This is a genomic window from Ruegeria sp. AM4, assembly GCF_056540665.1.
This window is the reverse complement of record NZ_JBQFXD010000004.1, coordinates 115,344-173,014: the sequence shown is the minus strand read 5'-3', so window position 1 is coordinate 173,014 and position 57,671 is coordinate 115,344. Positions and strand designations below refer to the sequence as shown.

The 57,671-nt window shown below is 58.1% G+C and carries 52 protein-coding genes (2 of these 52 cut by a window edge); 29 read left to right on the top strand and 23 right to left on the bottom strand.

Annotated elements, in window-relative coordinates; all coding sequences use genetic code 11:
* Nucleotides 1-190: the beginning of a hybrid sensor histidine kinase/response regulator gene (locus ACR0JA_RS10410; RefSeq protein WP_480573772.1), read on the bottom strand. Its footprint begins 1,706 nt before the window's first position; the window shows 190 of its 1,896 coding nt (coding positions 1-190); the start codon lies at nt 188-190; the stop codon falls past the left edge of the window.
* Nucleotides 191-470: 280 nt separating this feature from the next.
* Between ACR0JA_RS10410 and ACR0JA_RS10405 the strand changes: the two genes are divergently transcribed.
* Genes ACR0JA_RS10405 through ACR0JA_RS10390 form a run of 4 tightly spaced genes read left to right on the top strand, consistent with a single transcriptional unit; the run spans nt 471 to nt 4,387 of the window.
* Nucleotides 471-1,595 carry an MlaE family lipid ABC transporter permease subunit gene (locus ACR0JA_RS10405; protein WP_480573769.1) on the top strand — a complete coding sequence of 375 codons (1,125 nt, stop codon included), beginning with the start codon at nt 471-473 and terminating at the stop codon, nt 1,593-1,595.
* 1 nt (nt 1,596) lies between these two features.
* Entirely contained in the window at nt 1,597-2,412 is an 816-nt protein-coding gene (locus ACR0JA_RS10400) for an ABC transporter ATP-binding protein (RefSeq protein WP_480573766.1), read from the top strand.
* Nucleotides 2,413-2,417: 5 nt separating this feature from the next.
* Nucleotides 2,418-3,734, top strand: coding sequence for an MlaD family protein (locus ACR0JA_RS10395; protein WP_480573763.1), 1,317 nt, complete (start codon nt 2,418-2,420; stop codon nt 3,732-3,734).
* Nucleotides 3,731-4,387 carry an ABC-type transport auxiliary lipoprotein family protein gene (locus ACR0JA_RS10390; protein WP_480573760.1) on the top strand — a complete coding sequence of 219 codons (657 nt, stop codon included), beginning with the start codon at nt 3,731-3,733 and terminating at the stop codon, nt 4,385-4,387. The genes ACR0JA_RS10395 and ACR0JA_RS10390 overlap by 4 nt, the downstream gene beginning before the upstream one ends.
* A gap of 13 nt (nt 4,388-4,400) precedes the next feature.
* Here ACR0JA_RS10390 and ACR0JA_RS10385 read toward each other — a convergent pair whose 3' ends face one another.
* From ACR0JA_RS10385 to ACR0JA_RS10375, 3 genes are all read right to left on the bottom strand, one after another.
* On the bottom strand, nt 4,401-6,332 hold the full coding sequence (locus tag ACR0JA_RS10385; protein WP_480573757.1) for a vWA domain-containing protein: 1,932 nt from the start codon (nt 6,330-6,332) through the stop codon (nt 4,401-4,403).
* Nucleotides 6,325-6,867, bottom strand: a complete 543-nt coding sequence (locus ACR0JA_RS10380) for an RNA polymerase sigma factor (RefSeq protein WP_480573754.1) — start codon at nt 6,865-6,867, stop codon at nt 6,325-6,327. Before ACR0JA_RS10380 ends, ACR0JA_RS10385 begins: the two co-directional genes overlap by 8 nt.
* A 69-nt stretch (nt 6,868-6,936) precedes the next feature.
* Nucleotides 6,937-8,517 carry an FMN-binding glutamate synthase family protein gene (locus ACR0JA_RS10375; RefSeq protein WP_480573751.1) on the bottom strand — a complete coding sequence of 527 codons (1,581 nt, stop codon included), beginning with the start codon at nt 8,515-8,517 and terminating at the stop codon, nt 6,937-6,939.
* Between the two features lie 224 nt (nt 8,518-8,741).
* Here ACR0JA_RS10375 and ACR0JA_RS10370 point away from each other — a divergent pair, with 224 nt between their 5' ends.
* Entirely contained in the window at nt 8,742-9,149 is a 408-nt protein-coding gene (locus ACR0JA_RS10370) for a fluoride efflux transporter FluC (protein ID WP_480573748.1), read from the top strand.
* Nucleotides 9,146-9,508 carry a fluoride efflux transporter FluC gene (locus ACR0JA_RS10365; RefSeq protein WP_480573745.1) on the top strand — a complete coding sequence of 121 codons (363 nt, stop codon included), beginning with the start codon at nt 9,146-9,148 and terminating at the stop codon, nt 9,506-9,508. Before ACR0JA_RS10370 ends, ACR0JA_RS10365 begins: the two co-directional genes overlap by 4 nt.
* On the opposite strand, the gene ACR0JA_RS10360 is transcribed toward ACR0JA_RS10365, so the two are convergent.
* The 6 genes from ACR0JA_RS10360 to ACR0JA_RS10335 are packed head-to-tail and all read right to left on the bottom strand — an operon-like array spanning nt 9,505 to nt 16,042.
* Nucleotides 9,505-11,028, bottom strand: coding sequence for a DHA2 family efflux MFS transporter permease subunit (locus tag ACR0JA_RS10360; protein WP_480573742.1), 1,524 nt, complete (start codon nt 11,026-11,028; stop codon nt 9,505-9,507). The two genes, ACR0JA_RS10365 and ACR0JA_RS10360, sit on opposite strands and share 4 nt — an antisense overlap.
* Nucleotides 11,025-12,008, bottom strand: a complete 984-nt coding sequence (locus ACR0JA_RS10355; protein WP_480573739.1) for an HlyD family secretion protein — start codon at nt 12,006-12,008, stop codon at nt 11,025-11,027. The genes ACR0JA_RS10360 and ACR0JA_RS10355 overlap by 4 nt, the downstream gene beginning before the upstream one ends.
* 36 nt (nt 12,009-12,044) lie before the next feature.
* Entirely contained in the window at nt 12,045-12,371 is a 327-nt protein-coding gene (locus ACR0JA_RS10350; protein ID WP_480573736.1) for a cytochrome o ubiquinol oxidase subunit IV, read from the bottom strand.
* A complete protein-coding gene (locus ACR0JA_RS10345) occupies nt 12,364-12,996 on the bottom strand; it encodes a cytochrome c oxidase subunit 3 (protein WP_480573733.1) in 633 nt (210 codons plus the stop codon). Before ACR0JA_RS10345 ends, ACR0JA_RS10350 begins: the two co-directional genes overlap by 8 nt.
* Complete coding sequence (locus ACR0JA_RS10340) at nt 12,993-15,083, bottom strand: cbb3-type cytochrome c oxidase subunit I (RefSeq protein ID WP_480573730.1); 2,091 nt, start codon at nt 15,081-15,083, stop codon at nt 12,993-12,995. Before ACR0JA_RS10340 ends, ACR0JA_RS10345 begins: the two co-directional genes overlap by 4 nt.
* Nucleotides 15,080-16,042 carry a cytochrome ubiquinol oxidase subunit II family protein gene (locus ACR0JA_RS10335; protein WP_480573727.1) on the bottom strand — a complete coding sequence of 321 codons (963 nt, stop codon included), beginning with the start codon at nt 16,040-16,042 and terminating at the stop codon, nt 15,080-15,082. The genes ACR0JA_RS10340 and ACR0JA_RS10335 overlap by 4 nt, the downstream gene beginning before the upstream one ends.
* A gap of 126 nt (nt 16,043-16,168) precedes the next feature.
* Here ACR0JA_RS10335 and ACR0JA_RS10330 point away from each other — a divergent pair, with 126 nt between their 5' ends.
* From ACR0JA_RS10330 to ACR0JA_RS10295, 8 genes are all read left to right on the top strand, one after another.
* Entirely contained in the window at nt 16,169-17,404 is a 1,236-nt protein-coding gene (locus tag ACR0JA_RS10330; protein ID WP_480573724.1) for a lytic murein transglycosylase, read from the top strand.
* Between the two features lie 364 nt (nt 17,405-17,768).
* Complete coding sequence (locus tag ACR0JA_RS10325; RefSeq protein WP_480573721.1) at nt 17,769-19,397, top strand: peptide ABC transporter substrate-binding protein; 1,629 nt, start codon at nt 17,769-17,771, stop codon at nt 19,395-19,397.
* Between the two features lie 67 nt (nt 19,398-19,464).
* Nucleotides 19,465-20,388 (top strand): oligopeptide ABC transporter permease OppB, encoded by a 924-nt coding sequence (gene oppB / locus ACR0JA_RS10320; RefSeq protein ID WP_480573718.1) that lies wholly within the window; start codon nt 19,465-19,467, stop codon nt 20,386-20,388.
* Between the two features lie 10 nt (nt 20,389-20,398).
* The gene (locus tag ACR0JA_RS10315; RefSeq protein WP_480573715.1) at nt 20,399-21,328 is read left to right on the top strand and encodes an ABC transporter permease subunit; all 930 of its coding nucleotides are present in this window, start codon (nt 20,399-20,401) and stop codon (nt 21,326-21,328) included.
* A 1-nt stretch (nt 21,329) separates the two neighbouring features.
* Nucleotides 21,330-23,135 (top strand): ABC transporter ATP-binding protein, encoded by a 1,806-nt coding sequence (locus tag ACR0JA_RS10310; protein ID WP_480573712.1) that lies wholly within the window; start codon nt 21,330-21,332, stop codon nt 23,133-23,135.
* 194 nt (nt 23,136-23,329) lie between these two features.
* A complete protein-coding gene (gene galU, locus ACR0JA_RS10305; protein WP_480573709.1) occupies nt 23,330-24,223 on the top strand; it encodes a UTP--glucose-1-phosphate uridylyltransferase GalU in 894 nt (297 codons plus the stop codon).
* Nucleotides 24,224-24,296: 73 nt separating this feature from the next.
* Nucleotides 24,297-25,733, top strand: coding sequence for a mannose-1-phosphate guanylyltransferase/mannose-6-phosphate isomerase (locus ACR0JA_RS10300; RefSeq protein WP_480573706.1), 1,437 nt, complete (start codon nt 24,297-24,299; stop codon nt 25,731-25,733).
* A gap of 131 nt (nt 25,734-25,864) precedes the next feature.
* On the top strand, nt 25,865-26,941 hold the full coding sequence (locus ACR0JA_RS10295) for a DUF2793 domain-containing protein (RefSeq protein ID WP_480573703.1): 1,077 nt from the start codon (nt 25,865-25,867) through the stop codon (nt 26,939-26,941).
* 33 nt (nt 26,942-26,974) lie between these two features.
* Here ACR0JA_RS10295 and ACR0JA_RS10290 read toward each other — a convergent pair whose 3' ends face one another.
* Genes ACR0JA_RS10290 through ACR0JA_RS10280 form a run of 3 tightly spaced genes read right to left on the bottom strand, consistent with a single transcriptional unit; the run spans nt 26,975 to nt 29,394 of the window.
* Nucleotides 26,975-28,054 (bottom strand): helix-turn-helix domain-containing protein, encoded by a 1,080-nt coding sequence (locus ACR0JA_RS10290; RefSeq protein ID WP_480573701.1) that lies wholly within the window; start codon nt 28,052-28,054, stop codon nt 26,975-26,977.
* A 60-nt stretch (nt 28,055-28,114) separates the two neighbouring features.
* Nucleotides 28,115-28,861, bottom strand: a complete 747-nt coding sequence (locus tag ACR0JA_RS10285; protein WP_480573698.1) for an anti-sigma factor — start codon at nt 28,859-28,861, stop codon at nt 28,115-28,117.
* The gene (locus ACR0JA_RS10280) at nt 28,858-29,394 is read right to left on the bottom strand and encodes an RNA polymerase sigma factor (RefSeq protein ID WP_480573695.1); all 537 of its coding nucleotides are present in this window, start codon (nt 29,392-29,394) and stop codon (nt 28,858-28,860) included. Before ACR0JA_RS10280 ends, ACR0JA_RS10285 begins: the two co-directional genes overlap by 4 nt.
* Nucleotides 29,395-29,480: 86 nt before the next feature.
* On the opposite strand from ACR0JA_RS10280, the gene ACR0JA_RS10275 reads away from it, so the two are divergent.
* Nucleotides 29,481-30,062: a YceI family protein gene (locus ACR0JA_RS10275; protein ID WP_480573692.1), complete on the top strand. Its 582-nt coding sequence runs from the start codon at nt 29,481-29,483 to the stop codon at nt 30,060-30,062.
* On the opposite strand, the gene ACR0JA_RS10270 is transcribed toward ACR0JA_RS10275, so the two are convergent.
* From ACR0JA_RS10270 to ACR0JA_RS10245, 6 genes are all read right to left on the bottom strand, one after another.
* A complete protein-coding gene (locus ACR0JA_RS10270) occupies nt 30,059-30,736 on the bottom strand; it encodes a GntR family transcriptional regulator (RefSeq protein ID WP_480573690.1) in 678 nt (225 codons plus the stop codon). The genes ACR0JA_RS10275 and ACR0JA_RS10270 overlap by 4 nt on opposite strands.
* Nucleotides 30,733-31,758: a trans-3-hydroxy-L-proline dehydratase gene (locus ACR0JA_RS10265; RefSeq protein ID WP_480573687.1), complete on the bottom strand. Its 1,026-nt coding sequence runs from the start codon at nt 31,756-31,758 to the stop codon at nt 30,733-30,735. Before ACR0JA_RS10265 ends, ACR0JA_RS10270 begins: the two co-directional genes overlap by 4 nt.
* A gap of 9 nt (nt 31,759-31,767) precedes the next feature.
* Nucleotides 31,768-32,700 (bottom strand): 4-hydroxyproline epimerase, encoded by a 933-nt coding sequence (locus ACR0JA_RS10260; protein ID WP_480573684.1) that lies wholly within the window; start codon nt 32,698-32,700, stop codon nt 31,768-31,770.
* On the bottom strand, nt 32,691-33,650 hold the full coding sequence (locus tag ACR0JA_RS10255) for a dihydrodipicolinate synthase family protein (RefSeq protein ID WP_480573681.1): 960 nt from the start codon (nt 33,648-33,650) through the stop codon (nt 32,691-32,693). The genes ACR0JA_RS10260 and ACR0JA_RS10255 overlap by 10 nt, the downstream gene beginning before the upstream one ends.
* Before the next feature lie 141 nt (nt 33,651-33,791).
* Nucleotides 33,792-34,850: an ABC transporter ATP-binding protein gene (locus tag ACR0JA_RS10250; RefSeq protein WP_480573678.1), complete on the bottom strand. Its 1,059-nt coding sequence runs from the start codon at nt 34,848-34,850 to the stop codon at nt 33,792-33,794.
* Nucleotides 34,847-35,653, bottom strand: a complete 807-nt coding sequence (locus ACR0JA_RS10245; RefSeq protein ID WP_480573676.1) for an IclR family transcriptional regulator — start codon at nt 35,651-35,653, stop codon at nt 34,847-34,849. The genes ACR0JA_RS10250 and ACR0JA_RS10245 overlap by 4 nt, the downstream gene beginning before the upstream one ends.
* A gap of 147 nt (nt 35,654-35,800) precedes the next feature.
* Here ACR0JA_RS10245 and ACR0JA_RS10240 point away from each other — a divergent pair, with 147 nt between their 5' ends.
* The 14 genes from ACR0JA_RS10240 (at nt 35,801) to ACR0JA_RS10175 (ending at nt 52,164) form a co-directional block, all read left to right on the top strand.
* Nucleotides 35,801-37,060: an ABC transporter substrate-binding protein gene (locus ACR0JA_RS10240; RefSeq protein ID WP_480573673.1), complete on the top strand. Its 1,260-nt coding sequence runs from the start codon at nt 35,801-35,803 to the stop codon at nt 37,058-37,060.
* 94 nt (nt 37,061-37,154) lie between these two features.
* Nucleotides 37,155-38,081, top strand: a complete 927-nt coding sequence (locus ACR0JA_RS10235) for a carbohydrate ABC transporter permease (protein ID WP_480573670.1) — start codon at nt 37,155-37,157, stop codon at nt 38,079-38,081.
* Between the two features lies 1 nt (nt 38,082).
* Entirely contained in the window at nt 38,083-38,931 is an 849-nt protein-coding gene (locus tag ACR0JA_RS10230) for a carbohydrate ABC transporter permease (protein WP_480573667.1), read from the top strand.
* Nucleotides 38,928-40,268 carry an alpha-galactosidase gene (gene melA, locus ACR0JA_RS10225; protein ID WP_480573664.1) on the top strand — a complete coding sequence of 447 codons (1,341 nt, stop codon included), beginning with the start codon at nt 38,928-38,930 and terminating at the stop codon, nt 40,266-40,268. The genes ACR0JA_RS10230 and melA overlap by 4 nt, the downstream gene beginning before the upstream one ends.
* Before the next feature lie 59 nt (nt 40,269-40,327).
* Complete coding sequence (locus ACR0JA_RS10220) at nt 40,328-42,034, top strand: IlvD/Edd family dehydratase (protein WP_480573661.1); 1,707 nt, start codon at nt 40,328-40,330, stop codon at nt 42,032-42,034.
* A complete protein-coding gene (locus tag ACR0JA_RS10215) occupies nt 42,034-42,801 on the top strand; it encodes an SDR family NAD(P)-dependent oxidoreductase (RefSeq protein WP_480573658.1) in 768 nt (255 codons plus the stop codon). The genes ACR0JA_RS10220 and ACR0JA_RS10215 overlap by 1 nt, the downstream gene beginning before the upstream one ends.
* A 4-nt stretch (nt 42,802-42,805) precedes the next feature.
* Nucleotides 42,806-43,699, top strand: a complete 894-nt coding sequence (locus tag ACR0JA_RS10210) for a 2-dehydro-3-deoxygalactonokinase (protein WP_480573655.1) — start codon at nt 42,806-42,808, stop codon at nt 43,697-43,699.
* On the top strand, nt 43,696-44,301 hold the full coding sequence (locus tag ACR0JA_RS10205) for a 2-dehydro-3-deoxy-6-phosphogalactonate aldolase (RefSeq protein ID WP_480573652.1): 606 nt from the start codon (nt 43,696-43,698) through the stop codon (nt 44,299-44,301). Before ACR0JA_RS10210 ends, ACR0JA_RS10205 begins: the two co-directional genes overlap by 4 nt.
* Entirely contained in the window at nt 44,298-45,158 is an 861-nt protein-coding gene (locus tag ACR0JA_RS10200) for an SMP-30/gluconolactonase/LRE family protein (protein ID WP_480573649.1), read from the top strand. Before ACR0JA_RS10205 ends, ACR0JA_RS10200 begins: the two co-directional genes overlap by 4 nt.
* Nucleotides 45,155-47,074, top strand: coding sequence for a beta-galactosidase (locus ACR0JA_RS10195; protein ID WP_480573646.1), 1,920 nt, complete (start codon nt 45,155-45,157; stop codon nt 47,072-47,074). The genes ACR0JA_RS10200 and ACR0JA_RS10195 overlap by 4 nt, the downstream gene beginning before the upstream one ends.
* Before the next feature lie 86 nt (nt 47,075-47,160).
* Nucleotides 47,161-49,074 (top strand): family 1 glycosylhydrolase, encoded by a 1,914-nt coding sequence (locus tag ACR0JA_RS10190; protein WP_480573643.1) that lies wholly within the window; start codon nt 47,161-47,163, stop codon nt 49,072-49,074.
* A gap of 25 nt (nt 49,075-49,099) precedes the next feature.
* On the top strand, nt 49,100-50,026 hold the full coding sequence (locus ACR0JA_RS10185) for a carbohydrate kinase family protein (RefSeq protein WP_480573640.1): 927 nt from the start codon (nt 49,100-49,102) through the stop codon (nt 50,024-50,026).
* Between the two features lie 15 nt (nt 50,027-50,041).
* On the top strand, nt 50,042-50,710 hold the full coding sequence (locus ACR0JA_RS10180) for a D-lyxose/D-mannose family sugar isomerase (protein WP_480573638.1): 669 nt from the start codon (nt 50,042-50,044) through the stop codon (nt 50,708-50,710).
* A gap of 113 nt (nt 50,711-50,823) precedes the next feature.
* Complete coding sequence (locus ACR0JA_RS10175; RefSeq protein ID WP_480573635.1) at nt 50,824-52,164, top strand: serine hydrolase domain-containing protein; 1,341 nt, start codon at nt 50,824-50,826, stop codon at nt 52,162-52,164.
* A gap of 10 nt (nt 52,165-52,174) precedes the next feature.
* On the opposite strand, the gene ACR0JA_RS10170 is transcribed toward ACR0JA_RS10175, so the two are convergent.
* The 4 genes in view from ACR0JA_RS10170 to ACR0JA_RS10155 are tightly spaced (at most 14 nt apart) and all read right to left on the bottom strand, a layout consistent with a single transcriptional unit that may run on beyond the window.
* Nucleotides 52,175-53,293, bottom strand: coding sequence for a patatin-like phospholipase family protein (locus tag ACR0JA_RS10170; protein ID WP_480573632.1), 1,119 nt, complete (start codon nt 53,291-53,293; stop codon nt 52,175-52,177).
* Nucleotides 53,286-54,416 carry an SIR2 family protein gene (locus ACR0JA_RS10165; RefSeq protein ID WP_480573629.1) on the bottom strand — a complete coding sequence of 377 codons (1,131 nt, stop codon included), beginning with the start codon at nt 54,414-54,416 and terminating at the stop codon, nt 53,286-53,288. The genes ACR0JA_RS10170 and ACR0JA_RS10165 overlap by 8 nt, the downstream gene beginning before the upstream one ends.
* A gap of 10 nt (nt 54,417-54,426) precedes the next feature.
* Nucleotides 54,427-55,695, bottom strand: coding sequence for a ComEC/Rec2 family competence protein (locus tag ACR0JA_RS10160; RefSeq protein ID WP_480573627.1), 1,269 nt, complete (start codon nt 55,693-55,695; stop codon nt 54,427-54,429).
* 14 nt (nt 55,696-55,709) lie between these two features.
* On the bottom strand, nt 55,710-57,671 hold the 3' portion of the coding sequence (locus ACR0JA_RS10155) for a S8 family serine peptidase (RefSeq protein ID WP_480573623.1). Its footprint extends 87 nt past the window's final position; the window shows 1,962 of its 2,049 coding nt (coding positions 88-2,049); its start codon lies off the right edge, out of view — the gene reads right to left on this strand; it ends in the stop codon at nt 55,710-55,712.

Below are 57,671 nucleotides of genomic sequence, written 5' to 3'. Positions count from 1 at the left end.
CCAGGAAATGAATTGTGTCGTGAAAGCGCGCCCCGGGTTGAACCAGATTGTCCGGCAGATCGAACATTTCCTGAAACCTGGAGTTGCATTGGACCAGCCTGAGCTGGCTATCATAGATCGACAACGCCTGCCCGATCAGATTCAGACCTGCCGTTGTCATCTCTTTGATGCGTTTTTCACTGATCTCCAACTGGGTCCTCCCTGAGATCATGCGTAACATTCCGTTTGATGCAGGTGTAGAGGGTCATCGCGTCGGAATCCATGCCGCTTTGCCCCTGAGACCACAGGCTCGGTGGTATATGACCTTCGGTGCAAGCGGATTTTTGGCAAATGCAATTTGTCGGTTTCGCATAGCTTTCGTTCGTCGGGCTGTGCGAAACTGCATCGCCTCGGCAATTTCCGCTGTGGAAATCTCGTTTTGGTTGCATAAACCCATTGCAGCGGCTTGGTTTTTCACATCACATACGCCCATGAAACAGCCAACGGTGACCCAGGATCGGAACGCTGAAGGCGTCTGCATACGGATTGCGGGCGATCTGCTGACGCAGTCATTGGATCAGATTGAAGCAGCGTTTCAGGCGATCCGACCGGACGGCAACGACGTGATCGTGGACATGGCGGGCGTCAGCGCGCTGGATACAGGTGGCGCCTGGCTAGTTGCGGATCTTGAACGCCGGGTACAAAACAGTGGCGCACAGGTTCGGTTGCAAGCCGTGCAGGAGTCACATGCATCACTGATCGAAACCGTTTCCGACAATATGCCAGACGCAGTGGGCGAACAGGCCCCGCCGCGCGGGTTTGTCGAGGCCCTTGCACATTTGGGCGCGCGAACCACAGGCACCTGGACCGATACGCTTTCAATCATAGAATTCTTGGGGCTGACCCTGCATCGTCTCGCACGTACGTTGGTTATGCCTTGGCGTCTACGCCGTGCGGCATTGGTTTCGCAGATGGAGCAAACGGGTTTGAAGGCCCTGCCCATCGTCTCGCTCATGGGGTTTCTGATCGGCGTTGTTTTGGCCTTTCAGGGTGCGACGCAGCTCAAGCAGTTTGGGGCCGAGATTTTTGTGGTCGAGCTGATCTCGATCTCGATTTTGCGCGAACTTGGTATTCTGCTGACCGCAATCATTGTGGCTGGCCGGTCGGGATCGGCCTTCACTGCGTCGATCGGATCGATGAAAGTCCAGGAAGAGATTGACGCCATGCGCACGCTGGGGCTGGACCCGATCGAAGTGCTGGTCATTCCGCGCGTGTTGGCCTTGCTTATCATGTTGCCGATCCTCGGCTTCGTTGCGGACATGGCTGGCCTGATCGGCGGCGCATTGATGAGCTGGATCGATCTGGGCGTAAGCCCCGGCATGTTCGTAACGCGCCTGAAGGAAAACACCAACGTCTGGCAACTGGCCATCGGCCTGATCAAAGCGCCTTTCTTTGCGCTTGTGATCGGCGTGATTGCCTGTTGGCAAGCCATGCAGGTCAAGGGGTCTTCGGAAAGCGTTGGGCAACGCACAACGGCCTCGGTTGTGCAGTCCATTTTCATGGTCATCGCCATCGACGCGCTGTTCTCGATCTTTTTCTCGGAATTGGGGGTCTGATATGGATGGCACGACCCTGGAACGGGAAACCCAGGCAGACGCGCAGCGCGAGGCGGTAATCCGTGTCCGCAACCTGACCAACAGGTTCGGAGAGCAGGTCGTGCACGACAACCTTAATCTGGACGTCTGGCGGGGCGAGGTCCTGGGCGTCGTTGGTGGATCGGGCACCGGAAAATCGGTTCTTCTGCGTACAATCGTTGGGCTGAACCAACCCGCCGCCGGCAGCATCGAGGTTCTGGGGGTCGATGTGCTGAACGGCCCGGAAGCCGAGCGTAAGCGGATCGAGAAAAGTTGGGGCGTCGCGTTTCAGGACGGCGCATTGTTTTCTTCGCTGACCGTTTTGCAGAATGTCATGGCACCTCTGCGCGAACATACTGGTATCAGTGAAACGCTTATGTCGGCGTTGGGCGGATTAAAAATCAGCCTTGTTGGCCTGCCGCAGTTGAGTTGCAGCAAGTTCCCGTCAGAATTGTCGGGCGGCATGCGCAAACGCGCGGCACTGGCGCGCGCCCTGTCGCTGGACCCCGAGATCGTGTTTCTGGACGAGCCCACCGCTGGATTGGATCCCATCGGCGCAGCCGCCTATGATGATCTGATCCGAGAATTGCAGCAGACGCTGGGGCTGACTGTTTTCATGGTCACGCACGATCTGGACAGCCTTTATGCCATTTGTGACCGCATTGCCGTGCTTGCGGAAAAGCGCGTGTTGGTTGAAGGTCCGATTGAAGACATGACCAAGGTCGATCATCCTTGGGTGCAGGAGTATTTCACCGGCCCCCGGGCGCGCGCGGCGCAACAGAAGGGGCAGGACAGGTAGAGGCGATGGAGACCCGGGCAAACTATATTCTGATCGGTGCGTTCACTTTGGCGGGCATTCTGGGCGTTTTCGGCTTTTTCCTGTGGCTCGCGAAGTTCGAGGTCACAAGGCAATACGCGTATTACGATGTGCTCTTTGACAATGTGTCAGGCCTGTCCGCCGCCGGTGGCGTAAACTATAACGGGTTGCCGGTCGGGCAGGTCATCTCGTTGAAACTGGACGATGACGACCCGTCCAAGGTTCGGGTGCGGCTTGAGGTCGACGCTGACATTCCCGTCACCAAAGAGACCATAGCGCAGTTGCAGTCTCTGGGTGTGACTGGTGTTGCCTATGTCGAGCTGTCCGGCGGTTCGGTAAATGCGGATAGACTGCCGCAAAACAGCGTGATCCCCAGCAAACGCAGCCCGATCCAGTCCTTGTTGGAAGGCGCCCCCCAGGTATTGGACAAGGCCTTGTCGCTGCTGGAAGACCTCAACAAGATTGTCGATGACAAGAACCGCAAGGCAGTGTCCGACATCCTTACCAACCTTGCCGACGCCTCGGGAAAGCTGGACAAAACACTGTCTGATTTTGAATCGCTGTCCGGCGATCTTGGCAGCGCGGCCAAGGATATTGGCGAGTTCACCAAGAAACTGGACCCGTTGGTCGCCAAGGCCGAAGCAGCCCTGACCACAGGGGACAGTACGTTGAAGAGCATCACGGAAACATCGGCATCTGCAAAGACGGCGCTTGAAACTGCCAACACCGCGATTGCCAACGCAGACAAGGTCATCCAGCAGGACATCCAACCTTTTATCGAAAAGGGAACGCAGCTTGCCGAAAGCCTCAAGGCATTGACCCAAGAGGGCAGCTATTCCCTGGGTGTGATCACCGAGACTGTATCAAATGCAAACGCCACGCTGAACTCGATCACGTCGACCATGGACGCGGCCAAAGCCACGCTGTCATCTGCTGACCGCGCCTTCGAGTCCGCAAACAAGGTTCTCGACACGGATATTTCGCCTGTGGCCGAAGAGGTCAGCAACGCAGCCAAGAAGGTTGCGGAAACCGTGTCGAATATGGCCGGGAAGTTCGACAAAATTTCAGACGATCTGCTCAGCGCCTCGCAATCCGCGTCCGAGTTGCTGGGAACGGTGGATGGCATTGTGCAGGACAACCGCCGACAGGTCTCGGATTTCCTGCGTGTTGGTTTGCCGCAGTTCGTTCGCTTTGTCGAAGAGGCCCAGCGTCTGGTCGTCAGCCTCGATCGGTTGGCCGACAAGGTCGAACGCGACCCCGCGCGGTTTCTGTTAGGTACTCAAGCATCGGAGTTTCGCCAATGATCCGGTCTATTTTTCTGGTCGCGACTCTGATCGCTCTGACGGGATGCGCAGGTCTTGGCACTCTGCGGCAGGCGTCCAAGCCCAACGACTTGTATCTGCTGACGCCCAAGAGCACGTTTTCCTCGTCATTGCCCCGCGTGCAAAGGCAGATTGTGGTGCAGGAACCGACCGCGACCGCGGCCGTCAACACGGATCAGATCGCGGTTCAACCAACGCCTTTGCAGGTACAGTACCTGCCACGCGCCAGATGGGCGGATCGCGCCCCGTTGATCGTGCAGGCATTGTTGATCGAAAGCTTTGAGAACACCAACAAGGTTGCCGCTGTCGGGCGATCCACGGTTGGTCTGCGCCCGGATTACGTTATCGCACCTGATCTGCGAGAATTTCAGGGCCATGTGATCGGCGAGTCCGAAAATGGCAAAACCGTGCAGATCAAGGTACGTATCAACATCAAGGTCATCGACGAATATGATGACAAGATCATTGCCTCGTCCTCATTCGAGGAAAACGTTGTCGCGGCCTCAGATGAAACGCCGGACTTGGTCGTCGGTTTTGACGAGGCTTTGGGCAAGACAATGCGTGATGCCGTGGAATGGAGCATTCGCAGGATCCATAACCACAGCATCAACAGCCCCCGGAATTCACCCAGCTGACCAGCCCGTGCAATCAGCGGGACAGGGTCTGGGCCAGACGCATCAGCGTTACCGCCTCAGCGCGGTATCCGAACGGATCATCGCCCTTGGATGCGCCCGCCAATGCGATCGCGTCGTCGTATCCCCAATCTTCCAGATAGGTTCCGTCGCGCAAAAGTTGGCCAAAACCGGCGATTGCGAACGAAAACAGAATGTCATCGGATGTCTCACCTTGTGCAAATCGCATCGGCTGTTCGATCAACTGGCTTTCAGTTTCTCCCGGCGCCTTGTAGCGCAGTTTGAAATAGCCGATCTCGTCCGACCCGTCCTGATTTGCGGCCGTAGCATAGCGCAGTGGATCATTCCGAGTGGCGCCCGAGCCGACGGGGGTCACTTCGTAAATCGCAGTGACGCTGTGTCCGGCGCCGATGTCGCCCGCATCGATCTTGTCATTGCTAAAATCCTCGCGCCGCAGCGCGCGGGTTTCATACCCGATCAGACGGTATTCGGCGATCTGCGCGGGGTTGAATTCAACTTGAATCTTGACGTCATCGGCAATCGGAAAGAGCGCACCTGTCAACTGGTCCACCAGCACCTTGCGCGCCTCGCTCAGCGTGTCGATATAGGCCGCCTGACCGTTGCCGTTTTGAGCCAGCGCCTGCATGGTGGCGTCGTCCAGATTGCCACGACCAAAGCCAAGTACGCTGAGATAAGCTCCCTTGTCGCGCTTGTCGGCGATAAACTCCTTCAATGCCTCGGGGTCGGACAGACCGACGTTGAAATCTCCGTCGGTGGCGAGAATGACACGGCTGATCTCGCCTTCTTGGGCCATCGACTCAGCCACGTCATAGGCCTGTTGCAAGCCCGCCTGCCCGGCGGTCGAGCCGCCTGCTTCAAGGCGTTCCAATGCCGCCAGAATCGTGCTGCGTTCTGAGGCGACTGTGGGTTCAAGCACCTGCCCGGCGTTGCCCGCATAGGTGACGATCGAGACCTGATCCTCGGGGCGGAGTTCGGACAGCATGAGCCGGAAGGACTGTTTGAGCAGCGGCAGCTTGTCTGGGTGCTGCATCGACCCGGAAGTGTCGACCAAAAACACCAGGTTCAGCGGCGGGCGGTCCTGAATGTCCGGCATCGCACCCTGAATTCCGATATGAACCAGATGCGTGCCCGCGTTCCAGGGGGTTGGGGTCACCGTGATCGATGGACGAAACGGCGCGTCGCCTTCCGGTACGGGATAAGAATAAGGGAAATAATTCACCATCTCCTCAACCCGAACCGCGTCTTTGGGGGGCATGTAGCCGTGCATCAGAGAAGATCGGACAATTGCATACGAGGCCGTATCCACATCAATCGAAAAGGTCGAAACCGGTTCCTCGGCAGTGACTTTAAGGGGGTTGGTATTAGCGTTTGCAAAGGCTTCGGTATTCTCTTCGAGAAGTGGCGCGGGTTCGACCGTGGCCCCCAAAGGCGGCATCGCAGATCCAACAGCACCAGCCGAAAGACCGTTTTGCGCGACTGCCCTGCGCTCTTGCTTGGCGATCGGCGCGGCGAACTCTTCAACGACAACCGGTGCTTCGACCACCGGTTCCGCCAGTTGCGATATGGCAAAATCGGACTCGGAATCTGCCAGGGTCTCTGGCTCGGCGACCCGAGCCTCACCGCGGGACAAGGGCTCGACGACTGCATCCCGTGTTTGAGGGATGATCATCACCAAGGCAACCGCCACGATGGCGGTCGTAGCGGTCAGGGCACCGCGATGGGAAATGGTATTCAACATGGACTTCGCTCCTTCTGTCAGGCGGGCCATCGGGCCGCGCTTGTCAGTAGGACGCGCCGTAATCGGCAATCCTTGGCATTGTCGGAAATTTTCCTGCGCGCGCGCCAGATTTTCCGCCCGGCGCTGTGCATCCGGCGCGGGTGTCGCCGCATCCATCAAGGTTCTCAGGTCGTCGAGCTCATCACCCATCGGCAAGCTCCTTTTCCTTCATCGCCCGCAGGCGTTTTCGTATTTCGGACATGCGCCACGACACTGTTCCCTCGGAAACACCCAGAACGTCAGCCGCCTGTGCATGGGTCAATTCTTCGTCCAGTGTAAGCGCCAGCGTGTCGCGGAGGTCTTCGGGCAGCGCGCGCATAGCGCTTTGCAACCAATCCAAAGCGGCGGCGGACTCTATCGCCGCGCTGCGTTGCATACGTTCCAGGTCGCCCCACCCTTCTGCTGCACGCGCCTGGCTGGCCCGTCTGCGCCGCATGTCCTGCGCCGCGTTCACCACAACCCGGTAGAGCCAGGTGGTGAACTTGGCTTGGCCCCGAAAGCTGCTAATCTTTGCGGGCAACGCCGCACAGATATCCTGCGTCAGATCTTCGGCCTGATCGGTTTTGCCGGTCAGGCGGAATGACAGGCGGAACATGCCGTCATAGTGGCGCGCCAACAGGGTGGCGAACGCCTCAGCATCCCCTTGCGCAGCCGCGCGGGCCAGATCTTCGTCAGACGTCATCATACGCATCTCGGAATATAAGACGCAGGCCGATGGCTGATCCTTGGCGCGGGACCAAAGTTTTTTTACCGCTCAGAAGTGGTTGGCATTTGCCGCCGTCCAGTCGACCTCAAAGCTTTGGGGAAGTTTTTTGCCAAGCAACGCGCCATCCTCAAGGAACTCGTACATCTCTGCATAGGACCGTTCGCCTTCGTCAGCCATACGGCGGCGAATATCCCCAGGACGCAGATCCGAAACCGTCGCTTTGCCCATCGCTCCCAAAATCTCGCGGAAACTTTCAACCGTCGCGTCGTGATAGCGCTGCACCCGTTTCCGTTTTTGCGGTACGTTCACGGCCCGCCCCCGGATAGGGTCCTGCGTCGCTACTCCCGAGGGACACCGGTTCGTATTGCAATGCAACGCCTGGATGCAGCCAACAGCAAACATCATCGCCCGGGCCGAGTTGCACATATCCGCGCCAAGAGCGAATTTTTCGACCATGTCGAACCCGGTCGCGACTTTGCCCGAACAGATCACCCGAACCTTGTCGCGCACGCCAATACCACGCAGGCAGTTGTGGACGAAGATCAGCCCTTCATTTGCGGGCACGCCTAGCCGGTTGGTAAATTCGACCGGGGCCGCGCCGGTGCCACCTTCTGCGCCATCGACTGTTATGAAATCCGGCAAAATACCGGTTTCCAGCATCGCTTTGCAGATGGCCATGAACTCGGATCGTTTTCCGATACACAGTTTGAACCCGATGGGTTTACCACCCGACATCTCTCGCAGGTGTTGGACGAACTCCATCAGCCCTGTGGGACCTTCAAAAGCCGAGTGAATTGGGGGCGAGATCACATCTTGATGTAGCGGGACGCCGCGGATTTTTGCGATCTCTTCATCCACTTTGGCGGCAGGCAATACCCCACCATGCGACGGTTTGGCCCCCTGGGATAGCTTGATCTCGATGGCTTTGACCACGTCTTTCTGTGCTTTTTCTGCGAACAGGTCTTTGTCAAAACCACCCTCGGGCGTGCGACATCCGAAATAGCCGGTGCCGATCTGCCAAATGATGTCGCCCCCTTCGGCCAGATGGTGCGGGGATAATCCGCCCTCGCCCGTGTTGTGGGCAAAGCCGCCGTCTTTTGCCCCGCCATTGAGCGCGCGAATGGCGTTTGCGCTCAGCGCACCAAAACTCATCGCGGATACATTCAGGCGAGAGGCAAGGTAAGGCTTTTCGCATTGCGGCCCGCCCAGCATCACCCGCTCTTCGCTTTCATCGACATGTTGCGGTGCAAGAGAGTGATCGGCGCGATGATAGCCAACGGTCATGATGTCGTATTGCGTACCGAAGGCCTGGGTATCGACCTGCCCTTTTGCCCGGGAATAGACCAGGCTGCGCATGATGCGGTTGAACGGGCGCCCGCTTTCGTTGGTTTCAACGAAATACTGCCGGATTTCCGGACTCACAAACTCCAGCATATAGCGGAAGTGTCCAAGGACCGGATAGTTGTTCAGCACGTTATGCTTGGTGGTCAGCATGTCGTACAGACCGATGACCGCATAGGGGACGAGAAAGATCAGCAACCAATAGGCAGGCGGCCAGAAATACCCAAGCAACACGGTCAGCGGCAGACCAACATAAGTCAGCACGTAATAGAGCCTGCGTACAATCATACCTGATCTCCTTGGGTGTCGCCGGTGATGGCGGGGCCTGAATGGGCGCGGTCGAAACATGCCCTGTCTTTCGACCCAAGGTGGTACAGATTGCCGTTTGAGTGCAAGCATTTGTCCCATCACGCGGAACAAACGGTTCGTGAAGTCCGAACCGCCTGCCAGTTGATCCGAGCCTGCGCAAACGGTATGCCGGGGTCGTCGCAGGTCAGAGCAGGATCATTCCAGTGGCAAATGCAGCACCCGCAACCGGGCACCGCGCCATGATGTATGGTGCCGTTTTTGTGGGCGGCGCGGCTGGCTCTCTGCTGCGCGAAGCGCTTGCGCTCGAGATTCCGGGGGCCCCTTTCCTGACAGCGACATTCGGCATCAACATCGCGGCGTGTTTTGTTCTGGGGTGGCTCTATGCGGTTCGGCACAGGGTCCACGCCCATGTCTTGCATCTGGGCGCGGTTGGGTTCTGCGGCGGCTTGTCGACATTTTCGTCTTTTGTCGCCGAATTGGAGCGATTGGCTGCCTCTGGGGGCGGACTGGTACTAGTGGCTATTGTTGCAGAGATTGCTTTCGGTCTGGGGGCTGCGATTATCGGCGAAGCCATCGGGCGCAAAATCCATGGCAATGGGTCTGCATCGTGACCGATCTGTACCTGCACGCCATGTTCGGTCTGGGTGGCGGACTGGGGGCGGTCATGCGGCATTGGTTGTCTCAGCGCGTAACCCATGACCTACCGATCTCTACCCTGATCGTGAACGTATTGGGAAGCCTGCTGTTGGGGCTGTGGATTGGCATCCTTGGTGGCCCCGTCGACATGGGCGAAGAGGAAAAACGGCTGGTGTTTGGATTTTGCGGCGGGTTTACCACATTCTCAAGCTTCGCCTATCAATCGCTGGAACTGCACAGAAACCGCTCGATCGCGATTGCAGCGGGGAACATTCTGCTCAGCCTGGCAATGTGCTGGCTCGCTTTGTGGCTGGGGCTGTTGTTGATGGGTTAGTGCGCCGAGACCGGGGCCTCGGCACTGCGTTTGGGCGCTTTGCAGAAAAACAACAGCGGTATCGTCGCCAGCGCCAGCAGACCAAGATTGTTGAACACCGTCAGATAGGAAATCATCTCGGCTTGCCGGTAAATCTCCTGCCCGAGAATGGCAGCACCTTCGGCGCTGTCCGGGGTCAGGCCAAGCGGTTGCAGATAAGCCTGCGCCGCTGGATTGTAGGGGGTCACATTCTGGCTGAGCGCAGCGGTGTTCGTCTGCAACCCCCGAACTACCCAAGTGCCCACCAAGGAGATCCCGACTGACGAACCCAATTGCCTAGTCACGTTGAACAGGCCCGAGGCCTCGTCCTGGCGCGTCTTGCTGATGCTTTCAAAGGCCAGAATGGACATGGGCACAAAAACCAACCCCATCCCCAGGCCGCTGACCGCACCGGGCATGGCCAGTTGCCAGAACCCGGCATTCAGATTGAGTGTACCAACCATGAAATTGCTGATCGCGGTCAGCAGCATCCCGATGCCAGCCAGTACCCTTGGGTCAAAGCGGGTTACCAGAACCGCGCCGGTACCGACCATGGAGATACCCGCCGCGATGCCGCGCGGAATGAACAGATGCCCGGACTCGATCACCGGATAATCCAGCAGAGATTGCACGAAGGTCGGCAGAATCGCGATGCCGCCAAACAGCGAAATCGCAAATCCGGCGATAACCAGATTGCACAGGGCAAAGTTGCGGTCGGCAAAGAACCGCAGGTCGACCACCGGGTTTTTGGCTGTCAGCGTATGATAGACGAAGAAGGCCGCGCCCAGAGCCGAGGCCAACAATGCTGCTTGGATGACGCGTGAGGACAGCCAGTCCAGCGTCTCGCCCTGATCCAGAATGAATTGCAGACAGCCAATTCCGAGGGCCAGCAGCGCCAGACCCTTCCAGTCGATTACGACCTCTTCGGTTTTGTCCTCCGGCAGTTCGCCGGCCAGCAACAACAACGCCATCGCCGCGATTGGCAGGTTCACGAAGAACACCATCCGCCATGAGAAATACTCGGTTAGAATAGCGCCGATCGTCGGGCCCAGCACAGGCGCAACCACCACACCGAGGCCAAACACGGCCATAGCCTGTCCGCGCTTCTCCCTTGGAAAGGCATCGAACAGGATGGATTGCGACAGGGGGATCAGGAAGGCACCGAACATGCCTTGCGCCAAGCGGAAGGCGACGATGGTCTCAAGGCTCCAGGACAGGCCACACATCGCGGACATGGTCGCAAAACCGGTCACGGCAGTCAGGATCAACCGTCGCCGTCCGACGCGGCGGGCGACAAACCCGGTCAGCGGCATAATGACCACGGCGGATACGATATAGCTGGTCAAGATCCACGTCGCCTGATCCGTCGTCGCACCAAATGCTGCCTGAATATGTGGCAGCGCGACGTTGACGATCGTACTGTCCAAGACCTCAAGAATGGCGCTGAGCACAACGGCAACAACGATTACCGGATTGACGCGGCTGGCTGCGGTCGGCGTCATTTATTTGTCTGAGCTGCAGTCGTATCGACGACGACTTTACTGCTGCCGCCAACGCGCAGCGGTGCGTCGGTCGGATCAAGCTGTATGCGAACCGGAAAACGACGCGTGACCTTGACCCAATTGCCGCTGGAATTCTCGGACGGCAGCAATGAAAACGTATCCCCGGATCCACGCCCGATCGATGCAACTTTTCCGGTCAGCTTGGTCCCCGGCAACATATCGACCTCGATCGTCACCGGCTGCCCGGGGCGAATACGCGGCAGCGAGGTTTCCTTGAAGTTCGCGTCAACCCACCAGTCCGAGGATTCCACGATGGAAAATTGCGGTGAATTGGCCGAAACCGACGAGCCGGGCCTAAGTGTCAGGTTGGCAATCCAGCCATCCGCCGTAGCATAAACCTTGGTCCATGCCAGATCAGCGCCGGCGATCTCAAGCTGAGCCTGCGCCGACAGGATGTCATCTTGTTTCGCAGCCAAACCGCTTTGCAACGCCAAAAGGTTGGACTGGCTGGAGGTCAATTGCGCCGCGGACTGCGCAAAATCCGATGTCGTCTGATCCAAGGATGCCTGCGCCACATCTCCGCTCGCAAATAACGCCTTCGCTCGTTCCAGGTTCTTTTGCGCGGTGTCATAGGCAGATTGCGAGCTTTCCACCGATGCCTGCGCAGCGGCGATTTGCGTCGAATAGGACTGCGCCTGTTGCATGGCGCTGTCCAGATTTGCGTTGGCTTGATCAACCGATGCCTTGAACTGCGTCTCATCGATTGTGAACAGCAAATCCCCGGCTTTGACCAGTTGATTTTCATCCACGCGCACTTCGGCAACCTGCCCCGTCACTTGCGCGGCAACGTTGATGATATTCGCGCCGACATAGGCGTCTTTGGTGGAAGGGTACCGTTCCTGATGACGCCAAAACAGCAAAAGGGCTGCGCTGATGGCAGCGAGCATGGCGACAACCGCGATCGTCTTCATTGATCTCATGAAACGCTCCTATCCGCTGATGCGACCATCCTGCTGTCACATTGCGTGCATGTGCATGCGAATGGCGAGATTCCCCAGAATCCAAACGGTCCCCAGTATGATGATCAAAAGAACAAGCGTCGAAAACAGGATCAGATCCAGATCTTCGCGGCTGCTGCGACGGCGGTCGATATGCAGGAAATAGACCAGTTGTACGATCAATTGCGCCAGACCCAGCAGACCAATCGTCATGTACACGCCGGGCGTTTCGATGCCGTAGAGATAGGCGATGGTAAACACGGTCAGAGTCAGCAACAGCGACCCGCCATACCCGATTACATAGCGGCGACGCTCGCGCCGGTGCAGCTCGGTCCGCCTATCCATAGCTGAGCCCTCCGAAATACACGATTGTGATGATCCCGATCCATATCAGGTCGAGGAAATGCCAGAACAACGCCAGCCGCACGACGCGTGACATGACCAGATCGGTCAGGCCCAGCACACGCAGTTGAATACCCAGCACAACCAACCACAGGCACCCGGCCGCGACATGGAGCCCGTGCAGCGGAACCAAGCCGTAGAACGCCGACAGGAAACCGCTGCGTTGGGGAATGCCGCCTTTTTCGGCCATCGCCATAAAGTCCCGGATTTCAAGCACTAGGAAACAGAGACCCAGTATCAGGGTCACGCCAAACCACAATACGATCCGTGCGCGCGGCAGGTTGTATTTCAGCGCCAGCATCGCCAGTCCAACTGTCAGACTGCTGGTCAGCAGGATCAGGGTCTGGGCGAAGATGCTTTTCAGATCAAACAGCTCATGCGGACCAGGTCCACCCGCCTGCGCGTCGATCATGGTGATGTAGATGGCGAACATCAGGCCGAAATAGACCAGATCGCTCATCAAAAAGACCCAAAAGCCGAACGTGACGACCTCGGTGAACTTATGGGCACTGGCGTGATCTTCGCCAAGGTTCAGACCCGGATAGCTATGCGACGGTGCGCGCCTCATGTGATGGCCTCCATATCCGGTCGGGCCAAGCCCTGATTTTCCGGGGCGGCTTCGTGGTCGCGATCCACGGCCTGAGCGCCGTGGACCCGAGCCAGCCACGCTTCGTGATCCTTTCGAACCTCTTCCGACGGAATGATGATCTCGGTGCTGGTATCAAAGCTCCACAGGATGAAGGCCAACAGCATCATCACGGTCATCAAAATGGCCAGCCACCAGATCCACCAGACCAGAGCAAACATCCAGACGCCACTGAGGACACATAAAATGAAACCAATACCGGTATTGCGCGGCATTTCGATGTCTTCATAGGCGTCCGGTGTCGGGTAGGCCTCGCCCCGCTGTTTCATCGCGGCGAAATCGTCGCGGTCGGTTACGTTCGGGATGATCGCAAAGTTATAGGGCGGTGGCGGCGCGGGAATGGACCATTCCAATGTGCGCCCGTCCCATGGATCGCCAACCAGAACGCGGGTCTTGTCACGATCCCGGATGCTGACCCACAACTGCACCAGCACAGACAGAAGCGCACACAGGATGACCAACGCACCGAGAACGGCGACGATCATATAAGGGTGAAAGCTTGGATCCTCCCAACTGTAGGACCGGCGCGGCATGCCCATCAGACCGACAAAATACAGCGGCAGGAAAGTCAGCATGAACCCGACAGTCCAAAGCAGAACCGTAATGCGGCCCCAACTTTCGTTCAAGCGAAAGCCAAAAGCCTTTGGGAACCAGTAGTTATAAGCTGCAAGTAATCCAAACAGAACGCCGGGCAGCAGGACGTTGTGGAAATGGGCCACAAGGAAAAGCGTATTGTGTACCTGATAGTCCACGGTCGGGTTAGCCAGGATCACGCCACTGAGACCGCCAATCACAAACAACATCAGAAACGCCAAGCCGTACAGCATCGGGACCGAAAACCGAATGCGTCCCCGCCAAAGGGTCGCCATCCAGTCATAGACCTTTACCCCCGTCGGGATTGCGATCAGCATCGTTGCGATCCCGAACACCGCGTTGATCAATGCGCTCTGCCCCATCGCAAAAAAGTGGTGCAACCAGACCGTGAAGGACAGAACCGCAATCGACATAGTGGCAATAACCAACGAGTTATAACCATAAAGGCGCTTGGCCGAGAATGTCGCAAACACCTCGGAATAGATGCCATAAGCGGGCAAAACCAGCAGGTAGACCTCGGGATGACCGAACAACCAGAATAGGTTGGCATAGTTCATCATGTTGCCGCCAAGGTCGTTGGTAAAAAAGTGGAAGTCCAGATAGCGATCGGCGGCCAGCAAAAGGGCCGCAACACCCAACGGGGGCATGGCAAAGACGATCAGGATCGAGCTGCAAATGATTGTCCAGCAATACATCGGCAGCCGCATGAACTTCATGCCAGGCGCGCGCAGCTTGTAGATAGTCACGGCAAAGTTGATACCGGTCAGCGTGGTTCCGATCCCCGAGACGACGATGGCCCAAATCCAGTAGTCCGGCCCAACACCGGGGTTGAAGGCAGCACCGGTATAAGGCGGATAGGCTGTCCAACCACCGGTCGAGAACTTACCCACCACCAATGAGACCATCAACATCATGCCCGCCGACACCGTCAGACCCAGGCTGATTTGATTAAGTCGCGGGAACGCCACATCACGCGCGCCGATCATCAGCGGCACAACGAAATTTGCGATGCCAAAGACAAAGGGCACCGCGACAAAGAAAATCATGATGGTGCCATGAGTGCTGAACAATTCCGCGAAATGTTCAGCCTCAAGAAAGCCCTCGCCCGGCCCTGCGGCCTGCTGGGCGCGCATAACGACACCTTCCAGCACGCCACGTGCCAGCATGACGATGGCAAACACGATGTACATGATGCCAATCTTCTTGTGATCGACGCTTGTCAGCCAGTCACGCCACAACCGTCCCCATAGACGAAACCAGCTCAAAAGGCTGACCACGACCACAGCGCCCACAATCACGATGGCGGCAGCAACGTTCGCCACGATCTCGTTCGTACTTGGATTTTGGATGAGACTGACGATCGGAAAGGCATCCCATGTCAGGCGGCCAAAGAAACCTGAATCAGAAGAAATCATTTGCCCCCCTCCTGCCCATACGCCGTCGTTCCGGGCTGCTGGTCCAGCGGCAGTGGCTTGTCGCTGTGGTAGCGGCCAAGGATGCTGTGGAACAAATCTGCGTCGTCCAGAGTGAAATAGAGCGCTCTTTCAGGCATTTCAGGCGTTCCCAATGCGGCTTGAACCTCATCACGATCCGTGCGCATGGCCAGCGTTTGATAAGTGGTCTGATCAAGCGGGATGCCGCGTGTCTTCACGGTCTCGACCCAAGTATTGAATGCGTCAGGCTGCATCGCGACAGCCTGGAATTTCTGCTTGGTGAAGCCACGCCCATTGTACTGCGTGTTTTCGCCTAGCATCGTCTCGGGTGCGTCAGCGACCAGATGTAGCTGCGTGGTCATGCCGGGCATGGCATAGATCTGACCCGCCAGCGCCGGGATCATGAAGGACTGCATCACCGTATCGGTGGTCAGCACCATCGCCACCTGTTGTTTGACAGGAATACCCAACTCACCGACTGTTGCGATTCCATGGTCCGGGTAGATGAACAACCATTTCCAATCCAACCCGACAACCTGCACTCGTACTGCAGGCCCTTCGCCGAAAGAGGCAGAGTAAGGATCAAGCCGATGTGTGGCCTTCCACAGATAGAAAGACAGCATCGCTACAATCACAACAGGCACGCCCCACATCATGAATTCGAGCTTGGCCGAAAAGTCCCAATTGGGTCGATAGGCCGCTGTTCCGCCCTTACGGCGGCGGTATCTGAGCGCGATCCAGGGGACCAGAACCAGCACAGGAACAACGGCAATCAGGATAAGCGCGGTCGCCCGCAGCAAATGAAGTTTCTGCACGGCGGCAATAGGGCCCTGAGGGTCCATGAAACTATCGCTCGCGCCGGCGGCTTGAACCGATGCCAGAAAAACCGCGGCAGCAACCAGTATCGGTCCTGACGCGTGGGACATTCCAGAAATGCGCACGCCTGCCTGTCCTCATTCACTGTCGATTGAGGACAACTATCGACAGAGTCTCAAGATTTCTCAAGGATTTTTCCAAAAGTTCCAGCGCAGTTGACTTAAGGTCTCGGTCGGGCGAAACCCGAAGTGATGCGATTGTTTCTGTTCATCCTTGGCTTGGTTCTCGTTGCAAATTCTGCCACCGCGCAGGATCGCGCTGCGGTTGAACGGCAATTTCAGGCTTGGCTTCAGGAAACCATCTGGCCACAAGCGCGCGCTGCGGGGGTTTCCAGACGGACGATGCAGCAGGCGTTTGACGGCGTCACCCTGAACTGGAAATTGCCTGATCTTGTGCCCCCCGGAAGTCAGGCCAAAACCCCCAAGTCCCAGAAACAGGCCGAGTTCGGCTCACCGGGTCGGTACTTCAATGCCAATTCGGTTCAGGGTGCAACAGCGGTGGGCAAAAAGATGGCCCGGCGCCATGCCGCGACACTGGCGCGGGTCGAGGCGCAATCAGGAGTGCCAGCGCGAATCATCCTCGCGATCTGGGGGCGCGAAAGCGGCTATGGGCAGGTTCCGATCCGCCATGACGCGTTTCAGGTTCTCGCGACCAAAGGGTTCATGAGCACCCGCGCACCTTATTTTACCCAAGAACTTATTGCCGCCCTGCAAATAGCCGAGGCCGGTCACGCTCCTGCTCGTGGATTGAAGAGCAGCTGGGCGGGTGCGCTTGGACAGCCGCAATTCATGCCCTCAAATTTTCTGAAATACGCTGACGATGGCAATGGCGACGGCAAAGCTGATATCTGGCGATCAGAAGATGACACCATCGCCTCGATCGCGAATTATCTTGCAGAACATGGCTGGGTGTCGGGTCGGGATTGGGGCTTTGAGGTAGCGGTCCCTGCCGAGGTCTCGTGCGCATTGGAAGGTCCCGATCAGGGTCGTCTGATCAAAGACTGGGTGGCAATGGGGATCGCTCGGGTTTCGGGCAAACCGTTTCCAAACCATGAATTGCAGGCCGAGGGCTATTTGATGATGCCCGCCGGCCGCAGCGGGCCCGCCTTTGTTGTCACGCCGAATTTCTATGTCCTGAAGGACTACAACACCAGCGATCTCTATGCTCTGTTTGTCGGCCATGTTGGCGACCGGATTCAATATGGTGTTCCCGATTTCAAGGGCCGTTGGGGTGAAGTCGGTGGCCTGTACCGGTCAGACATTGCTGCGATGCAAAGGGCGCTGGAGAAGCAGGGGCATGATGTGGGCGGTGCGGATGGTTTGCCCGGATACAAGACGCGCCGCTCGATCGGTCGCTGGCAAGAAGTATCGGGTCAGACGCCGACTTGTTTCCCCACAGCGTCGATGAAGGCTCGGCTCGTGCGTTGATTCGCACGTTTTTGACGCTGCGGATCGCAGTTGTGCGAAGGCCAGCTTCTCAAAAATATCGCCACGCTTGTTGGTATCAAAACAATCTTTCGACGCGCCGCGCTGCATGGGTTCGATTCCGTCCTATTGGACAAATTGACGCGCTGAACCTTTTACCTTCAGCGAAAAGGTGACAACCTCCGCGCCAGTGAAAGTTCCGTACTTCTGTTTTTCGTAGTCCGAGTGCTGGGCGCACCGCCCGGAATTTTGCGTTTCATACCGATCCAGATCAAAGCCAAACCCGGCAAAACGGGACACACAAACAATGTGGGCCGCAGCTCTGAATTAGCAGCGGCGGCTCCAACCAAAAAATGGGAGAATATCTATGAACAAAATCATTCGTACATCATTGGCAGGATTGCTGTCCTCGACAATCATCACCGGCGCGGCATTGGCTGCAGGAACACATCCTGAAACCGGAGAAGCGCTCGCCGATGATCAGACATTTGTGTACCGCGTCCTGGACGAGCACAGCTCGGTCGACCCGCAGGTCGTAGAAGATACCGATGGCGCCGATATCGTGCGCGACCTCTTTGAGGGCCTGATGAACCAGGACGAAGACGGCAATCTCGTGCCCGGAGTCGCGACCGGTTACACCGTAAATGACAGCAAAGATGTGTACACTTTCACCCTGCGCGACAATGCCAAGTGGTCGAACGGTGATCCGGTGACCGCAAGCGACTTTGTTTACGGTTGGAAACGTGCCGTCGACCCCGCTTTGTCTTCGCCCTATGCATGGTTCATGGAGCTGATGGCGATCGAGAACGCCGCCGCAATCATCGCAGGGGAAAAGCCGGTTGACGAATTGGGCGTCAAGGCCATTGATGACAAAACGCTTGAGATCAAGCTAAGCGCCCCGCTGCCCTATTTCCCGCAGATGACCACGCACTCGACCACCTTCCCTGCCCCACAAAAGGTCATCGAACAGTTTGGCGACGCGTGGACCAAGCCAGAGAACATTGTCTCGAACGGCGCCTATATCCTGACCGAACATCTACCGCAGGAACGTTCGGTTCGAGAACGCAATGAAATGTACTGGGACAACGAAAACACCATTCTCGACAAGGTCGTGGCGCTGGTGATCAATGACGAAAACGTTGCCCTAACACGTTACCTGGCAGGTGAGCTTGACCGTACCGATATTCCGGCAGGGCAATACCCCCGACTGAAGCAGGAACACCCTGACGAGGCCATCAGCTATCCGCGCCTGTGCAACTACTACTATACGTTCAATGTGTCCGACAGCGGGCCCGAGGCGTTCAAGGATCCGAATGTACGTCAGGCCCTGTCGCTGGCCGTAGACCGCGCCATCATCACCGAGAAAGTGATGGCTGGTGGTCAGCCCCAAGCTTACACCTTTGCCCCCGAAGCAACCGCCGACTTTACCGTGCCGGATGTTGAAATGGCTGCGATGAGCCAGGCAGAACGGGATGAGCTGGCCAAGGAACTGCTGGCCGAAGCCGGTTACGGCCCGGACAACCCGCTCAGCTTCGAGATGGTTTACAACACGTCGGAAGCGCACAAGAAAGTTGCCGTGGCGCTGAGCCAGATGTGGAAACAGAAGCTTGGCGTCAACGCCGAGTTGGCCAACATGGAATGGAAAGTCTTCCTGGAAGAGCGTGGCAACCAGAACTTTGAACTGGCCCGTGGTGCATGGTGCGGCGATTATAACGAAGCGTCCACCTTCCTTGACCTGCTTCAGTCCGATTCAGGTTACAACGACGGGAAATACAACAACCCCCGTGTGGACGAACTGTTGGCCGAGGCCAAAACCTCGGACGATCCGTCACCGCTCTATACCGAGGTTGAGCGTATCATCGCACAGGACACGCCTGTGATCCCGATTTATCATTATGCGGGCGTCTTCATGATGGGCAGCGATGTTGGGAACTGGCCAGTGAACAATGTCGAGCAGAACTGGTACTCGAAAAACCTCTACAAGATCGCCGAGTAATCGTCTTTGACCCACGCCCTGTCCCGGAACCGCTTCGGGGCAGGGCCAATAAACATGGGGGCATGAAATGCTTGCCTACAGCGTTCGGCGACTACTGGTTGCCATTCCGACGATCCTGTTGCTGATCGTCGCCTGTTTTTTCCTGATGCATGTCGCGCCCGGAGGGCCCTTTACCTCCGAGCGGCCCCTGCCGCCGCAGGTTCTCGCCAATATCGAGGCACGTTACGGGCTGGACCAGCCGCTTTGGAAGCAGCTTTGGGACTACCTCTACAACATCGTCGTACATTTCGATTTCGGCCCGTCCTTCAAGTTCAAGGACCGGGACGTGAACGACATCATAGCACAAGGCTTCCCGATCTCCTTGACCTACGGTTCGCTCTCTTTCCTGCTGGCAACCGTTGTCGGCGTTGGCCTGGGGATTGCGGCTGCAATCAAGCATAACAGCTGGATCGACTACTTCGCGGTTGGTCTGGGGATCGCTGCCCAAGCCCTGCCGAACTTTATCATGGGGCCCATCCTGATCCTGACCTTCACGCTTTGGCTGGGTTGGTTACCGGGCGGTGGCTGGAATGGCGGACAGTGGCAGTATCTGATCATGCCGGTGATTGCCTTGGCGACCTCGTATATGGGGTCGATTGCGCGGATCACTCGGTCGTCGATGCTTGAAGTCCTGAACTCGAACTTCATCCGCACGGCACGCGCCAAAGGGCTGCCCACACGCACAGTGATCTGGCGTCACGCGTTGAAGCCGACGCTATTGCCGGTTGTTTCCTACCTAGGCCCGGTTTTTGTCTATGTGCTGACCGGTTCGGTCTTTGTCGACATCTACTTTTCGACCGGTGGTCTGGGTCAGGCCTATGTCGGCTCGGCCCTGTCTAGGGACTATGCGGTGCTATTGGGAGTCACCATCCTGTACGGAGCGCTGACCGTGATCGTGAACCTGCTGACCGACCTGGCCTATGCCTGGTTCGATCCGAAAATCCGTTATTGAGGGGCTGGCAATGCTTGGAAAATCACAAAAAGCTGCCCATCTGGCGGAAGAAATCACCGATTACACGGTCATTCAGGGGCGCTCGCTCTGGCAAGACGCGCGGATGCGGTTCGTCCGCAACAAGGCCGCGATGGCCAGCGTTATCATTCTGGCACTGATCGTGCTGTTCACCATCATCGGGCCGTATTTTGCTGTCTGGAGCAACGAGGAAATCGACTGGAACGTCATGGGAGATGTGCGCGGGATGGGCATGCCTTCGGTTGAAACCGGGCACTATTTCGGTGTCGACGATCTGGGGCGCGACTTGTACAGCCGGGTCATTCAGGCAACGACGACATCGCTTCTGGTGGGTCTGATCGGGGCCGCAACTGCACTGATCGTCGGCACCTGTTATGGCATCGCCGCAGGATATATCGGCGGACGCACCGACAGTGTCATGATGCGGTTTGTCGATATCCTTTTGGCGATTCCTGCAACACTGGTCATTATCCTGTTGCTGGTCGTCGCGGGGCGATCGTTCTTCATGTTGTTCATCGCCCTTGGCGCGGTCGGCTGGCTGACCATGGCCCGGATTGTGCGGGGGCAGACATTGACCCTGAAGAACCGTGAGTTCATCGAGGCCGCCCGCGCCGCCGGTGTCAGTGAATTTACAATCATGTATCGTCATATCCTGCCCAATCTTTTGGGTGTGGTGATCGTCTATGCCTCGCTTCTGGTGCCCGAGATGATCCTGACGGAAAGTTTCATTTCATTCCTCGGCCTGGGGATTTCGGAACCTTATACCTCGTTGGGGCGCCTGATCGCCGAAGGGGCCGGAACGATGGGCTATGGAACCCTGTGGCAACTGCTGTACCCGCTGACATTCTATGTCGCGATCATCATCACCATGTTCTTCATCGGTGATGGATTGCGCGACGCGCTGGACCCGAAGGATCGTTGAGATGAGCCTATTCTCTGTTAAGGACCTGAGCGTCCGGTTTGACACCCCCGATGGTGTTGTCGAAGCCGTCAAAGGTATCAGCTTTGACATCAACCCAGGCGAATGCCTTGGTATCGTCGGTGAAAGTGGATCCGGCAAAAGCCAGACCTTCATGGCTGCGATGGGATTGCTGCCGCCAGCGGGGCATGCCGCGGGCTCGGCGATGCTGAACGGTCAGGAAATCCTAAACCTCCCAGTGAACAAGTTGAACCAGATCCGTGGCGATGACGTGGGCATGATCTTCCAGGACCCGCTGACCGCCCTGACCCCTCATCTGAGGGTCGGCCAGCAGATGCGCGAAGTTCTGCAAGTGCACAAGGGATTGCAGGGCTCTGCAGCGCGTGCCCGCTGCCTGGAGTGGCTGGACCGCGTGCGCATTCCTGAAGCCAAACGGCGACTGGACCAATATCCGCATGAATTGTCAGGAGGCATGCGCCAGCGAGTGATGATTGCCATGTCGATGCTGTGCAATCCCAAGCTTCTGATCGCGGATGAGCCGACAACAGCGCTGGATGTGACCGTACAGGCCGACATCCTTGACCTGATGGTGCGTTTGCAGAAGGACGAGGGTACAGCGATTGCCCTGATCACCCACGACATGGGCGTTGTCGCGCGCATGTGTGATCGCATTCAGGTGATGCGCTTGGGCCAGTTCGTCGAGGCTGGCGACACGCGCGAAATCTTTCGCGCGCCGCAGCACGAATATACCCGAACGTTGCTTGAGGCGATGCCTCGCATCGATGCCGGTGACGCGCCCAAGGCATTGGGTAAGACCGAGGAGCCATTGCTTCGGGTCGATGACGTCAAGGTGCATTTCCCGATACATGTTCCCGGCGGGCTGTTCGGGCGCAAGGTGCCGCTGAAAGCGGTCGACGGGGTCAGCTTTGACATTCGCAAGGGTGAGACGCTGGGCGTTGTGGGCGAATCCGGTTGCGGCAAGTCCACATTGGCTCGAGCCGTATTGCAACTGATCGAACCCAGTGCCGGAAATGTCAGTTGGCTGGGCCACCCGATTGTCGGGCTGAAACGGGCAGAGCTGAACAAATACCGCAAGGATTTGCAGATCGTGTTCCAGGACCCCCTGGCCAGTCTCGATCCCCGGATGACCATCTCGGCCTCGATCGCTGAACCGCTGAAAACATATCGACCAGACCTGACCGAGCGCGAGCGCAAGGATATGGTCGCCGAAATGATGGAGCGCGTCGGCCTGAAGGCCAATATGATCAACCGGTACCCGCATGAATTGTCCGGCGGTCAGAACCAGCGTGTCGGAATCGCCCGCGCCATGATCAACAAACCAAAACTGATCATCTGCGACGAGGCTGTTTCGGCCCTGGACGTGTCCATTCAGGCGCAAATCGTCGAATTGTTGCGTGAATTGCAACAGGAATTCGGTCTATCGATGATCTTCATCAGCCACGACTTGTCGGTGGTCCGCGCGATTTCCAACCGGATTATGGTCTTGTATCTGGGTCGCATAGTCGAGCTGGGGGATGGCAAAATCGTATGCTCGGATCCGGTTCATCCATACACCAAGTCATTGATCTCGGCGGTCCCGATACCGGACCCGGATGTAGAACGCGCACGCAAGCGCCTCAAATTGCCCGGCGAATTACCTTCGCCCATGGACCCAAAGGCGGCTTTGCGCTTTCTGCCCAGCCGGTTGGAGACCGGGCAAGGGGACTATGTTCCGCGCCTCAACGAGATCGCACCGGACCATTTTGTCGCCGAGCATGACCCGCTTGAAGCAATCATGACAAAGACGTGATCAGCGCACCCCATCACCCGTTGCGGTGCCTGGGGCGCGTTAACTTCTTTGACTCCGGGCCGGGCCAATGGCAGGTTTGGACCGGTTATCGCCTTTTATGAGAGGCAAAGTTGATTGATCGGGCGACCCGCCCTATGAGAGTGCTCCGGCCAGACAAGCAAAGCGCCGGAAATATTATGAATTCGAGAGGTCACATGACACGCAAGGTCACCAAGGCGATTTTCCCCGTAGCGGGCCTGGGCACCAGATTTTTGCCCGCCACAAAGTCAGTCCCGAAAGAGATCATGACCCTGGTCGACCGGCCTTTGGTACAATATGCAATCGACGAAGCGCGGGCAGCCGGGATCAAGGAGTTCATCTTTGTGACCTCGCGCGGGAAATCAGCGTTGGAAGACTATTTCGATCACAATCTGGTTCTTGAACAGGAACTAAAGTCGAAAGGTAAGGATGACCTGCTTGAAACGCTCAACGCGACCAACATGGAAAGCGGCGCCATCGCCTATATCCGCCAGCATAAGGCGCTTGGGCTGGGTCACGCAGTATGGTGCGCGCGTCGCCTGATCGGGGACGAACCATTTGCCGTCATGCTGCCTGACGACGTGATCGCCGGCGAAAAGCCCTGCCTTCAGCAGATGATCGAGGCCTACGAGGAAACCGGCGGCAACATGGTCGCCGCGATGGAAGTTCCGCACGAAATGACAAGCTCGTACGGAATTTTGGATGTGGCTGACAACAGCGGAACGGTTGTTCGTACCAAAGGTATGGTGGAAAAACCCAATCCCGCCGAGGCGCCGTCGAATTTGGCCGTGATCGGTCGTTACGTCCTTGGCCCTTCGGTCCTTTATAACCTCAACCAGAAGAAAAAAGGCAGCGGCGGTGAAATCCAGCTGACCGACGCGATTGCCGAGGATATCGGCAATGGCGTTCCCGTGTTTGGTTACAAATTCGCTGGTCAGCGATTTGATTGCGGATCGAAGGCAGGGTTTCTGCAAGCGACCGTCGCCTTTGCGCTGGCCCGAGACGATCTGCGCGACGACCTGCATCAGTATCTGACGGATATCGTTGCTGCAGAACGGGCTGCCCAATAGAAAAATCTGCTTTTCTTAAGCGGCTTTGGTTGCGATAGTTAATGTAACGAGTTGATCGGAGGGAAGAGGCATCATGAGCATTGTCTACCCGGTAATTCTGTGCGGCGGGTCAGGCACGAGGCTTTGGCCCCTGTCACGAAAAAGCTATCCAAAGCAATTCGTGCCCCTGATCGGCGATACAACTCTGTTGCAGCAATGTGCGTCCCGTTTGCGTGGACCGGATGCTGCGCCCTATGCCAAACCGCTGATTCTGACCAACGAGGCCTTTCGCTTCATTGTGCCCGAACAGTTGGCCGCGATTGGGCTTGATCCAGGTCCAATTCTTATCGAACCCGAAGGGCGCAACACTGCACCTGCTGTGCTGGCTGCGGCCATGTATCTGGCGAAGGAACATCCAGATGCGGTGATGTTGGTCGCAGCCTCGGATCACGTCGTGCCCGACCCGGGCGCATTTCACGAGGCCGTAAATCAGGGCGTCAAAGCCATCACCTCTCGCAAGGATCTTGTGACATTCGGGATTACCCCGGATCGGCCAGAAACCGGTTATGGCTATCTGAAACTTAGCCAAGCCCCCGACCCTTCTGGTGAGGCGGTGCCATTGGATCGTTTCGTTGAGAAGCCCGATCTCGACACCGCCAAATCGATGGTTTCGGATGGCAGTTTTCTTTGGAATTCCGGTATTTTCCTGTTTGCCGTTGCCGACATTCTGCAGGCCTTCGAAAAACACGCGCCTGACATGATGGCCCCCGTGCGCCAGGCGGTAGACGAGGCCAAGACTGATCTGGGGTTCCTGCGGCTTGACCCGGAATCCTGGAGCGGCGTTCAGGACATCTCGCTTGACTATGCAGTCATGGAAAAGGCCAGCAACCTCAGCGTGGTGCCCTATGGGGCTGGATGGTCGGACGTGGGCAGTTGGTCTGCTGTTCAGGAACTTGGCGCACCCGATGCAGACGGAGTTGCGACCATGGGCGAGGTGACTGCGATTGACTGTCGGAATGTGCTGATACGATCCGAATCCCCCGCGCAGGAGGTCGTTGCGCTGGGGCTCGAGAACGTCGTCACGGTCGCCATGCCCGATGCGGTTCTGGTCGCTGACATGAGCCGCTCTCAGGATGTAAAGAAAGCCGTTGAAGCGCTGAAAGCGAAGGGAGCGAAACAGGCGGAATCGCTGCCGGTAGATCATCGCCCGTGGGGCTGGTTCGAAAGCCTTGTGATCGGCGACCGGTTTCAGGTCAAACGCATTCATGTCCATCCGGGTGCGGCGCTGAGCCTGCAATCTCATCACCATCGATCCGAGCACTGGATTGTCGTCGAAGGCACCGCCGAGGTCACAATTGGCGACGAGGTGAAATTGGTATCCGAAAACCAGTCTGTCTATATCCCGTTGGGGGCTAAGCATCGCATGAAGAACCCCGGAAAAGTACCGATGGTTCTGATCGAAGTGCAGACGGGCACCTATCTGGGCGAAGACGACATCATTCGTTACGAAGACGTTTACGCCCGCAGCTGACGGGCAAGCGCAGTGCAAATCCGTTAACAGGCGCTTGAGAGGGCGTTCGGCCAAGTCAGGTCGGATTCACGACATCCAAGGCAGTTTGGCGCGCAATCATTGTCGGGCCGACAGCTACAGGAGGATGCCCCGTGCCGCAAAACACACCCAGACTGAACCTGCCCTTTCTGCAACCGTCTCAGGCGCAGAAACATGTAACGCATAACGAAGCGCTGCGTCTGTTGGACCTGACGGTTCAGCTGACGTTGACCTCCACTGATGCGACAACGCCGCCAGTAGTGCCCGATCAAGGCGAGATACATGCATTGGGCCCTGCACCGACGGCGGATTGGAGTGGTCATGCCCATGAATTGGCCGCCTGGATCGATTCCGCCTGGCATTTTCTGGCACCAATCGCCGGTTGGCAGGCCTGGGATCTGTCGTCAGGCCAGCTCAAGATCTGGAACGGTTCGGATTGGGTGGACCCGCCGGTGGCGACAGATAACCTGCCTGGTGTCGGGATTGCGACGGGGTATGACGGCACAAACAAATTGTCGGTGTGCGGCCCTGCAACGTTGTTGACCCATGAAGGCGGTGGGCATCAGTTAAAAATCAACAAGGCCAGCGCAGGTGATACTGCATCGCTGCTGTTCCAATCGAATTGGACCGGCCATGCCGAGATGGGCTTGTCCGGCGACACCGGCTTCTCGATCAAAGTCTCCTCTGATGGCGGCACCTGGATCGAAGCCATGCGGTTCGACCCGGCGACCGGAGCAGCCAGCGGCGCCGCCGTTCAGGCCAGTGCCAGCGACACGACTGCAGGCCGCCTGATGCGCGCCGACTATGGGTATGGACCGGGCAACCTGCTGGGGGTGGTCTCAGAAAGTGGCGGTCTTCCGTCCGGCGCGGTAATCGAGCGTGGCTCAACGACCAATGGCGACTATGTGCGCTTTGCCGATGGCACGCAAATCTGTTCGGCCACGCTGGATCCGGTTGCTTGCACCAGTGGTGAAGGCGCTTTGTTTGCCAGCCCCGACGCGACCTGGACATTTCCCATGGGCTTTGCGCCAGGCACGGTCCCGGTAACCAGCGGCAGCGGTGGGGCGGGTGTCAGGTTCCTGGGTTGCGATACCGCAACCGACGCTCAAGTGGTGGTCAAAGTGCTTGCGACCGCCTCGGACGCAACGGCAATCGCGCCCACCGTCGTGGCAATTGGTCGCTGGTTCTGATTGATGCTGGCCGTCCGCAGCCTTGCGGACGGTCTAAATGTCTGCGGTCCAGACCCGGTAGCGGCCCTGCCCGGTAACCTCGCGGATCAATCCGCGGCGCGAAAAGATATCCAGGTTTCTTTGGGCCGCAGCACGTGATGCGCCGGTCAGTTCTTCGGCCAGCGGTGCGGACACCATCGGCCATGCGGTCAGCACGTCAACCAATACCGGGGGGGTACGGCCGCTCAGATCACTGATGAGATCTTGAGCACGCTCTTCCCAGGTCGAGATGCGATCAAGGTGCAGCAATGCGGCCAACGCCGCCTGACCGGCACCTTTGAGCCAAGCTGCAAGTTTCTCAACCGGGTCGCCTGCACCGCGCAGTGCGCCCGGTCCCGACAGTGCCAGTGGCATGAACAACGCGCCGCCCCTTCCCATGCTGGCGGCTTGGCGGGCTGCGATGATTGCGGCCTCGGTATCCTGTCCGATCCCCGGTGAGATCGCGCGCCAAGCATGAAAGCCAACTGCGGCATGCGTGACCGGATGCAAACTCTGGGTCTCATGCAGAACGTCGGCAAGATCGGCGATTGCCTCAGGCACATCCTCGATACCCTGTGCCTGACGGTCCAGAAATGCGGTCAACCCGCTCTGCCAGCCGCCCTCGGACGGGCCCGCGCGCATCGTCAGTCGTCGCACCGCCCAACCGGCGCGCGACAGCGCCTGCACGTCATCGCCGGTGGCACCGATCCGCAGCCCGGTCCACAGGGCCAGACGATCCACGCTAACCCGATCGCCGGTCCACCAACCCAGATCCGATACTTCCATCAATGCAAGCCGGTGCCCCCACCCTTTTGGGCCCGCCCGCAACCGTTCATCCAACGCGCCGAAGGTAGCCGACAATTCGGCCAATTCAAACGCCAACTCGGCCTGCGCGGCACGCCAATCCCGCACATCAAATAGCGAATTTCGCTCGGCGCGCGGCAGGGGCGGTAAAAAGTCGTCTGTTTCGCTGCCATCCTTGGGGGGAAGGAACCAAAGATCCTCCTCGTCCGGAGGATCTGCATCATAGATGCTTTGCGGTCCTAGTTCCGCATCGTCGTCGTCAGAATCTGATTGCACCGTTTTTGGCTTCATACCCGGTATTCTTTGAGCATTTAGCACCGTTCACAAGCGATTTTCACCAATTTTGACGGGTCAGCCACTAAAGATGTTTTGCAGGCTGTTCAGCCTGTCTGTCAGATCCACCTGATCATCGCTTCCCAGCAACATATAGCCATAGCCGTCCCTGGCCCAAGTCGCGGTGGCGAGGCCGCTGAGGATCGCCTCATTGACGTTTTTGTTCGGGGCCGCCTGGCCTTGCCGGATGACGCAGAATGCAAATGGTTGCCCCTCGGCATCCGCAAAAACAACCTGAACCAAAGGTTTGCCTTTGAACGACAGAACCTGTGCCCGCTTCAAGTCCAGCCCGGGCAAGTTTTCAAGCGCGCCCCGATTCAGAGACCGACCCAGCTGCGCTTCGGCCTGAGCGAACTGGGCGTCCAGTGCCTGCGGTGAATTGTCGAGTTCAAGGATCGTGTCCGGCGAATAGAGCGACTGATAGATCGCCGCTTGCTGCGCCCAACCCAACTCGGCCGGGCGTGTCGCCCAATATGTCGCCGACGCCGCAATCACCGCGACCGAGGCTGCAACAGCCAGCAAGCGCAGCGGGCCTGCCCCCGCTGTCGCATGGGCGAAAGGCTGCGGGTCGGGCAAATCGACCTGCAAGGGCTTCGACGGCACGGCATCAAAGACCTGCCGAACCACCGGTGCAATCGGATCCAGCGCCATCAGACGAGCCTCAAGCGCGGAATCCTCGGCAACCGCACCCTCGATCGCGGCCGCCTGCGCTTCGTCCAGGCTGCCATCGAGGTAAGCCAAAAGCGTTTCGTCGGAGACCTTCATTTGCCACTCCGTTGCACGGTGTCGGCCGCATCGTGCTGCAACACGGTTTTCAGTTTCTGCCGGGCGTTGGAAAGCCGGCTCATGATTGTACCGATGGGTACGTCCAGCATGGCAGCGGTTTCGCGATAGCTGTATCCCTCGACGAACACAAGGACTACGGTTTCGCGCTGCGCCTCTGGCAGTGCCATCACTTGTTCAAACACTTCAGCAGCAAAAATATTCGTTTCTGCGTCAGGACCAATGGCAACCAAATCCGCCTCGGGCGTAACAGACAGGGCCTGCGCCTTGCGAACCGAGCGCGCGCGCAGCTCATTCAGCCAGATTGATCGGCAAATCGTCATCAGCCAGCTGTCCAGCCGGGCATACGAAGTAACCTGATGGTGACGTTCCAACGCTCGCAGGCACGTGGCCTGCAGCAGATCATCTGCAATGTCGGATGCACCGGATAGCGCCAAGCCGAAACGCCACACCCGTTTGGAATGTGTCTGGATGGCGCCGCGAACGGCCTGTTCGGAACTTACTTCGCCATTCATCGAATAAACCGAAACCTGCGCGTGTTTGTCTTTGCATGGGATCTGGCCCGCTTGTTCTGAACTGGCATAAACTTTGGAGGAAAGAAATGAAACTTCTGCTGAAAACAATCACGATTGCGTCGACAATTATTGCAGGGCCGACATGGGCGGCGGACTGGACGTTGAATTCCGAAGCCTCTCACCTAGCCTACGGAACCATCAAGATCGACGATATTGGTGAGGTCAATTCCTTCACCAACCTGAGCGGCCATGTCAGCGAAGAGGGTGAAGTTGAGATCGACATCGATCTGTCCTCGGTCGAAACCAATATCGACATTCGCAATGAACGGATGATCGAACATGTCTTTCGTAAGGTTGCCACGGCAAAACTGACCGCTCAGATCGACATGGCAGCAGTCTCGGAACTGGACGTCGGTGCAAGCACGACGGTCGAGGTCGACGCGGCACTGGAGCTAGCGGGTACGGATGTCGAGTTCTACACGGATATGTTCATTCTGCGCGTGGCAAGGGACGCGGTCATGGTTTCGACCAATGATATGGTTTTCATCAGCACCGAAGATGCGGGTGTATCCGCCGGCGTCGACAAACTGATGGAACTGGCGGAATTGCCGGGTATCACCCGTACCGTTCCGGTGACTGCCCGTTTGATATTCAATCAGAAAGGCTAGGCTTTGTCCGCATGTCGGGCGGCCATCAGAGCCAGCAATTGTTCTTTGGCCCGCGCGATATGCGAAACCAGTAGGTCGCAGGCTGCGTCGACCCGACCGGCCTGCGCCAGTTCAAGCATTTCGCGATGTTCCCGCCGGGCCGCTTCCCGTTGCTGCATGACGCTCAGATGCATGCGGATGTATCGGTCGGATTGCAGCGAGATTCGGTGCAGCAAGTCGTTGGTTAGACCGCGACCGGCCGGGGCGTAAAGTGCCGCGTGAAATCGTTGGTTCAATGCCCCCCATTGGGCGATGTCATCCGCGTCGTAAGATGCTTCCATTTTTGTCAGAATATCCTGACACCGCCCCAGTTGCGCCGCAGCCATTGCAGGAATGGCCCGGCGGAACAGATCGACCTCAAGCAAGCTGCGCAGGTCGAAAATTTCGGCGATCTCTTCGGGTGAATGCGTGGTGACTGTTGCGCCGCGATTGTTGGCCAATTGCACCAGGCCTTCTGCGTCCAGTCGTTTCAACGCCTCACGAACAGGCATGCGGGACACCGCATAGTCATCGGCCAGAGCCTCTTGCCGGATCGTTTCACCTTCGGCCAGCTCGCCGCTGAGGATACGTTCGCGCAGATCGCTTGCGATCACTTCGGGAAGGCTTTGCCGGGTGATTGCGCGGTTCGACATCACCTGGCCCCCCAGGTGTCGCCCAGACGGTAACCCCCGGGCCATGGGTCGTCCGGGTCCAGCATGTGCTGATGCGTGCCGGTGATCCACGCCCGGCCCGAGATTTCGGGAATGATCGCCGGACGTCCGTTCAGGTCAATCCGATCAACAATCCGGCAGCGGAATTCACTGTCGATGACCGAGCGTGCGTGATAGCGATCTGTTGCCTGCATCTGCCCCTTGGCCAGCATGACCGCCATCCGCGCCGATGCCCCGGTGCCGCAAGGCGAACGATCCAGCTTTCCCGGTTTGATCGCCACCGTGTTGCGGCCAGTCAGAATATCCCCTTGCCGCTTTAGCGGTCCGGCAATCTGACAGAACGAAATATGGTTCCAGTCCTTGCCCGGATGGCTGAAGCCCAGCTGCTCGTTCGCTGCATCCGTGATCCGCGCGCCAGTTCGCGCCAGATCAGCCCCTTCATCCGGCGTCAGGTCAAACCCAAGATCCGCCGCCTCAACGATCACAAAACTGTCGCCGCCAAACGCCGTGTCCACACGCAGCGTTCCGATCCCCGCGACTTCGATTTGCGCATCCAGCTTGTCGGCAAAGCTGGGCACATTCTGCACGAAAACACGCTCGGCCTTGCCGTTTCGGCACTCGGCCCGCACGCGCACCAACCCTCCGGGCGCTTCGAGCGTCAGATGCGTTTCAGGCTCGTGCATGGGCAGGATGCCGCTGTCCAGCAGCACGGTTGCCACGCAGATCGAATTCGAACCGGACATCGGCGGCGTATCTTCAGGTTCCATGATGATGAATGCCGCATCAGCGTCGGGGTGTTTGGGCGGCACCAGCAGATTGGCATGGCGGAATACACCGCCGCGTGGTTCGTTCAGGACAAAGTTCCGAAGGGTCTGGTCGCTTGCGATAAAACTGCGCTGATCCCAGATTGTTTCGCCCGGAGGTGGGGCAACGCCGCCGACGATGACATCGCCCACCTCGCCTTCGGCATGGGCCGAGATAACATGGATGGTTTTGCTGCTTCGCATGGCTTGTCCTTACAGCTCAATCCCGGCGCGAAAGGGATCGCGCGGGTCAAACATCAATGTTGAGTCCGAAATAATGTAAGCCTGACCAGTGATCTTAGGGATGACGCCTCCGGACGTGCCAGGCTGAAATGACAGACGATATGTGCTGCCGATGACACTTTCCTGAACGATCTCTTGCCCAGCGGCCAGCGCACCGTTGGCAGCCAGACAAGCCAGCAGCGCCGAACATCCGGTTCCGCAGGGTGAGCGATCATAGTTATCGTCCGGGCACAAAACAAAATTCCGCGCGTGCGATCCGTCGCACGCAGCCGTCCCTTGCAGAATCACGTGATCGACCGGTTCTGCGTTTTCGCCCCCTGCGCCCTGTGCGATCGCAGTTTTCCGGATGGCCACGGCCAAACTCGTCAGTTGATGAATATTGCTGGCTTCAACAGGTATCGGGCTGGGATCAACGATGAAGAACCAGTTGCCGCCATAGGCCACATCGCCGGTGATCGAACCATATTCCGGTACGCCCAGCGAGACAGAGCGGCGCACGCAGCGGCTTTCAACATTTGTTACGGTTACCGTGTTTGCATCATGCAATTCGACGGTCACAACCCCGGCAGGCGTTTCGATCCGGTGCGTACCAATGTTGATGCGTCCCAGATGCGCAAGCGTGACTGTCAATCCGATGGTGCCATGGCCACACATGCCCAACACAGCATCGACGTCGAAATAGATCACTCCGGTCACACAGGATCGGTCAACAGGTTCAACCAGCAGCGCGCCGACCATTGCAGGCTGACCCCGCGGCTCGAGCATGACGGAACGATAGAACCCCTCATGTTCGGTCGCCAGCTTATGGGCACGATCAGCAAGCGGACCGGACCCCAGATCGGGTGCGCCATCCAGGATGACGCGCGTGGGCTCGCCACCGGTATGGCTGTCGATCACATGCATTCGGCGATCACCCCACCCTGCTTGGACCAATCCGCAAACCAGTTCTGGAACAAGCTATATTGTTGCTCGCAATAATTCCGTTGGGCATCGGTCAAAGCGTCCGTTTCATTGAAGTGCAGGCGGTATTCGTCTTCGCCGTTCAACACCAACAAATGTTTGTAATACAATACCAGATCAGGCCCTTCATCGAAGCTGGACAGGACATGGAAGGCTTCGGTCAGTTCCTGCGCGCGCATGCGGGCTTCGGCATGTCCGTTTGCGGCTTTATGCGAGAGCGCCGACAACAACAGGGCTTCGCGCGGCAAAGCGGTTCCAATTCCGGTGATCGAGCCGGTCGCGCCGCAATTGACGATACCGTGATAGACCTCGGTATCCACGCCCACCATCAAGGTGACCTGATCATCCTGACTTGTGATCGTTTCGGCCGCATAGCGCAAATCTTCCCGACCGCCGAACTCTTTGAAACCGACAAGGTTCGGATGTTCAGCCCGCAGGGCAAAGAACAGGTCTGCTCGGGTGGCAAATCCGTAATACGGGCTGTTGTAGATGATGGCTGGCACGTCTGGCGCAGCCGAGAGTATTGCCTTGAAATGGTTGTGTTGCGCGGTCGGAGAGCTTCCGCGCGACAGCACGCGAGGTATCACCATCAGACCCGCTGCGCCAACGTTCTGAGCGTGGGCTGCATGGGCAACGGCAGATTTCGTATTGATTGCACCGGTTCCGACAACGACCGGCAGGCCCGCATCGACCAACCTCGCGACGCCATCCATTCTTTGCGCGTCGCTCAGCAACGGCCAATCGCCCATCGACCCGCAATAGACCACGGCGGACATACCTACCGAGATCATTTCCATTCCCTTGCGCACAAGCGCGTCGAAATCCGGTTCGCGACTTGAGGTACAAGGGGTCATCAGGGCCGGCATCGTGCCGGAAAAAACGGTCGTGGACATCGGCTTGTCTCCGCCTGGCTAATTGTTCGATTCACTGGTTATCGGATTTTGGATACAAAATCCAGAACAAGAAATTGGACAAGAAAAAACGCGCCGAAGCTGATGATCGGCGCGCCCGAGTCGTCTTTTTTGCAATTGGCCTTACCGCAGCCGCAAACCACTTTCCGGGTCAAACAGCATGGCGCGTTCGGGACGCACGGAAATGCCAATCCGCTCACCTTGCGTGCTGCGTTGATCTTCGCGCTCTTCCACGATCAGCTTGTCGCCATTTGGCGTGATTAGATAGGAGTAGGATACGCCGCCCAATGCCTCGGTCAGATCAACTGTGCAGGTATCGCTGTTGCGATCGACCTGAATGTGCTCGGGCCGGATGCCCAAAGTCACCTTTTTGGCGTCTGCGGGCACTCCGTCAGTGACCGGGATGGCCTCGGTCAGCGCAGGATGACGTACGGTGCCGTCCACAACGTCACAGTCCAGAAAGTTCATCGCCGGGGAACCGATGAAACCCGCGACGAACTTGTTATCCGGGTTACGATACAAATCCATCGGAGCTCCAACCTGTTCAATCCGCCCGTCCCGCAACACGACGATCTTGTCGGCCATCGTCATCGCCTCGACCTGATCATGCGTCACGTAGATCATGGTCGCGCCGATCTCGTTGTGCAGACGGGCAATCTCGACCCGCATCTCGACCCGCAATTCTGCATCAAGGTTCGACAAGGGTTCGTCGAACAGGAATACCTCGGGACCACGCACGATGGCGCGACCGATCGCGACACGCTGACGCTGGCCGCCCGATAGCGCCTTGGGCTTGCGTTTGAGGTATTGATCCAATTTCAGGATGTTCGAGGCGTCCTGAACCTTCTGATCAATCTCGGTTTTTGCAACACCGTTCATCCGCAGGCCGAACCCCATGTTTTCGGCCACGGTCATATGCGGATAAAGCGCGTAGGTCTGGAACACCATCGCAACCCCGCGTTTGGCCGGGTCCATGTGGGTTACATCCCGCGCGCCGATCTGGATCTGCCCTTCCGAGGTCTCTTCGAGCCCAGCGATCATGCGCAACAATGTGGATTTCCCGCAGCCCGAGGGGCCGACGAACACACAGAACTCACCATCTTCGATCTGCAGGTCAATTCCGTGGATAACCTGCGTTTGGCCGTATCTTTTGATTGCCTGATTCAATGTCACGCCTGTCATGTCGCTTGCATCCTGTCATTGACTACATTTGCGCGGGTCTCGGGGAACCGCCATGCCTGAGCCTCGGTACCAATCTGTTCCGCCACATAGCGGACACGCGGGACCCAAGCCTCCAACTGATTGAAATCCATTCTTTCTGTCGATCCGGTGACCGAGATTGCGCCCAGCATCCGGTTGCCTGGGGTCAGGACCGGACAGGCCACGCAGATGATGCCGGGCTCGTGCTCTTCATCGTCGACCGCGTATCCACGTTTCCGAATCAGCGCGAGGTCGGCGCGCAACGCGGCCTCATTGGTCAAAGTCTTGTCCGTAAAGCGGTGATAGCTTTGCTGCGAAACCGCTTTGTTCAGCGCCTCGTCATCCAGATAGGCCATCATCGCCTTGCCGACGCCGGTGCAATATGCCGGTCCGACCTTGCCGGCTTGCGAGTACATTTCGATCGGTTGCGCCGCATTGCGCTTGTCAACATACAGCACCTGATTGGAATCAAGCTGCGCAAGATGCACCGTCTCGCCGGTTTCCCGGCTGAGTGCATCCAGATAAGGCCTCGCGATAGGTGCCAGCGAGCTTTGCGTCCACGCGGCATGCGCCAGACGGACAAGCCGCATTCCCGGCGTATAGGTCTGTCTTTCGGGGTCATAGGACAACATGCCCTGATTGGTCAGGGATTGCAGAAACCGATACAGGGTCGCCTTTGGAAAGGCGCTGTGGTCAAGCAGCTCTGCGAATCGCACAGGGCGACCAAAGGCCGCCACCTGATCCAGCACATCACATGCTTTGCCTATCGTTCCGTCACCTGCCACGGCTCCGCGATCTCCTCCCATTTCCCCGGACCAAAGGCACGAGGGTCTTGACAAGACTAACCGAGTCGATGTGTAGTTTTCAATATATAAAACTTGGTTTCATTATTTGGAACCTCAAAAAGAAAATGGAAGCTAAGGGAGGAAACCATGCATTCCATGTTCAAACGTACTGCCGCCGCTCTGGCGGCCAGCGTCGCACTTGCTGCGCCCGTGGCCGCTGAATTGACCGGCGAGCTGCGAATATTCCTCGATACATCCAACCCGGCGCCGCGCGCGACGATGGAAGCGATGATCGAACGGTTCCAGCAAAAGCACCCGGGTCTGGAGATCGAAACCACCGTGATCGACCGCGAGGCCTACAAGACCCAAATCCGCAATTTTCTGACGGCGGACACGCCGGATGTTGCGAACTGGTACGCAGCCAACCGCATGAAGCCCTATGTTGAAGCCGGTTTGTTCGAGGACGTTTCCGATCTTTGGACCGAGCCGGAGATCGCCGAAAACCTGGCCTCCACCAAGGGTGCGATGACCCTCGACGGTAAGCAGTGGGGTGTGCCCTATACCTACTATCAGTGGGGTGTGTACTACCGCAAAGACATCTTTGACGAACTGGGTCTATCCGAGCCAACAACCTGGGAAGAAGAACTGGCGAACTGCCAGAAGATCGTCGATTCCGGGCGTACATGTTATACAATTGGGACACGGAACTATTGGACCGCCGGAGGCTGGTTCGACTATCTCAACATGCGCACCAACGGGTACGACTTTCACAACCAGCTGGCCAACGGTGAGGTTAGCTGGGAAGATGATCGTGTAAAGCAGACCTTTGCCAACTGGAGACAATTGGTCGATATGGGTGCCTTCCCCGATGACCATACGGCGCGCAGTTGGCAGGAATCGCTGCCCCTTATCGTACGGGGCGATGCCGCTGCGATATTGTTGGGTAACTTCGCTGTTGCGCCGCTGCGCGAGGCGGGTCTGACTGACGACCAACTGGACTTCTACCAGTTCGTCGCGATTAACCCGGACGTTGAGCTGGCCGAAGATGCACCGACCGATACGTTCCACATCCCTGCGAACGCATCGAACAAAGAAGCCGCGCGCGAATTTTTGCGCCATGTGGTTTCCGCAGAGGAGCAGACCGAAATCAATAACGGCGCGAATCTTGGGCAACTGCCGGTGAATGCACAATCCTCAGTCGATGATGACAAGTTCCTAGTCCAAGGGTTTGAGATGCTGTCGTCAAACAGCCCTGGCGGTGTTGCCCAGTTCTGGGACCGCGACGCACCAGCGGAAATGGCCAAAGTTTCGATGGAAGGCTTCCAGGAATTCATGGTCAAGCCGGACAATCTGGACCGGATTCTGGCCAAACTAGACCGCGCTCGTGAGCGTATCTACGACAACTGATCAGGGTATGGCCGGGCTGAAGCCCGGCCTACACCTTTGCAAATCGTAAGGCGGGCGACTGTCCGCCTTGCTTCAACCAGAGCCGAGAACTCCCATGACCGTAGCCGCAGACGCCCCCGAACAGGAAAGCTGGTTCCACAGAAACCAACAGCGTATCGCGCCGTGGTTGTTTCTGGCCCCCGGTCTGCTGTTCTTTTTCGTATATGTCATTTTGCCCCTATTTCAGTCTTTCAACCTGTCCCTCTATGAATGGGATGGGCTTGGAGCTGCCGAATATGTGGGCTTTCGCAACTACGAAGACCTCTATTGGGAATGGGTCGATCGGGATGCGTTCTATATCTCGCTCAAAAACAATCTGATCTGGCTGATCCTCTACCTCTTCGCAATTCCAGGGGGACTGTTCATCGCCTTGTTCCTGAACCAGACGGTTTGGGGCATCCGGCTTTACAAGTCACTGTTTTTCTTTCCCTTTGTCATCTCTCAGGTCGTCGTCGGGCTTGTCTTCACCTGGTTCTACGACCCAACCTTCGGCCTGTTGAATGAATTCCTCGGCCTGTTCGGCATGGGCCCTCTGAACGTGCTGGGTGACGAGAGGTTCGTGACCTACGGCATCATTTTCGCAGGCTTATGGCCGCAGACGGCTTATTGCATGATCCTGTATCTGACCGGCCTGAACGCGGTGGACCCCGAACAGATTGAGGCCGGACGTCTGGATGGCGCAAAAGGCGCAAAGATGCTGTGGTTCATCATTCTTCCGCAACTGCGCCCCGCCACTTTCATCGCCTTTGTCGTCACGATTATCGGTGCCCTGCGCAGCTTTGACCTGATCTCGATCATGACCCAGGGCGGGCCATTCGGCTCGTCACGCGTGCTGGCCTACTACATGTTTGAGGTGGCGTTGTCCGAATATGGCTTCCGCATGGGATACGGTGCTGCCATCGCCGTGATCCTGTTCCTGATCATGCTCTGTTTCATCGCCTATTTCCTTTGGTCGATGTACCGCGAAGAGAAGGGGCACTAAGATGTTTCCCAGACCCATCGAAAAACAACCCCGCGCAGCACAGATCACCTATCAGGCCATGCTGCCGCTTGCGCTGCTGCTGTGGCTCGGGCCGCTGCTTGCGGTGGCGCTGTTCTCGGTCAAACCTGCAGCGGATTTCACCAATGCCAACTACTGGGGCATGCCCTCGAGCTTTGAAGGCGCGTTCAACTATGGACAGGTTTTCTTCAACTCGGATATGCCGCGTTACCTGCTGAATTCGTTCCTGATCACTGTCCCGACAGTGCTCGGATGTGTCGCGCTGAGTTGCATGACCGGCTTCGCGCTCGGCATCTACAAGTTCAAATCGAACCTCTGGATCTTCTTCATGTTCGTCGCAGGGAATTTTGTACCTTTCCAGATCCTGATGGTCCCGGTGCGCGACCTGACGCTGGAACTGGGTCTCTACAACACCAAGACCGGCCTCGTGCTGTTCCACATCGCCTTTCAGACCGGATTCTGCACGCTGTTCATGCGCAACTTCATCCGAGCGCTTCCATTCGAGCTGATCGAGGCTGCGCGGGTCGAGGGCATCAGCGAATGGCGCATCTTCTGGTACGTGGTTCTACCGCTGATGAAGCCTGCCATTGCTGCGCTCAGCGTGCTGATCTTCACCTTCATCTGGAACGACTATTTCTGGGCCGTGGTCCTGACCCAGGGCGCTGAAAGCCAGCCCGTCACGGCGGGGATCACCAGCTTTAATGCGCAGTTCCGCGCCGCCTATCAGTTGATGAGTGCCGGTTCCATCGTCGCGGCCTTGCCGCCGGTTGCTATGTTCTTCCTGATGCAGAAACACTTCATCGCGGGTCTGACCCTCGGAGCGGTAAAATGACAAAAATTGCATTCGTTGGGGCTGGTTCCACGATCTTCATGCAGAACATCGTGGGCGACGCCCTGCTGACCCCTGCCCTGGCCAACAGCCATTTCGCCCTGATGGACATCGACCCGCAGCGCCTCGGTGAAAGTGAGGCGGTCGCCAAGGCAATGATCCGTTCGGTCGGGACCGGCGCAACGGTGTCCACACATACAGACCGCCGCGCGGCGTTGGACTGCGCCGATTTCGTCATCACTGCATTCCAGGTCGGCGGGTACGAACCTTGCACGGTCGCGGATTTCGAAATCCCCAAACAATACGGTCTGCGTCAAACCATTGCCGACACGTTGGGCATTGGCGGCATCATGCGCGGTCTGCGTACCGTCCCCGTTCTGTGGGATGTCGCGAATGACATGATGCAACTCTGCCCGAATGCCACACTGCTGCAATACGTCAATCCGATGGCCATTAACACCTGGGCATTGGCCGAACGGTTCCCGACCCTGAAGCATGTCGGCCTTTGCCATTCGGTGCAGAACACGGTCGAGGAACTGGCGCACGATCTGGATTTGCCCAAAGCGGACATCCGCTATCAGGTTGCGGGCGTAAACCATGTCGCATTCTTCCTGCGCTTGGAATATCAGGGGCGCGACCTCTACCCTGCTCTGCGTCAGGGCTATGCCAGCGGCAGGCTGCCAAAGGCCCCACTGCTGATGCCGCGCTGCCCCAACAAGGTGCGTTATGAGGTCATGGACCATCTGGGCTATTTCTGCACCGAAAGCTCCGAACATTTTGCGGAATACGTTCCCTGGTTCATCAAGGACGGGCGGCAAGACCTGATTGAGCAGTTTTCGATCCCTCTGGACGAGTATCCGCAACGCTGCATCGAGCAGGTTGCCAACTGGAAAGAGCAGGCAAAGACACTGACCGACGGCCGCAATATCGAGGTCATTCGCAGCCACGAATTCGCTGCAGATCTGATGAACGCCATTGTCACCGACACAGCCTATACGGCCTTTGGCAATCTGCCTAACACCGGTCAGATTCCGCAGCTGCCCTTAGGCGCTGCGGTCGAAACCCCTTGTCTGGTGGATTCCAATGGTGTGCAACCGTCGGTCGTCACAGACATTCCGCCGCAACTGGTTGCACTGATGCGCACACAGATCAACGTGCAGGAGTTGACGGTGCGCGCTCTGGTCGATCAGAACCCCGAGCATATCTACCACGCCGCAATGATGGACCCGCATACCGCTGCCGAGCTGGACCTGCGTCAGATCCGCGGCCTTGTCAGCGACCTGCTGACCGCCCATTCCGATTGGCTGCCTGACTGGTGCCGCCCGGCCCGCGCCGCCTGATCTTCATCTTTTCGAAAATACTCAATTCCAACTTCAGCCACAAAAAGCCACACCAGAACATGACGAAACGCCGCTCTCAGCATTGGTACGGAAAGCTCGACAAGGACGGGTTCATCCACCGGTCGTGGATGAAAAACCAGGGCTTTCCTGATCACGCATTCGATGGACGCCCCATCATCGGCATATGCAACACCTGGTCGGAACTTACCCCCTGCAACTCGGGCCTGCGCGATCTGGCCGAGGGCGTGAAGCGCGGCGTGTGGGAGGCCGGAGGGTTCCCGGTCGAGTTCCCCGTCATGTCGCTGGGCGAAACGCAGATGAAGCCCACCGCGATGCTGTTCCGCAACCTGCTTGCCATGGATGTCGAGGAATCCATCCGCGCCTATGGCATTGACGGGGTCGTGTTGCTGGGTGGCTGCGACAAGACCACTCCGGGGCAATTGATGGGCGCGGCCTCGGTCGATTTGCCCTCGATCGTGGTCAGTTCCGGCCCGATGCTGAACGGCAAATTCAAAGGCAAGGATATCGGCTCGGGCACGGATGTCTGGAAGTTCTCGGAAGCGGTCCGCGCCGGAGAGATGACCCTTCAGGATTTCATGAACGCGGAATCCGGCATGTCGCGCAGCGCAGGCGTCTGCATGACCATGGGCACCGCGTCCACGATGGCCTCACTGGTCGAGGCGATGGGCATGAGCCTGCCCACCAATGCGGCGCTGCCCGCAGTCGACGCCCGCCGCATGGCCCTGGCGCATCTGACCGGCAAGCGGATTGTCGAGATGGTGGACGAAGATCTCAAACCCTCGGATATTCTGACCAAAGAAGCTTTCGAAAATGCCATTCTGGCCAACGCCGCCGTGGGGGGATCGACCAACGCTGTGGTGCATCTGCTGGCACTGGCTGGCCGGGTGGGCGTGGATCTGACACTCAAGGATTTCGAGATCGGTTCGGAAATCCCGCTGCTGGTCAACTGTATGCCTTCGGGAAAATATCTGATGGAAGATTTCTGCTACGCAGGCGGCGTGCCTGCGGTGCTGAAGGAGCTCAAACCTTTCCTGCGCCCTGCAAAAACGGTGCTGAACAAGGATATCGCGACCCACTTCGAAGGGGCTGAATGTTACAACCGCGATGTCATCCACAGCTTTGACGCGCCCGTTAAACCCGCTGCTGGTCTGCGCGTTCTGCGCGGCAACCTGGCACCGAACGGGGCTATCGTGAAACCATCGGCAGCGACAGACGAATTGCTCGAAACCGAAGCCGAGGCTTACGTTTTTGAAAACATTGAAGACCTGAAGGCCAATATCGACCGCGAAGATCTGCCGGTGACGCCCGAGACCATTCTGGTCCTCAAGGGGTGCGGTCCGAAGGGCTATCCCGGCATGCCCGAGGTCGGCAATATGCCGATCCCAGCCAAGCTGGTCAAAGACGGAGTACGCGACATGATCCGTGTTTCTGATGCACGTATGTCAGGCACCGCCTTTGGCACTGTCATCCTGCATGTCAGCCCCGAGGCGCAGGCCGGTGGGCCACTCGCGCTGGTCAAGACCGGGGACCGCATTCGCATTTCAGCCAGCAAAGGCGAGATGGAACTGCTGGTTGACGAAAAAGAACTGGACGCCCGCCGCGCAGCGTGGCAACCGGATGCTCCGCATTACACCCGTGGGTACGCAAAGCTTTATATCGATCACGTTCTTCAGGCCGATCAGGGCGCGGACCTGGATTTTCTTGTGGGCAAAGACACCCGCCTCGTCACCAGAGAGAGCCACTGATGGACCAACCCGCCACATTCAACGACCTGAACGACGCGTCCGTCTTCATTACCGGCGGTGGATCCGGGGTTGGCGCGTCGCTGACCGACGGTTTTTTGTCCCAGGGTGCCAATGTCGCCTTCATTGGCCGGTCGGACGCCAGTGCTTTTGTTGCCGAAATGCGGGACAAGCATGGCCGCGAACCGCTGTTTTTGCAGGGCGACATCACCGATACCGAACTGTTACACGCCACCATGGTCCAAGCGGCCGAGGCCAATGGCCCCATCAAGGTGCTTGTGAACAACGCAGCCAATGACAAGCGGCATGAGCTTTCCGACACCACACCCGAGTTCTGGGACTGGATGATCGAGGTTAATCTCAAAGCCTACTATTTCGCTTGTCAGGAAGCCGCGCGCCAGATGCAGGACGCAGGCGGTTCGATCATCAACTTCAGCTCAATCAGCTATATGATGGGCAATGCAGGATATCCGATATACACCACGTCGAACGCCGGAATCACCGGGATGACGCGGTCTTTGGCCCGCGAACTGGGGCCACGGAATATCCGAGTGAACGCCTTGGCCCCGGGCTGGGTGCTGACGCAGAAACAGCTGGACAAATGGGCGACGCCCGAAGATCTGGCAGCGCATATGGACCGTCAATGCCTAAAGGAACACCTGACGCCCGAAGACATGATCGCACCGACCCTGTTTCTGGCATCCTCAGCCAGTCGCGCAATGACCGGTCAGTGCATGGTGGTCGATGGCGGCGTTGTGACGACGGGGTAGAACGATGAAAGCAGAATGGATCGCTGTCGACTGGGGAACATCCCATCTGCGGGCCTGGGCCATGCGGTCGGACACCGTGCTGGACCAAGCGCAGTCAGATAACGGCATGGCGCGGATCGCCAAAGGCGAATTCCAATCTGCGTTGCTGGACCTTATCGAGGGTTGGCTGGAGACCGCGCCGGTGGATGTCGTCGCCTGCGGCATGGTCGGCGCGCGACAAGGCTGGGTCGAAGCACCTTACGCAGCCGTTCCCTCGGCCCCGGTTCCTGCGGCGCCCGTTCGTGTGCCAAGCACCGACCCGCGTATTCGGGCTTTCGTCGTTCCCGGTCTGAAGCAACTGGACCCGCCCGACGTCATGCGCGGCGAGGAAACGCAGATCGCCGGATTTCTGCGTACGCGACCGAATTGGGACGGCGTACTCTGCCTGCCCGGCACCCATACCAAATGGGTACAAGTCAGCGCCGGAGAGGTCGTCAGCTTCCGAACCTTCATGACGGGTGAGCTGTTCGAGTTGCTGCGTGGGCAATCGGTGCTGAAACATTCGGTCGGCGACGGCTGGGATCAGACTGCCTTTGCCGAGGCGGCGAATGACACGTTGTCCAAGCCGGAACAGCTGGCGGCGCGTCTGTTTGGATTGCGGGCGGCCGATTTGCTGAATGCGCAGGATTCAGGGATTGCCAGGGCTCGTCTATCCGGCATGCTGATCGGGGCCGAACTGGCCGCTACGCGCGCCTATTGGCTGGGTCAGCAAATAGCGATCATCGGGGCCGACACGCTGGCCCAAATTTATGCAACGGCGCTGGAACAGCAGGGGGCTTTTGTCGAAACCGCAGACGCCGCCCAATCGACCCTATCGGGTCTGTTGCAAGCCCGGAACCTGACAAGAGAAACCGCATGAGCCGTCCCATCATTGCAATTCTGCGCGGTCTGCATCCATCAGAAGCCGAGGCCGTTGGTCGTATTCTGATCGACGCGGGCATCGACAAAATCGAAGTCCCGCTGAACTCTCCCGACCCTTTGGAAAGCATCGGAATTCTGTCCAATGCCTTCGGTGAACAAGCCCTGATCGGTGCCGGCACGGTGCTGAGCACGGATCAAGTTGACGCGGTCGCGGGTGTTGGGGGCAAACTGATCGTTTCACCAAACTGCGATACCGCTGTCATCGCGCGCACGGTTGCCTTGGGCCTGGAAAGCTGGCCGGGTGTCTACACCCCAACCGAGGCCTTTGCAGCCCTCGGCGCTGGTGCGACAGGGTTGAAACTGTTCCCAGGTGTCATGGCTGGCCCGGCCGGAGTGGCCGCGTTGCGCCCTGTTTTGCCCGTCGGGACCCGCGTCTACGCAGTGGGCGGTGCAGGACCCGACAATTTCGGGCAATGGATCAGCGCCGGAGCGGATGGGTTCGGCATCGGGTCCGCGCTGTTCAAACCTGGCATGACGATCACTGAAATCTCTGAGCGCGCGCAGAAAATCGTAGCTTCCTTTGATCAGGCTGCAGGATGACCGAGATCTATGATGACCGCCCTTGCCTTCTGGGAGAGGGGCCGCTGTGGCACCCGGAGCGGCAGCAGCTTTTTTGGTTCGACATCAACCGCAAACGGTTGATGACCCGTAAAAACGCGGCAGCCAAAAGCTGGGATTTCGACGAACATGTCTCGGCCGCCGGATGGGTTGATCGTGAGACCCTGCTGATCGCGTCTGAGACCGGGTTGTGGCGGTTTGGGCTGGACTCTGGTCAGAAAGATCGGGTTGTCGGACTAGAAGCGGATAATCCCACCACCCGCTCAAACGATGGGCGCGCGGACCCTTGGGGCGGGTTCTGGATCGGCACGATGGGCAAGCAGGCCGAGCCAGGTGCCGGTGCGATTTACCGCTATTGGCGCGGCGAATTGCGGCAATTGGTGCCGGACGTGACGATATCGAACGCGATCTGCTTCGCACCTGACAAATCCTATTCCTATTTCTGTGATACGACCACGAAACAAGTCATGCGCTGGGATTTGAACGCTCAGACCGGTTGGCCCGAAGGGGACGCCCGGGTCTTTCTTGATCTTCGGGCCGATGGTCTGAACCCGGATGGAGCAGTTGTTGACGCCGATGGCAACATCTGGATCGCTCAATGGGGCGCGGCGCGGGTCGCTGTCTATAATGCGACCGGGCAGTTTCAGCGCGCGATTTCGATACCGGCGCAGCATACATCGTGCCCGGGATTTGGCGGCGAAGACCTGACCACTTTGTTCTGCACAACAGCCCGTGAGGGGCTGAGTGCCGACGAGATCAACACAAACCCTTCCAACGGTATGACCTTTGCCGCGCCAAACGCTGGGCAGGGTCAGGCGGAACACAGAGTAATCCTATGAAGCCGGAACTTGGCTGCTGTTACTACCCGGAGCATTGGCCCGAGGCGATGTGGGCGGACGACGCCGCGCGCATGGTTGAGACCGGCCTGACCTGGGTTCGCATCGGTGAATTCGCCTGGAGCCGGATGGAGCCGGAACTGGGTCATTTGCAATTCGACTGGCTGGACCGGGCCGTCGAGACGCTGGGTGCGGCAGGCCTCAAGATTGTCATGGGAACGCCTACCGCGACGCCTCCGCGCTGGATGCTGGACAAGCATCCGGACATGCTGGCCCGAGATGCGCAAGGACATCCGCGAAAATTTGGGTCGCGGCGTCACTATTGCTTTAGCCATGCCGGATACATCCAGGAATGCCAACGCATCACGCGCATCATGGGTGAACGCTATGGCAGGAACCCGCATGTCGCAGCGTGGCAGATCGATAACGAATATGGCTGCCACGACACGACGATCAGCTACAGCGCCGCGGCGCTGAATGCCTTCCGGCTTTGGCTCGCGCGACAATACGGGTCCGTCGAGGCCTTGAACAATGCCTGGGGCAATGTGTTCTGGTCGATGGACTACAACAGTTTCGAGCAAATCGAGCTGCCGAACCAGACTGTGACCGAAGCCAACCCCGCGCACGCGCTTGCGTTTCGCCGGTTCAGCTCGGATCAGGTCGTGGCGTTCAACAAGGCGCAGGTTGACGTGTTACGCGGACTGACGGACGCGCCTTTGCTGCACAATTACATGGGTCGGGTGTTGGAGTTCGATCACTTCGCGATGGGTGCCGATCTGGATATCGCCACGTGGGACAGCTATCCCATCGGCTTCTTGTCGGACCGTATCGAGGCAGAGCAGACGCACAAAACCACTTATCTGCAGCAGGGCGATCCAGACATGCAGGCGTTCCACCATGACCTGTACCGCGCTGTTGGTCGTGGGCGCTGGTGGGTGATGGAACAACAGCCGGGACCTGTAAACTGGGCCCCGTACAACCCTGCCCCGCTGCCCGGAATGGTCAGGCTCTGGTCGCTTGAGGCTGTAGCCCACGGCGCCGAGGTGGTCAGCTATTTCCGCTGGCGGCAAGCGCCCATGGCGCAAGAGCAGATGCATGCAGGGTTGCTGACACCAGACAACCGCGCTGCCCCCGGGCTGACCGAAGCACGTCAAACGGCGGATGATCTGGCAGGATTGGGGAACGTGGTACAGACGCAGGCTCGGGTGGCGATTGTATTCGACTATGCCTCTGACTGGGCGTGGACCACCCAGCCGCAGGGGGCGGGTTTCGACTATTTCCGACTGGTGTTCTCGGCCTACCGGGCGTTGCGCCGCGCCGGGCTATCCGTGGACTTTGTGTCCGCAACTGATGTTCCGAAAGACGGCTACGATCTGATCCTCGCGCCGGGGCTGGCCACGCTTGGGGGCGACGTCGCTGCCGAGATCAAAAATGGCGCGCGACTTGCGGTATTTGGCCCGCGTGCCGGAGCGATCACGCCGGATTTTCAGATACCTGAACAGGGCCGCCCCGGCCTGCCAGGTCTGGATTGCGAAGTGGATCTGATCGAAACGCTGCCGCCGCAGATCAAAAGACACGTTACCGGCGGCGGTGCAGCGCAGCATTGGGTGGAACGTGTATCAGGTAGCGCGCCGGATGTGCTGTCGTTTGAGGACGGCACCTCAGTCCTGCGCGCTGGTGATGGCCTTTGGTACCTTGCCGGCTTTCCGGATGACGATTTGTGGGACCGGATCGTTGCGATGGCCGCCCGTGAAACGGGTGTCACACTACATGTGATGCCCAAAGGTCTGCGGCGGCGCGAAACTGCGGACCACGTGTTCCTGATCAATTACAACGCCGATGCGGTGGAATGGAACGGGCATGTCATAAACGGTTGCGATGTCGCGATCCTTGCGCAAGATTCGTCTCGTCCTGCCTGAATCGATCAGCTGACAAAGAAATTGATACCGCTAACATAAGCTGCTAGAGGGCGGACAGCCGGTCTTGGCCACAACAGGTTGCGCACATGACTTATACCCGTTCCGACTTTCCGGATTCGTTCCTATTTGGCCTCTCGGCGGATGACCCCGGCCCTATGTCTCTGACCGGTGGGCTCGATGCGTTTCGGTTCCCGGTTCACTGGCAAATGGTCTTGCCGCATGGTCGCGGCGAGCCGGATCCTGCTGGCTTGGATCATTACAAGCGTATGACCGATGCGCTGCTGGATCACGGATTGCGACCCTGCGCTACGCTGGATTCGTCGACCTTGCCTGCCGAACTGGCGGACCTGGGCGGTTGGCGCAATCGCGATATCGCACATTGGTACGCGGATTTTGCCGAGACGGTCATCGCACATATCGGCGACCGGCTTTTCAGCGCAGCGCCGAGAACGCGTTTATGGCCTGCCGGCGATCCGACCGCTGATAACCCGGACATGCGTGTCGTGGTACGCAGCCTGCACCACCACCTTCTGGCGACCGGCACGGCGATTGGCGCTATGCGCAGTTACGGCATGGCCAATCTCGGCCTGGATATTCAGCTTGACGGACCCGCGGCTATCACCCTTATCAACGCTCATTTTTGCGGTCGCTACCAAGACGACCTGCTGACGACGTTCAAGCCGCACCTACCGGACCAATGGCAAAGCGACTTCGCCACGATTAGCGAACCTGTCGATTGGTGTCTTTTGGATGTTTCGCAACAAGAAATTGTCGAATTTTCAGAGCTATTGTCTTGCCTGCAGCGAGACCACACAAAGGAAACTCCTCTGTATGTTCTTGCTGACATGGAAACCGAGGAAGGCGTCGGCACCGTGATAGATGGCCTACAATCGGCCCTCAAAACAGGTGTTCCGGTAAATGGGCTGTTTGCGTGCGCGTCCGGCGCGGTCCCTGCGCCGTTTCAAAGACTGCTTTCGGCAGAAAAACAGCCCACCCCATGGGTTGCATCATCGAATGCGCTGCATGCGCATTGGAACATGGTTGCGGATGTGGGCGGCACCAATACGCGTCTGGGCGTTGTGACAAACGGAACCTTGGACGAACTGCACAAATTCCCGACAGGCAAGCTGGACGACTTTCGCGCGGCGTTGCACAGCGTACGCGAGGCGGTCGGCACCGACCCGCAGGCGGTTGTGGCGGCAGGGGCAGGTCCGCTGCGAGATGGCGTCATTCAGTTGACCAACGTACCGCTGACGCTGTCACGGGATACGCTCGCCAGCGCGACCGGGGCGAAACGTTCGTTCGTAATCAACGATTTCACCGCTGCGGCATGGTCGGTGGCTGACGTTACAGCCAAAGATGTCACCGTCTTGCAAGGCGCAGAAACACCGCCGTCGGGCACACGGTTGGTGGTAGGCCCGGGCACAGGGCTTGGTGTTGGAGCTTTGCTGTATTCCGAGGGGCATTATCACGCGGTCTCGGGTGAAGGTGGCCATATGGGCCTGTCTCCGCGCCATCGGGACGAGGTTGACGTGTTCGACGCAGCGCGCCGTATTGCCCCCGAATGTTTTTTCGCCGACAGCCTCGTCATCGAAGCCGAAATGTTCCTGAGCGGGACCGGCCTGCCGATCCTCTACCAGGCGATCGGCATGGCCGGAGGTCAACCGGACACGCCTGCGCGGACAGCCAAGGACATCCTGCAGAGCGCTCGCGATGGAAACGATACTGTCGCCGTCAAGGCGGCCCGCATGTTTACCGAACATCTCGGCGCAATTATGGGGGACCTTGCCGTGGCCCTTATCCCATCCGGCGGCGTCTTTCTGCTGGGGGGCGTTGCCGAGAAAAATCGATGGCTTTTCGGCCAGGATTTCCTGACCGCATTCAACGCAGGTGGCCGGTTCGACGATTTGCGGCAAAGCATGAACCTGTACGTGTCTGAGATGGATGAATTCGGCATTGTTGGCGCTAACAATTTCTGCAAGAATGCGCTTGCACGATGATCTTTGCCTGTAAAGGAACCCCATCATGATCCTGTGCTGCGGCGAAGCCCTGATCGACATGATCGCCGAACCCACGGTCTCGGGCGGGCATGGCTTTGTACCCCATTCCGGAGGCGCAGTTTTCAACACGGCCATCGGCATTGGTCGGTTGGGCGGTCGGGTCGGGATGCTGACTGGCATTTCGACCGATATGTTCGGCCAGCAACTGACTGCGGCCTTGCAGATCAGTCATGTCGACACCAGCCAAGTTATCGTTTCCGACCGCCCCACCACATTGGCCTTTGTGCAGCTACAAGACGGGCACGCCACCTACAGCTTTGTGGATGAAAACACGGCCGGTCGGATGCTGACACCCGCTGACATCCCGGATCAACTGCCTGGTGTATCGGCGCTGTATCTTGGTGGTATCAGCTTGGCCTGCGAACCCTGTGCGGATGCCTATGCAGCGCTTCTGGCGCGCCACGGTGCGGACAAGGCGATTATGCTGGATCCCAATATCCGGCCCGATTTCATAGCTGATCAGACTCGGTACCGCACGCGTCTGAACCGAATGATCGCACAAGCGGATATCGTGAAGGTCTCGGACGAGGATCTTGACTGGATCATACCCGGCCCCGAACCGCTTGCGGAAAAGATCCCGCTTTTGTTGCAGGCGGGGCCGGTGCTGGTGATCCTGACCCGTGGCCGCGCAGGCGCGACCGGCTACATGGCAGACGGGACAGAGGTCTCTGTACCTTCTGGCAAAGCAGATGTTGTGGATACCGTCGGTGCTGGAGATACGTTCAATGCGGGTGTTCTGGCGTCTCTGGATGCCGCCGAATGCCTGAGCAAACCGGGCTTGCGATCGCTGTCCGCCGACACATTGCGCGCAGCGCTTGTACAGGGCGCAAAAGTGGCCGCCATCACCGTTTCCCGCGCCGGGGCCAACCCGCCCTGGGCGCACGAGCTTTGACGCAGAGAGACCCTCATGAAACGATCTGATATCAACCGTATCAAGCGCGATGCACAGGACTTTATCAAATCCTTCGGCGCGGTGTTGCCGCCCTTCGCGGACTGGTCCCCCGATCAAATGCGCGGCACGCAGGCAGAGGGCATTCGCGCGCGCGGTCTGGGGTGGGACATCACCGACTATGGCCAAGGCCGGTTTGACGAACTTGGTCTATTTCTGTTCACCCTGCGCAACGGGGACTTCGATGATCTGAGCAAGGGCCGCGGCATGCTTTATGCCGAGAAACTGCTGATTTCGCGGGACAAACAGCTTTCACCGATGCACCGGCATATCCTCAAGGCCGAAGATATCATCAACCGCGGCGGCGGCGATCTGGTGATGGAGATTTACGCCTCGGACCCACAGGGCGGAATTGACCGCGACACTCCGGTTGTTGTGCCCAGCGACGGCTGTCCGGTCACCATCCAGCCTGGCGAATTGATGCGGCTGAAGCCGGGGCAGAGCGTTACTTTGATGCCCGGCATCTGGCATGCATTCTGGGCCGAACAGGGTGACTGCCTGATTGGCGAGGTCTCGACCGTGAATGACGATCGCACGGACAATGTTTTCGAGGACCCGATCCCGCGGTTTGCAACCATTGAAGAAGACGTTGAGCCCGATTTCCTGCTGGTTTCCGACTATTCCTGAACCGAAGTGAAGCGCGCGCGACGCGACGGCACTCTGGCCAAATGCGGCGCTCGGAGACACAGTCTGTCGAAACAGGATTGAAACGAGAGGACCGGTGTAAACCGGACGAGCGGTTGAGAGCGGGAAAAGTCATCAAATTCACACTCGGGGCCTTGGGTCTGGGTGTTGTCACAGCTGTTGGGTATTTGCTGATCGCTCCGCCGGATTTGCTGAAGGTCGGAACGAATTATTCTGCCAAGATTGTCTGTTCCAACGTGTTCATCGCGGGGCGCGACGCCGGTCTGGTTCTGACTGAAGACGTTCAGGCACCGGGCCATCCGCTGTTGCGTCATGTATCGGTCGAGGTAGACCCCGATCAGCAGAGCGTGACGGCGCGACTGTTCGGCGTTTTTGCCCCCGCCACATCGCAGCACCGCGCCGGGCTGGGATGTGCCAATCTGCATGACGCGGACCTGAGCGCGCAGACCTTGGCAGCCCCGGCCCCGCGCCCTGACGGGCTTTGGCCCACGGGCAACAATGTCGCCCTGTCACAGACCCCTGCCCTTTTGGACGTTATGTCCGATGAAGCACTTCTGGGTCCGGGCTACCGCGCCGTTGTGGTTGTCAAGAATGGGCGAATTGTTGGCGAAAGTTACGCGCCGGGTTTTGACGCCAACACCCCATTGTTGGGCTGGTCCATGACCAAAACGGTCACCGCCGGGCTGATTGGAACGTTGGTGGAGGCTGGCAAGATCAACATTGCTGACACGCTCACCAATAGCTATCCGGACTGGGCGCAGGACGACAGGGCTGAGATCACGGTCGAGGATATGTTGGCCATGTCCAGCGGCCTGATCTGGAACGAGGACTATGGTGACGTTTCAGACGTAACCCGAATGCTCTATCTCAATGACGACATGGCCGGGTTCGCCGCAGATCGCGCGCTGTCGACCGCGCCGGGTGACACGTTCAATTACTCTTCGGGCACATCCACCGTGCTGTCGCGGGTCTGGCAGGATGTCGTGGGCGATGGCAGCTTGACCTATCCGCGTGACGCCTTGTTCGACCCATTGGGCATGACCTCTGTTGTGCTGGAGACCGACGCAAACGACACTTACGTCGGTTCAAGCTACATGTATGCGACGGCCCGCGATTGGGCGCGTTTCGGGCAGCTTCTGTTGCAAGGCGGGGTTTGGGACGGGCAGCAAATGCTGCCCGAAGGGTTCACCGACTGGATGTTCGAACCGGTCGCTGCGTCTGACGGGCAATATGCCAAAGGTCATTTGTGGATTGACGCCCCGGGTGGCATGCCGCCCTTTGAGGATGCTGTCTGGCTGCAAGGCCATGACGGCCAATCGGTTGGTGTGTTTCCGTCGCGCGATCTGGTGATCGTCCGGCTGGGCTTAACGCCTTCGCGGCTGGGGTATTCCCCAGTGCCGCTGGCAAAGGCGGTGATCGCAGCCGTGGGGGACTGACGGTATCGGTCTACATCTCGCGGTCCGGAAACGGGAACTCGGGGGGTGGCGATGTATTTGATTGGAAACTCCGCGTCGCGGCATCACAGACGGCATAGCCCCAGTTTATCAGCTGTTCCTGCTCTTTGTCGGTAAAGCGGTTCAGCCTTGTGCGGGTTCTTGAAAGGTCCAGAGCGGTTTCAGGGCTAACGGTCAGGTTGGGCGCCAATTTGATCTTGCCTGGCTTTTGTCCAATTCCCCAATAGGCAAGTTTGTCCCCGCGCCATTTCAGCAAATCGTACAGATATCGCAGGCGAACGCCCCGCACCTGATCCATCGTCATGTTCAGCGTGCGCAGAACCTGTTTCGGCGACAACAGTGCGAACCCGCGTTTCAAGCGGAACGCCGCACCTGCGTCGCTAACCAAAACGGTACCATAATGATCGATACGCTCGACCCCGAGGTTGTCATAGGATCCGCCATCGGTCAGTTGCAATTCGCGCTTCTGATCGACGTCATCGAACAGTTCGGCACCGTTCATCCAACTCCAATCGTCCGGGTTGAACTGTAAAATCACCGGCGACAGGACCGGTGGAAAGGCGCTGGAGGCCGCAACGGCCTTAGCCAGACGGAAGCCCGTCACGTCTTTGACCTCGCCAATCATATAGTCAGCAATGCGGCGATCGGAAAACCGAACCAGGCGCCCGGTCGACAAGTTGGCTGCCTTGTAGATGAAATGCGGCGCTGCTGGCAGTTTATCCAACGTGCAGCCACCATAAAGCGCTTCGTCATAGGCATCCATCAACCGATCAGTGACGCCTTTGCCAAAGGGCAGCAAGCCCAGAATGATGACCCTCAGATCCAGTGTCCGACTGCAAAGAGCGCGTAGAGGCGCAACGATCTGATCCTGAAACTTGGGGGACACGCCATTGGCGTCAAACTGAAGTTCATCCCATTTGACTGCCAGACGCCCCGACACGATCGATCCGCCTGAGACACTGGTGATGCGGTCAAGCTGCGGCAGGTAACCCAGCTCATTCAGCCGGATCAACGCACCGGTATGAAACAGAACCGCCCGGAAGCCACCGCCTGACAACGCAAGACCCTTGAGCGATTTGTACGTGTTGGGTTGTGAAGCAGGTTCAGACATCGGACACCTCGTTCAAAATTTCGGGTATTTCATCGTGGTTGCTGTACCAGATCGGGGTAATTCCCAGTTCTTTCAGCACCGCCTCGTCCATGGCTTTGTCGACATCGTCAACCGCAGACGTGATCCCGCGAATGTCGCGCTCGTACGTTGCCGCACCTTTCTGTGCGGGACCGCGAGAGAACCCGACGGTCTCGGACGCCCCCCAATTCTTGACCCCGGAGTTCTCGAATTCATAGTAGAGCCCAATCGCTTTCTTGTTGATTTCGTCAACGGCCTTTTTCTTGACTTTGATCTTTCCGGGTTTGCGCATCAGCGCATACAGGTCCGGACGCACAGGCGCTTGTTTCAGCGCATCCAGCAGCCTGCGAATGTTCCTGTCGGACAAAGACAACCCGACCATGACGCCGATACTGTTGGACATCTCGCGCAGTTGGACGATGTTGGACCAGTGATAGGGATCGGTTGCGGTCTGGTTATATTCCTCTTCCGAGAACACCAGCCCTCCATCCCGATTGTTCGGGTCGGGCGCAAAAGGCAGGTAACCGTGAACGTGAAAAACCGGCAGATGCTGTGCCTCGGGCGGGGTTTTGTCGAACACAGGTGAAACGCCCCGCTGGCCAATGTCCATCAGAGCACGCTCAAGCAGATCATCATAGTTGTATGTAATGACCGAGCGGACGCCGAATTTCTCCGATGCTTTGGCCAGACACAAATCGCGAACCGCGTTTAGCGTCGCGTTGCGATCCGTCGGGGGCGGTTCCTGCTGGGTCAGTTCTTCGGTCTGCAAACCATACAATGCGTTGCGCAGAGCCGCCTTGAACTCGTCCTCTCCGGTGTCACTTTCCGACAGCATCGCCTTGAGTTTCCGGGCGGTGATTTCCAGCGGTTCCTGGCGCGTGCTTAGGTACCAATCCGCAATGGCGAAGAGATAATTTGGGTAAGGCCGCCATCCTTGCAGATGTTGTTCGGAAACGGTTGCGAAATAAAGCGCCAGAACCAGTTTTTCCCAGGTTGGCAAACCGCTTCCGGCTGATACTCCCGCCCCCAGATACAGTGTCAGGCATTGGTCAGCAAAGGCCGCTTGCAGCTTCTTACGGTGTTCCTTGGGAATTTTGCTACGCACGCTGCACCCCCTAAAACCCTATGGGCCCCAACAGGTCGATCCTGACCCCGCGCCGATCTGCTGGCACCTTAATATCCAGATTGCTCGCTACGCCCGCGTGGGCGTTGATCCAGAAGGCCAGACCGTCATTCTGTGGCGTCCACGGCTTACCCCGGCTCGTCGCATAGTCGAGGCTTTTCGCATCGATCTCAGCAATCGAATAGGTAAAATGAAAAGTCATGGCCGCGCCGTTGCGTGCCTGTCGGATCATGTCCAACGTCTTGGGATGGGGGTTGCCATGATCGCCATTCCCGCTGAACACGTAGTGGTCCGCTGTCACACGCTCAAAGAACTCTGCCTCGGAACTGCGCGGACTGCCATGGTGCTGCACTTTCAGAACGTCGACATGAAAGCTGCCGCCAGGTTGCAACAGCGCGCGTTTCTCAAGCCCGGTCAGAACCTTGTCGCCCCTTGCATCGCCGGTCAAAAGGACGGATCTACCGCCTGCTTCGCACAGCATGACGATCGAAGACAGGTTGGTTACACTGGTATCTTTCGAGAACGCCGCCAAAAACGCGTCAGCCGCCGGGATGCCCAGCCCTTTCTTTTCAAGATATTTGTCATAGTCCCGCTGCAAACGATCGATCTCGGCCCGCATCGGACCGATTATGGTGATCTTGAGGTCATCCCCGAAACTGTTGACCACATCGGTGCCGGTTTCGGTCATCTGTATCAGGTCTTCTGGTCGGAACGGCGCGTTCACCGCGAGCCCCTGCGCCACCAGAGGTGCCAGAGCATTTCGCAGGTCGCGGCCCTGTCGGATGCTGGCCAAAACAGCGTCGCTTTCGTCTTTTTCCTCACCCAGTATCCGCATCAAATCGGATCTACTGTCGTTGGAATTCAACGACGCCAGGCCGTTCACCACTACCGGCAGGTCATCTGCGGCGTTTCCTAGAATGTCGTCAAAGACGTTGTGCCAAAGCCGATGGATATCCAGAAATCTAGGATCGACACCGCCGGTAACGATCTCGGCCTCGTCACGCACCAGTTCAAGCACGCCGTTGATGTGATCGTCATCCAGATGACTGACGACAAGCATATCGACGGTAAGCGGCTGTGTGGCGGTGAGGCCCTTGTGCTTTCGAATGTCGTCCAGCCTGGGACGCAAAAAGGGGCCATAGACTTGCGAAGGTCCTCCATCGACAACACAGATCCCGGGGTTGGCGGCAGAGCCGAAATACAGGATCAGGCAATCGCCTTTGCGGGCGGGCAACGCTTCGAGTGAAAGAATGTCCGGCACGTGTTCATCCTCCGTCAGACCGATTGCAGGGCGCGCAGCACATCGACCAGTCCCGCGCCCTGAAAGGCGCGCTCCCGGCCCAGATCGGTGGCCGAGCTGCATAAAATGGCCTTGATCCTCTGCGGCTCGCCTCGCAATTCCTTGAACCGGGCCATCAGGATCGCCGCCGCACCGCTGACATGGGGCGCAGCCATCGACGTCCCTTCGAGTACACCCAGCTGCCCGTTGCAAACCGGCGCGTTGATCTTTTCCCCGGGTGCGACCAGATCAGGTTTCATCCGGCCATCCCCGGTTGGCCCGCGGCTGGAAAAATAGCTGACACCGTAGTTGTGCGGCTCGCGCCTATGCGTCGAACCGACCGTGATAACGGCCTGTGCGTTGCCCGGATCGGTGATCGAGGTGTCCGTGTGCAGGTCAACCACACCTGCGGCGGTGTGGAACTGATTATATCCGCGATTTCCGGCTGCTGCGACGACAACAACCCGGTTTCCCACCAGATTTTCTGCCTCGGAACAAACCGGGGTACGTCCGCAGGCATAGTTGGTCACGTCATGCGGGATCGACATCGAGATGTTGACGCCGTGAACATACAAAAAATCCTGCCGCTGGTTCAGATAGCGCACCAATCGTTGGGCAGCGATAACAGCGAATTCGGTAGTTTCGGGCTGATCCCCGACGACCATCAGGTCGATCAGCTCGATATCGCGGCACATGCCATAGACCCAACGTGGTCCTTCGCGGCCATGTTCGACCCATGTGCCACCCAGTGTCCCTGCCACATGCGTTCCGTGATCATTGTTGGGTACGACCGAGTGATCGACACGCAGCAATTCCTCGACCAGTTCCCAATTGAAGGGTCTGCCTTTTGAAAGGTCGTCAAAAGCGGTTTCCACCAACTCGCTCACACGGATGCGTAATGGGCTCGATGTCGATTGCGAACCGGTTCGGTTGCGCAGAACCGTTTCCACCAGATCTTTCCGACCCTTCGCGTTCCGGATCAGATCCCTGTCACGAAACCTCTTGAGGATGGTCAGATCGTATTTCGCCTTGACCCGCGAGCGTTCGGGCGCAACGGCTTTGCCAAAGAAATCACCTTTCAACCAATCGTTTCGCTCAGTGTCGTCTTCAAAGCGGTAGAAGGCAGGATGCGTGGCGTCGATACCTGAATCGATGACCGCCCAGGTGATTTTGGCGGTCGAGATATTGAACACCCGATAGGCCGCATCCGCTTTGGTCGTTGTCACCGACTCCATGCTGCTGACGTCTGCCTTACGGTTCAGGCTCAGCGTGAAAATCATCCTGGGATCGAAACTTGCACCCTGATCCGCGTAGAAACGCGTTTTGGGTTCGGACCGGCGACGCAGATGCTGCAGATCAAGGATTGAGCCGATGGATGACATAATCTCACCCACGCTGATCTGGTCCAGCCGCCGTATGATCAAACGTCCATGATCCTGCGGTTCGGTCGAGTTGCTTAGCTTTGCAATCAACTCTTCGCTTGGGCTGCGCGCGGCCTCAAGCATGGCGATCAGCACCAGAATCCGCAGGGTGCTATCCGGTATGGGCTGAATAGGTTGGGTGGCAACTTTGTTTAGACTTGCCTGGAGTTCGCTTAGCCGATCGGTGCGCGAAATGTCGTCAGAGCCCAGAAAGACAAAGGCTGCACCCACCAATTCGGCGATCCGCTCGACCTGAAGTTCCGCTACACAAGCCCCCAATCCGTCCGTTTCCCACCAGCGAGTCAGCGGCATAACAACGTTTACCACCTCGCCCAGATCGAGCCGGGCCGTTGTCAAGCCGGGTATGTCAGATACAGCGTTCCGGTGGGTCTGGTTTGGCGGACGCTCCCACGATTGGAACCTGGCCTGCAATTCGTCTGCGACGTGATGGGCTTGATGGCCATGGCGTGGTACCAGCAGACAATCTGGCGTCGCCGAAGGATTTGCCGCCAAATGCATCCAGATCTCGGGCAATAC

Bases quoted from the DNA above. Each gene is read 5' to 3' on its own strand.
- ACR0JA_RS10280 (WP_480573695.1), bottom strand. From the start codon at position 29,394: ATGAATGGCGAAGTAAGTTCCGAACAGGCCGTTCGCGGCGCCATCCAG.
- ACR0JA_RS10230 (WP_480573667.1), top strand. From the start codon at position 38,083: ATGTTTCCCAGACCCATCGAAAAACAACCCCGCGCAGCACAGATCACC.
- ACR0JA_RS10405 (WP_480573769.1), top strand. From the start codon at position 471: ATGAAACAGCCAACGGTGACCCAGGATCGGAACGCTGAAGGCGTCTGC.
- melA (WP_480573664.1), top strand. From the start codon at position 38,928: ATGACAAAAATTGCATTCGTTGGGGCTGGTTCCACGATCTTCATGCAG.
- ACR0JA_RS10180 (WP_480573638.1), top strand. From the start codon at position 50,042: ATGAAACGATCTGATATCAACCGTATCAAGCGCGATGCACAGGACTTT.
- ACR0JA_RS10185 (WP_480573640.1), top strand. From the start codon at position 49,100: ATGATCCTGTGCTGCGGCGAAGCCCTGATCGACATGATCGCCGAACCC.
- ACR0JA_RS10200 (WP_480573649.1), top strand. From the start codon at position 44,298: ATGACCGAGATCTATGATGACCGCCCTTGCCTTCTGGGAGAGGGGCCG.
- ACR0JA_RS10345 (WP_480573733.1), bottom strand. From the start codon at position 12,996: ATGAGGCGCGCACCGTCGCATAGCTATCCGGGTCTGAACCTTGGCGAA.
- galU (WP_480573709.1), top strand. From the start codon at position 23,330: ATGACACGCAAGGTCACCAAGGCGATTTTCCCCGTAGCGGGCCTGGGC.
- ACR0JA_RS10350 (WP_480573736.1), bottom strand. From the start codon at position 12,371: ATGGATAGGCGGACCGAGCTGCACCGGCGCGAGCGTCGCCGCTATGTA.
- ACR0JA_RS10265 (WP_480573687.1), bottom strand. From the start codon at position 31,758: ATGCGAAGCAGCAAAACCATCCATGTTATCTCGGCCCATGCCGAAGGC.
- ACR0JA_RS10195 (WP_480573646.1), top strand. From the start codon at position 45,155: ATGAAGCCGGAACTTGGCTGCTGTTACTACCCGGAGCATTGGCCCGAG.
- ACR0JA_RS10215 (WP_480573658.1), top strand. From the start codon at position 42,034: ATGGACCAACCCGCCACATTCAACGACCTGAACGACGCGTCCGTCTTC.
- ACR0JA_RS10205 (WP_480573652.1), top strand. From the start codon at position 43,696: ATGAGCCGTCCCATCATTGCAATTCTGCGCGGTCTGCATCCATCAGAA.
- ACR0JA_RS10300 (WP_480573706.1), top strand. From the start codon at position 24,297: ATGAGCATTGTCTACCCGGTAATTCTGTGCGGCGGGTCAGGCACGAGG.
- ACR0JA_RS10190 (WP_480573643.1), top strand. From the start codon at position 47,161: ATGACTTATACCCGTTCCGACTTTCCGGATTCGTTCCTATTTGGCCTC.
- ACR0JA_RS10235 (WP_480573670.1), top strand. From the start codon at position 37,155: ATGACCGTAGCCGCAGACGCCCCCGAACAGGAAAGCTGGTTCCACAGA.
- ACR0JA_RS10290 (WP_480573701.1), bottom strand. From the start codon at position 28,054: ATGAAGCCAAAAACGGTGCAATCAGATTCTGACGACGACGATGCGGAA.
- ACR0JA_RS10360 (WP_480573742.1), bottom strand. From the start codon at position 11,028: ATGACGCCGACCGCAGCCAGCCGCGTCAATCCGGTAATCGTTGTTGCC.
- ACR0JA_RS10400 (WP_480573766.1), top strand. From the start codon at position 1,597: ATGGATGGCACGACCCTGGAACGGGAAACCCAGGCAGACGCGCAGCGC.
- ACR0JA_RS10340 (WP_480573730.1), bottom strand. From the start codon at position 15,083: ATGATTTCTTCTGATTCAGGTTTCTTTGGCCGCCTGACATGGGATGCC.
- ACR0JA_RS10330 (WP_480573724.1), top strand. From the start codon at position 16,169: ATGCGATTGTTTCTGTTCATCCTTGGCTTGGTTCTCGTTGCAAATTCT.
- ACR0JA_RS10285 (WP_480573698.1), bottom strand. From the start codon at position 28,861: ATGAAGGTCTCCGACGAAACGCTTTTGGCTTACCTCGATGGCAGCCTG.
- ACR0JA_RS10220 (WP_480573661.1), top strand. From the start codon at position 40,328: ATGACGAAACGCCGCTCTCAGCATTGGTACGGAAAGCTCGACAAGGAC.
- ACR0JA_RS10250 (WP_480573678.1), bottom strand. From the start codon at position 34,850: ATGACAGGCGTGACATTGAATCAGGCAATCAAAAGATACGGCCAAACG.
- ACR0JA_RS10315 (WP_480573715.1), top strand. From the start codon at position 20,399: ATGCTTGGAAAATCACAAAAAGCTGCCCATCTGGCGGAAGAAATCACC.
- ACR0JA_RS10275 (WP_480573692.1), top strand. From the start codon at position 29,481: ATGAAACTTCTGCTGAAAACAATCACGATTGCGTCGACAATTATTGCA.
- ACR0JA_RS10355 (WP_480573739.1), bottom strand. From the start codon at position 12,008: ATGAGATCAATGAAGACGATCGCGGTTGTCGCCATGCTCGCTGCCATC.
- ACR0JA_RS10210 (WP_480573655.1), top strand. From the start codon at position 42,806: ATGAAAGCAGAATGGATCGCTGTCGACTGGGGAACATCCCATCTGCGG.
- ACR0JA_RS10260 (WP_480573684.1), bottom strand. From the start codon at position 32,700: ATGCATGTGATCGACAGCCATACCGGTGGCGAGCCCACGCGCGTCATC.
- ACR0JA_RS10395 (WP_480573763.1), top strand. From the start codon at position 2,418: ATGGAGACCCGGGCAAACTATATTCTGATCGGTGCGTTCACTTTGGCG.
- ACR0JA_RS10310 (WP_480573712.1), top strand. From the start codon at position 21,330: ATGAGCCTATTCTCTGTTAAGGACCTGAGCGTCCGGTTTGACACCCCC.
- ACR0JA_RS10375 (WP_480573751.1), bottom strand. From the start codon at position 8,517: ATGATTGTACGCAGGCTCTATTACGTGCTGACTTATGTTGGTCTGCCG.
- ACR0JA_RS10385 (WP_480573757.1), bottom strand. From the start codon at position 6,332: ATGGGTGATGAGCTCGACGACCTGAGAACCTTGATGGATGCGGCGACA.
- ACR0JA_RS10170 (WP_480573632.1), bottom strand. From the start codon at position 53,293: ATGTCTGAACCTGCTTCACAACCCAACACGTACAAATCGCTCAAGGGT.
- ACR0JA_RS10255 (WP_480573681.1), bottom strand. From the start codon at position 33,650: ATGTCCACGACCGTTTTTTCCGGCACGATGCCGGCCCTGATGACCCCT.
- oppB (WP_480573718.1), top strand. From the start codon at position 19,465: ATGCTTGCCTACAGCGTTCGGCGACTACTGGTTGCCATTCCGACGATC.
- ACR0JA_RS10390 (WP_480573760.1), top strand. From the start codon at position 3,731: ATGATCCGGTCTATTTTTCTGGTCGCGACTCTGATCGCTCTGACGGGA.
- ACR0JA_RS10325 (WP_480573721.1), top strand. From the start codon at position 17,769: ATGAACAAAATCATTCGTACATCATTGGCAGGATTGCTGTCCTCGACA.
- ACR0JA_RS10240 (WP_480573673.1), top strand. From the start codon at position 35,801: ATGCATTCCATGTTCAAACGTACTGCCGCCGCTCTGGCGGCCAGCGTC.
- ACR0JA_RS10380 (WP_480573754.1), bottom strand. From the start codon at position 6,867: ATGATGACGTCTGACGAAGATCTGGCCCGCGCGGCTGCGCAAGGGGAT.